Here is a 54,346-nt window from a genome sequence, read left to right on the forward strand (position 1 = left end):
CGAGGTCATTGTCGATATCGATGACAAGACCTGTCCCTGCTGCCGAGGCGAGTTACACCGGATCGGCGAGGACCGAAGCGAGCGGCTGGACCTGGTCCAGGCGCAGTTCCGGATCCTTGTTACCCGGCGTCCCAAATACGCCTGCCGTGCTTGCGAGGACGGCGTCATACAGGCGCCGGCCTCGGCCCAGCTGATCGAGGGCGGATTGCCGACCGAGGCCACCGTCGCCCAGGTGCTGGTCTCCAAATACGATGATCACCTGCTGCTCTACCGGCAGGCGCAGATTTACGCATGCCAGTGCATTGAGCTCGATCGTTCGACGTTGGCGGACTGGGTGGGCCAAGCAGCCTTCCATCTGATGGCGGCGCCGAGCGCTGGGCCATCATCGCTTCCATGGTCGAAACCAGTAAGCTGAACGACGTCGATCCGCTTGCTTACCTGACCGACGTCTTCGCCAGAATCGTCAACGGCCATCCAAACAGCGACATCGATCAACTGCTCCCGTGGGCTTATTGCCGTCAAGACCTCAAAGCCGTGGCCTGAGAACAGAGCTTACAAAAGGAGAGCGCAATCGCTCTGCTCACGAAGGCCATCGCCTACTACCGCGGCATCGACATGAAGGTAACCGGCATAAATGACCGACAACGGTCCCTGCTATCGTGCCGAGGTCTTCGCCAGGGCCTGCAGAAGATAAACCGCACCTTCACCACGCTTTATTCGCCGCAAACGAGCCCACGACACCTCAAACCAGCGCACCGAGCTTGCCGATTAGTCTACATCATTACGTCTGGTATCGCATGCATGGCTGCTTGCAGGCCAAGCCACTCATGCCGCCTTGGCATTTCGGAGGAAATGAGAACGGCCCTCGGCGGGCATACCGAGGGCCTCTTGGAGATTGAACCTTGACCTATGTTGTACGGGAGGTCCCTACCAGTTGCGTTGGGCGCGGAAAAGAAGCGAAATCGCGCTCTGATCCTTGATCTCGTAAGTCCCCGCGGGCTTGGCGATGCCGGCCTGAAGCGGTGCAGTTACACTACTGCCACTGGCATACTTCTGATCAAGCATCGCATAGGCCAGTTCTGTCGTGAACGTGAGATTTTTGACTGGAGTCCAGCGCGTATTGATGCCGACCACTGAGTAGCTGAAATCTGGGTTGCAGCCCGCCATGCCGCTCGAGAGCGCAAGGTTGGCGACGACGGCACTGCACATATACCCCTTCGCCGTTCCATTATATCTTACGGCAGCCCAACCACCGAAGATGCCAGTGTTCCAATAGGCATTCCAATTATGCGTGTAGCCTCCTTGAAACCCGTAAGTCGTTGTCAGTTCCATGCCAGAGCCGGCAACAAAAACCGCATCCGAAACGCCCGCGAACCCGAGGCTTTGATATACGCCCGGTAGGCCGGAACCACCGTACATTGCAAACGTACTCGAGCCGTAGTCGTGGAAACTATAGCGGCTAGCCCCGTGGCTGTAGACGCCGGACATATTGACGCTGTCCCCAGGCCCGGTGGGAAGGTTCTTAATTGATAAAGCTAGCTGGCCCGCCCAACCCCACTTATCACTCGGGTGTCCTGTAAGTTCGGTCGCCCCATAGTAAGCTGCGTGGTTGTCGTGCGCAGCAACTGACGCTTGGAACAAACCCCACGATTGGTCAACTCGCAGCATGCCAACAAAATCGGGGCTCGCTGAACCAGCAATATCGTTCCCGCCGTACGACCCGGCGAGGATGCCGGCTGCCGACGCTGCACTTACGTTCCAAATTGCGGTCGTATCATGTATCACCGAATCCTGAGCCGAGACCGATAATGAAATCCCTTGCCCAAAATCAGCCGTGTAGCTAAACTGATTCACAGGGTCCCAGCTGCTTGCACCCGGCAGACCGTCCAAGACGTTTGCGGGATAATGGGCCCAAGGCGTGGTGAATTGCGACATCGCCTTACCAATAGTGAAGCCGGCAAATTGAATGAACGCGTTCCAGACGCCGACCGTGCCGCCAGCGACGGCACCTGGATTCGCATTATTAGGTGCTGAGACGCCACCGAGCGACGCATACACCGTCGATCCATTACCCGCGCCAGAATAAGCGCCGCCCGTCCATTGAAACACACCTTCGAAGAAAGTGCGCACGGTGCCATATTCCGACGCCGTCCGCGTATCGATCGTCATTTCCTCCCGAGACCGCCAATTGTAAGCGTCGCTAAGGCGATTGCGAGCCCCGCCAACGCTGTTGTTCGGGACATCGTAGTGATAACTTGAATTCACACTGACTTCAGTGCGCAGGTAACCTCCGAGCTTTATGCAGGTATCCGTCCCGGGAATATAATAGAAGCCAGGCCCGTAAAGCGAACACCCTTTGACGTATTCGATTGCCTTCGCCTTGACAGGCAAATCAGCGGCTTGCGCGCTGCTAACACCAACAAGGCCGGCCGCCAAACTTAGTGAAATTCTTTTCATAGCTTTCATCCAGAAGTCCCCCAGCTATCATCGAAACTGCCGCGCAGCGGCTACCTTCTCTCCGCCCTCGTCTCTTTGACACCAGGGCTTGTCGTGAACGCTCGCCATTTGAGAACATCAAGCGTCGCGAAACGGACCACTCCGATCCCGCACGAATAAGCTGACAGATTGCGTGGGTATCGCGCGCTATAAGTTCGTACAGAACGGACCGTCTCCATTCCGCGCCCAAGCAGCGTGTCATAATCGCGTCACATCGGTACGTTTCGTACGATCCGATTTTCAATGTCGACGAGTTGCTCGTCCGACTACCTGCTTGTCAGTCGGACGGGCGCGGAAAAGCCGATTAATCGCATTCCACATCCGATTTGCGAGCAATCCGGCTCACTCAAGCAATTCCAGGAATGTAACCTGCGAGTGGCGCGGTGCGACACCCGTATTTGTACGGAATATAAACAGACCTCTACTTGCCAAAACCTCATGCCCTGCTTTCCTAGATTCAAACTTCCTTTGCCTGCGCGGTCGCGCCGTTCTCATTGAAGCTGGATGGTCAAATGAGCTCGACAACCTTAGCTCGCCCTTTGCATCATTCGAGGATCTGGACTGATTGAACGTCCCCTTGAATGCATGGCTTGAACGTCATGACGGACCACTCCGAAGAATGGCCCGTCACGATACAAGCAGTGTTGAAAGCTTGTTCGGGATCAAGCAGCTTGATCGATCGGCGAGAACGGCAAGCCAAGGCTGTCAGCGACAGCCTTGTAGGTAAGCCGCCCGCGGTACACATTTAGGCCGGAACGCAGATGCGGATTTTCAAGCGCCGCGGCAATACCTTTGTTGGCGAGAGCTAAGCCAAATGGCAGTGTCGCGTTGTTCAACGCCTGGCTTGAGGTCAATGGGACCGCGCCCGGCATGTTTGCTACGCAATAATGTATGATACCGTCTACTTCGTACGTCGGTTCGACATGTGTAGTCGGGCGGGACGTCTCAAAGCATCCTCCTTGATCGATGGCGACATCAACGATCACGGCCCCCTTTCTCATCGAGCTTAGCATGCCGCGCGTTACGAGCTTCGGCGCGCTTGCGCCTGGAATAAGCACTGCGCCCACGACAACGTCCGCTGCGAAAACTTCCTGCTCAACGGCATCGATCGTTGAAAACAGAGTGCGAACACGCCTTTGAATAGATCGTCTAACTCTCGTAGCCGCTGGATCGATCGATCCAAAATGGTCACTTCGGCTCCCAGACCGCTCGCCATGCGCGCCGCATGGGTTCCGACAACGCCGCCGCCAATGATTGCGACGCGAGCCGGTTGCACGCCAGGCACGCCACCGATGAGCAATCCCCGCCCCCCGGCGTATCGTCTCAAGGCCGCACCTGCGGCTTCGATCGATAGCCGGCCCGCCACTTCGCTCATCGGCGCCAGCAGCGGTAAACCCCCGAACCGATCACTTACAGTCTCGTATGCAATGGCGGCACAGCCGGAATTGATGAGACCCTTTGCTTGCTCGGGATCCGGCGCCAAGTGCAGATACGTGAACAATATCTGATCTTTACGAAGGAGAGTCCATTCGGATGGTTGCGGTTCTTTAACCTTCACGATCATATCGCTGGCCTCGAAAACTTCTCGCGCCGACGATGCAATTCTCGCACCTGCTTTTCGATACTGGTCATCATCGGCGCCGATACCGCCACCAGCGTTCGCCTGCACGATTACAGTGTGACCCGCAGCGACATATTCGCGAACAGCGCCGGGCGTGAGGCCGACGCGATACTCGTGCGCCTTGATTTCTTTAGGAACACCAACTTTCATCTGCAAACTCCGCGTTTTGTGCCGCCATTTTACAGAGGAACAGTGGCGCGTCTTTCAGATAAAGCTCGCGATCTGCGCAGACTTCCAGCGATTTTTGCCAAGGTAAGCGGATTCTCGTCGTCTCGTTGTGGGCGACAGCTGCATCCCACAAACATTACGACTGTGAGACCGTTATTGGCTCGTCACGGAGCTGAGGAGGGTCTCCGATGCGGAATAGGCGGAGGCAATAATTCTACAACACTTGCACGCCCTCTGCTCGAGGTGTGTACGCTGATCAATCTGCAGAACGCCGCGCATCTTTCGAATGAGTCCATCTTCTTGAAAGCTAATCAGCGTTTCAGTCACGCCTGCGCGGCGCAATCCGAGAACGCAAGAGAGGTAATCGTGCGTAACAGGAATTACATCCGCACCGAGCGCATCGCTCGCTAAACAGAGCCAGCTTGCCAGTCGCTGTTCAAGGCCATGCCGCACCCCACACAGCCCCGCCTGAGCGCTGTGTAGAGCAAACGCCCGAGCGAACTGCAAAAGCCGCTGATGTAGGTCTGGGACGTCCGCAATTGCGTTAAACAAATCCCGAGCCTGGATCCTGTACGCGGTTCCGGGCACTACTACGACGTGCTGCTCTGTCTCGATATGGTCGTTCAGCAGAAGCGAAACTCCGACAGCACCGCGATAACCGACGACAGATGTTTCAAACATCGTTCCTACAGACACTACCCTTCGCGATACGAGGCCCGACTCTAGAAAGTAGATATGATCGAGCTGCCTCCGCGCTTCCGATAGAACTGCGCGCTCGCTGAGGACAACGGGCTCAAGAAAGGCGCGTATCGCCAAAAGATTCTGGCGCGGGAGACTTGCAAGGATTCTGTTCTTTGCGAGGAAAGTAGGAGCGGAACGCACCATCCTGAGATCACTAGAAACTGGATTCACCACCGGACATGCGCTTGATTTTCGCAACCGACCGCCTGCTTCGATGCAGCGCTCGTCTGGTTGGACGACTTGACCCGCTTGTGTCATACGGAATCCGATTACTCGACGAAGGCAGCGCGATTTTACTCCATCGCCTCATCCTTAACGATGCACAAAGCGATACTGAAACGCCGAAATCCTGCATAGAAATAGGAACGCAGAGGAATTCCATCCGAGCGGTGAAACAGGCCTCGGCCCATCATTTGGACGTGCCCCAACGTTTTCGGTTGGAATTGTCGGGTAATAATTCCATTCGCGATATCTGAGTCACCTGCGCCCACCGAGAGACGCTCGTTTTTGCGCCGCGCAATAGCGAGTGACTACGCGTCACGCGAGGCCTTGATCAGCACATTGCGCCGAACTCACCACACGAAGATGCGCTCCTCCTTGGCTTTAGATTCGCTTCCATGATATTGAATCATGCAGCATACTTTCGTCGACTTTATTCGCTTTAACGCAGATTTTATGCGAGACCCGACTGATAACCAACGAAAATAACTGCTTAGGAGAGGATCATGCAGTATGACCGCATTGATGCACGCATCTTGCAGATCGTGCAGAAAAACAATCGGCTCACGTCAGAAGCGATCGGAGAGATAGCTGGACTTTCTGCAACTGCGGTCCAACGCCGGTTAAAGCGCCTCCGGTCTGACGGCATAATTGAGGGCGACGTCTCTATTGTTTCGACCAAGGCCGTTGGTAGGCCAATTCAGATGCTGGTGCTCGTTAGCCTTGAAAGAGAACGCGCTGACATTATCGACAGGTTCAAGAAGGCGATAAAGTCATCAATCGACATCGTCAGCGGTTTTTATGTCACAGGTGATGCCGATTTTGCGCTCTACATCACTGCTAAGAGTATGGAAGACTACGAGCAATTCACTCGGAAATTTTTTTACTCAAACCCGGACATCAAGGGTGTGAAGACGATGGTCGTATTGGATCGCGTGAAAGCTGGCTTTGCCTTGCCGATCGAAGCTGATTGCGAAGCCTGATCGATCAATCGGCAAGTCGTACCCAAGGTTCAACGATTTTAACGGTGCGTTGAGCCAGGCGGTCAGCGAACCTCACGTTAATTAGTCGTCCGTTAAGAAGCCGGATTGAGCTGGGTTGGAGTTGCGAGCGTTCGCGATAGCAGTGCTAGGAACAGGCTCAAGAGTTCTCTGAGCCAGGCGAGGATGCGGCGGAAGTTTGTGGCCCACGCCGGAGAGGATGACGTTGTCGGCATCGCCGGCACGACCTTTGAGGTAACAGCGGCCGAGGTGACCTTCGGCCTTCATGTGTCCGATGATGGGCTCGATTGCGGAGCGGGCGGCGCAGTTCGCGCCTGATGACACCGAAGACGCCGCGCTTCTGGCCTGAGATGAACACGCGCCGCGGTTGTATCATCGGCATAGCGTTCGAACGGAATGCGCGGAAACATCCGACGCATCCACGCATCGAAGGCGTAATGCAGAAAAAGATTTGCCAGCAACGGGCTTACCACTCCACCTTGCGGTGTTCCGGCTTCCCGTTTCTGGATAGTCCCATCGGGCATCTCCACCGGAGTCTTCAGCCATCTCTCGACGTACAGCAAGACCCAGGGCTCCTGACAATGCTTCCGAAGCGCTCTCACCAGAAGGGCATGATCGATCGTGTCGAAAAAGCCTTTGATGTCGAGATCCCGTCGGCGGAGTGGACGCCGTGGCCGAGCGCTTCGGCACAGGCGGCTTCCACCGCCGGCAGACCATCGGTCAGCACGGCGTTGAGGATGTCGACCATCTGCCGATTGCCATCATCGGTGCTGGCGAGCCTGCGCCGGATCCGCTCGATTGCGGCCGGCAGCACCCAGTCCTTGAACGGAGCGCCATTGCGCAAGGCGCCGGGTTTGCGAGCAAGCACCGGCACATAGTGCCAGGGATCGTAGGTCGTCTCGCCGCGTCCGAAGGATCGCGGATGCTCGGCTACGATGCGCCCATCCTGACGGACCACGATGCGGTCGGCATAGGCTTGAACCTCGACCGGGCGCCCGACCGCGCTGGCTGCGACTGAGTATTTGTTGTTGTCGAAGCGTACCAGGCAGGTCTTCGAGACCGATGCCGTCACCGCATGGAAGCCGTCGAAGCGGCCGGCATAGGGAACGAGCTTGGGTCGTTCGGCTTCGAACACCTCCCAGATCGTCTGCTCGGCCAACTCCGGATGGCGACGAGCCTTGGCGTAGGCGATGCACTTATCGAGCAGCCAGGCATTTAGCTCGTCCAGGTTTTTGAACCGCAGCCGTGGCGTGAAGAAGCGCTCCCTGACCAGCCCGACCTGGTTCTCGACCTGGCCCTTCTCCCAGCCCGAGGCCGGCGTGCAGGCAACCGGATCGACCAGGTAATGGCTGCACATCTGCATGAAGCGGCGATTGTAGAGGCGCCCTTTGCCGACGAAGATCGTCTCTACGGCGGTCTTCATGTTGTCGTAGATGCCGCGACTACAGGTGCCCTTGAACAGGGCGAACGCCCGGTCATGGGCGTCGAACACCATCTCCTGCGTCTCCCGCGGATAGGCCCGCACGAACAGCATGCGACTGTGGCAGAGCCGGACGTGGGCGACCTTCACCATCACCGTGGTGCCGCTCAACAGCACCACCTCGTGGCTCCAGTCGAACTGATAGGCCTCGCCTGGCGCAAAACTCAGCGGAACGTAGGCCGCCGCCGTCGATTGCCCGCGCTCCTTGCTCCACTGCCGGGCGTAACGCCGCACGGCATCGTAACCGCCGTCATAGCCCCGGCCGCGCAGCCCTTCGAAGATCCGGATCAACGTCAGCTGTTCACGTGTGGATTTGACCGCGTTTGCCGATAGCAACCCGTCGAGCTCCGATGCCCATCGCCCCAGCTTTGGTCGCGGCTGCACCGACCGCTCGTACTCGAACGAGGTCTCCCCCGACCTCAGCACCTTCCGGACCGTGTTCCGCGACACCTTCAGGTCGCGGGCGATCTCCTTGATCGTCTTACCCTTGATGAAGTGCTCGCGGCGTATCCGCGCAATCGTCTCCACGATCAGCATCCCCGACCACCTGCTTCATTCCAAAGCAGGCAGCGCAACAGACCTATCTGTAGGGGGCGCATTGCCTCACCCAGAATGTTACTGGACAACTTCTCGCCGATGATTGGGTCGGTGCCATCGAATTGGTTCGGTGGCGTCTATGGCGGGAAAGATCAGCATGGGCGCGCGGCGCGAGGTGGTGTTGGCGGTAACGGAGCGTTACCGGTCGGCCAAACGAGCGGAGAAGGGACGGATCCTCGACGAGCTGTGCGCGACGACGGGCTGGCATCGCAAGCATGCGGTGCGCGCGCTCCGGCGACGCGAGACGGTTGGACTCGGCGAGGTCGAGGCAACAAGAAAGCGAAGACGCAGATATGGCGCGACAATCAAGGACGCGCTGACGGCGCTGTGGGAGGCATCGGATCGGGTGTGCGGCAAGCGGCTCAAGGTGATGATCCCGATCTTGCTGCCGGCCCTTGAGCAACATGGCCGATTGCAGCTTGGCCAGTCGGACCGGTATCGTGTTCTGGCTATCAGCGCGGCCACCATCGATCGCTTGCTCGTCGATGTGAAGATCGCGGCGAGCGGCGGCAGGCGGCGCCGTGCCGGATTCTATTCGGCAATCCGGCGCGAGGTCCCGATCCGCACGTTCAATGACTGGAACAGCCCGGTGCCCGGCTTTTGCGAGGTCGACATGGTCGCGCATGGCGGCACGTCGGTAGCTGGCTCGTTCATCCAGACCCTGACGATGGTCGATGTCGCCATCGGCTGGACGGAGTGCCTGCCGTTGCTAACGCGGGAAGGCTCGCTGGTCGTCGAGGCGATTACTCGCGTGCAGAGCCTGTTCCCCTGGCTGTTGCGCGGCGTGGACTTCGACAACGACAGCGCCTTCATGAACGATGTCGTCGTGCCATGGTGTCGTGAACAGAAGCTCGAAGTCACACGCTCGCGTGCGTACAAGAAGAACGACCAAGCGTTTGTCGAGCAGAAGAATGGTGCGGTTGTCCGCCGCCTCATGGGCTATGGCCCCTTCGATGGCGTCGAGACAGCGCGCATGATGGGCCGCCTCTATGCGGCGGCACGGCTTTACGTCAACTTCTTCCAGCCGTCGTTCAAGCTGAAGGAGAAGCGTCGAGAAGGGGCTAAAGTGATCAAGCGCTATCATCTCCCATCGACGCCCTATGAGCGTGCCTTGACGCATCCCAAGGTGACCGCGGCCGTGAAGAAGCGGCTGCGTGATCAGTATCGCTCGCTCGATCCGGTCGCGCTGTTGGCGGAGATTCGCGCAACCCAAGAAGAACTAGGCAATCGCGTCAATCGTCGTGCCGGACAGGCGCGCGGCCTGCAACCCGCTCACACTAGCGTCATGCCAGCGACCGCGGCGACGTTCGCGAAGACGCTCGGCAAGACCGCGACGGTCGGCGAGCCGCGTGCCACGCACCGGCGAACTCGTCGGCCCTATAAGACCAGAGTTCGCATGCCGTCCAAGCTCGACCCGCATATTGCCGCGATCGAAGCGTGGCTCGCAGAGCAGCCACAGCTGACGGCGCTCGCAATTGTCGGCCGGTTGAGCGAAAAATACCCCGAGGAGTTCGGAAAGAGACAGCATTCGATTGTGCAACGTCTGCTGAGGGCACTCAGACGGAGGGCTGCCGAACGGTTGGTCGCCCAGGGCCTGCTCGACGACGCCACGACCGCTGCCCCATTGCCCGGGGTTGTGGACGGCTCGGGCTATGTAGGGCCCGACCCGTCCACAGCCCCTCTCGTCGAGCAAGCCGGGAAAGCCATCTGGCGCGACCGATTAATCGACATCGGATCGTCATCGGCAATGGCGCCATCAGGGTAACATTCGCAGATGCGGCAATACGGGGGGGCAATATTGCAAGCCGAAAGACAACGAATACGAGATCCGCCTCATCAAGATCAGCGAACTAGACCCTCGATCCCCTTTTCTGAGGGCTAAAGGTTCGCTGTTTTCGACGGTGACCATTCCGTGCGGCCACCAAACCGCCATCGTGCATAAGGATTCTTATAACGCCAACATGGCAAGAGCCCCTATGCTAAACTATCGCCTCCGGATGAGCGTTTCGCATCGGATCCACGAGAGGCGAATGCAGTTGCGCTAAACAGGCTGAATGCCATCAGAGAATCGAGGGGCGGGATTGCTGCGTACGCCTTTAGGAATGCGCGGCCTGATACTGTTGGTCCAATCTGTCCGATCGCGTTTCCGGCATCTGCTGGGTAGAACCAAGGCGGCCCGCTCCGTCCGCGTCTAGACCAAATATCAGCCCTATACGGCGCATCGTAAGGGATCGGCGGCGGGTCCTCCACGTTCGCAGCAGCGACGCCAACGCCGGCGGAGATCACTTCGACATCACACTATCATTTTCTCTGCGCAAATTCCCGCTCCATTCCCTCGGTGGGCATAATGCGGTCAACGGGATCACGGACTTTCGCTTGACGGTACGCTCTTTGAAGCGTCCATTGAACCGCATGAGCAGCGGAAGTTCTTCGAAAAGCGCTATCGGGGCAAATGCGCCTAACGCTCACCGGAGCCGGGCCTCGGCCAGGTTGGTGGCTAACGGTGTGCTCGACGAACATTTTCAGGCCACGATAACCGCATCCCAGCTGCCCATGGCGAGTGGCTCACAAGCCAAGCGAGATCTCCTCTGCCCGTGCCCTGTCAAATTTGTCGTAAATTGACAAGAACTGCAGATGGGACCACATTCATCACGGAAACCCGCCAGTTGATGCATGTTTTCCACTCGCTCGCGGCGTATCGCGACGAATTCCAGCGCCGTAATCCTCGATTTCGTTTAACGATCACCCCCCGTTTGACATACACAATAGTTGGAGAGATGTGCACCTCAGGCTGCACTTCACTAAGGGACCACCGCTACCATGGTTGTGTACATCAACAGCTTCATTGAACACGAACTAACCAAGATTTTTTCCTACATTGAAGAGAAGCGGGATGAGTTCGTCCAAAGGCTAATCAATTATCTCAAGCACCCAAGTATTAGTGCGCAAGACGTAGGGGTGCAAGAAGTCCCAACATTGCTTATTCGCATGATGCGCGACATGGGCCTCGAAGCGTCCGCCAGACCGACAAAGGCTGCCCGGTAATTGTGGGTTCATGGAAGCGAGCGCCAGGAGCACCGACAGCGCTTCTTTATGGACACTATGACACAATGCCCGCCGGACCAGTAGATGCTTGGACGAGCCCTCCGTTCGATCCCAATATACGTGGCGGGCGCATTTATGCTAGGGGTGCAGGTGACAACAAAGGCAAGCATTCGCGCAGCTCCTCGCAATTAACTCCTACTTTGAGGTGCATGGAAGACTCCCGTGCAACGTTATCGTCCTGTTAGAAGCTGAAGAAGAAGTCGGAAGTCCCAACATTGCGGACTTCGTAAGGTCGCATCGCGGATTGCTGAAAGCTGATCTCGTCGTCACAGCCGACGGACCACAGCATGACTCGGGCCGCCCGATTATAACCTATGGCGCTCGTGGCATTGTTCCTTCGAGTTGAGAGCAAGAGGCGCCAATCGTGACGTTCACTCTGGCAACTTTGGTGGAGTCGTACCAAACCCTATGCCAATGCAGACGAAGCTAATCAAGCGCCTGATGAAAGCATAAAAATCGATTGCTTCATGAAAGGTATCCGAACCGGCCGCAGCACTTTTGAGTGTGCTATCATAAGTAATATTCTTGGCGCAACCTCACTTACGATACAAGCACCGACAGCTGTATGAAACGATTCGACCAAGTCGGCAGAGCAATAGCCACCTACCGCCTCAACATCAAACCGCAATTCAGAACCAGCGCCAAGAGTTGACCATGAGCAATCTATCGCTAAGCCTAACGACAACCCTCGCCCGATATTTTTCGTCCTTGATGCTGGAAGACGTGCCCGTCGATGTAAGAGCAGAAGCTCGCCGTTTGTTTCTCGACTGGATAGGTTGCGCAATTGCCGGCAGCCGGACAAGCATCGCGCCAAAGGTTTCCGGTCTTGTCGATTTTTTCGGCGCGGGCAATACCACCTCAATTGTGGGGCGCCCGCAAAAGGGAAGCCTGGTCGGCGCACTTTACGCGAACGCTCGTTTAGCAAATTGCATGGATCTCGACGATACTTTCCCTGTCGCGCACCATTTTGGATGCGGCGCTGTCGCCTCTGCGCTGGCGCTTGCCGAAACGCGAGAGGCAACTGGCGCGAAATTCCTGCAAGCACTGATTGCAGCTTATGAATTAGGCGGTAGGGTCGCGACGGCCTTGGGTCAAATCGCACGTTTCAAAGACGGCCGAATTACTGGTTATCCTTCATTCTATAGTCTGTCTGCTCCTCTCGTATTTGCAGCGGCGGGCGCTGCAATTCAACTTTTCTCTCAAGATGAGAAGCGAGCCTGCGAGACCTTCGGCATCGCTGGGTCTAACACGCCTTTGCCGGCGGCCATGAAGTGGGCCAGTTCGCTGGACTTACCCGATTGCAAGTATGCCGATGCCGGTTGGACTGCGATAACTGGCGTGTTCGCAGCACAATCGGCTCAGTTAGGCGCGACTGGATTCGCCGATATATTCGATGGGAATCATTCCGTTATTAGGATGTCGGGCACGGATTCGTTCAATCCCGATCATTTGATTGGTGAGCTGGGATCGCGTTGGATGTTACGCGATGTTTGCTACAAGCCCTGGCCTACCTGTGGGTGGACCCACCAACCGCTCACCGCTTTGGTTAAGGCGCTTGGAAAAACGAGGGTCAAGATCGAGCATATTGAGCGCATCGTAATTCTCACAAACGAATTCACCAGCACGGCGCGCTTCCAAAATCCCGCGCCCCGTACTTTTTGCTCAAGGCAATTTAGTATCCCACATGCAGTGGCGATGATGCTTCTTGGCGTGCCCGTTGGTTCAGCTTGGTTGGACGAGGCGCAAGATGGTAACATGGACGTAAAGGCGATCCGGGAGAAGGTTCACGTCGAGAATTGGGATCATGCCAATACGTGGGGGCAGCATCTCGTTCGTGAACAAACTCGCAATATGCCTGCGCGAGCGACGGTTTTTATGCGCGATGGCACGAAAGTGGAGGCCGACGCAGACTTCGCGTTTGGAAACCCCTGGCTACCGGACACCGCATGGGGCGACGAACAAGTGATCCGTAAGTTTCGCATCGCCAGCGAGTTACCCGAAAGGGAAGCTGACACAATTATAGATGCGATAATGGATATCGAAAAAGCATCGAATGTTGAGCCAATTGTATCGATTCTGCGCGCGATCTAACGCCTTCGACGCACAAGCTCGGTCGGCGATGGTAGGAAGAGTCGTCGAGGGCGAGCTCAAATCGGCTTACGCTGGTACAAGACAACCTCGAGGCCTTCCGTCGAGCTGGTCAAGCAGATCAGCTCAGACGGTGTGGAGGATTAATACGACGTCGTTCGTGAAGAACCGGCGCGGTACCCGGCTCATGCAATGCTTTGAGCCGGCGCAGTTTCGACGAAGGTGCGGATGACGCGCAAAAGCTCTGCCAGCCTCGCAGGAGCAGGCCGAAGTTGTAGCCGGCGGCAGCAAGGACGGCATTGATGCGGTCTCCGAGGCGTCCCTTGAGATAGTTGCGGTCCATGCGATGTTCGGCCTTGACGTGGCCGATGACGGGCTCGACGGCCGCGCGACGCTTCATCTCGCGACGGATGGAAGCGGTGACGCGGCGGACCTGACCTGAGATCCAGACCCTGAACCGATGCAGGTGGTTGTGGCCGCGATAGCCTTTGTCGACGTGGATGCGTCGAGCCTCCACGCCGGTAATCTTCTCATATCGACGATCACGGGGCTGAGCGTGTGTCCGTCGAAGGGTTCACCATGGAGGGCTTTGGCATGGAGCACGAACTGTCCGCCCTTCGGAGACGTCACGGGAGTGGCGATACTAACCTTGCAGCCGAACTCGTAGGGCGCGCGGGCTTTACCCTTGCCGATGCACTCGACCTCCGGGGCATGCAACGCATAGACCTTTGGACCGCGCTGATGCTGTTCCTGACTGCGCACTTGCTGCGCTAAGCCGAGCAGCGGCTCAAAGCGAGCTTCCAGCACCGTATCGCCATCAATCTTGCGGCGGATGTCGCGGATGATCCGGCCAAGCCGGGTCCGCAGGAACTTGAGCTGGCGCCGGGCGCGTTTGAACTGGTGGGCTTGGGTATAGCGGCCGACCATGATGGCGGCGCGCCTGGCCAAGCGTAGATAGCTCTGGCGGAGCGGCACGCGGTTGCGCTTGGCGAGCCCGACGAGCTTGATGATTGCTCGATGCATCAGCCGCGCGTCGGTCGGATGCGCAACGGCCTTGGGCTGGACCGTGGTGTCGACCACCACTCGCTGCAGGTCCTTGGCACCAATGGCTCCGGTCTTGTGCGCCACTGACAGACATTCCTGGATCAGCGCGACGAGCTGTTCCTCGCCAAGCCGTTGGTGCCAGCGGGTCATCGACGATCGATCGAATGGCAGAGGGTGGCAGAAACTCAATTCGCCGGTGAAGAACTGTCGAGTGGGCCGAGGGAGTTCCACCCTCAGCCCCTCACAGAACCGGACGTGATACTCTCGCATCATCCGGCTCTTGTCACCCAACCGTTGCGTGGCCAAGGCGTGCCCAATGGACGAAGAGCGAGGGGTTGCGCTTCGCAATGCCGTTCAGCCGCCGCAAGCTCCGTCCCCGGTGCCTTTTGAGCGGCTTGTACTTCCGTCGGAGCCAGGCTCCGAGACGTTCGTCGAAGTACGTGAACAGCTTCCACAGCTCCGTTGGATAGAAGCGCCCGTAATACTGCTACCACCCTTGAAGGACCGGATTGAGTATTCGGGCTATAACAGCCAACGGAAGCGGCGCGTGCTGTGGCAAGCGCCAGCTCCTTATCCGCTCCCGCATGCGCGTGAGCGCCTGCGGACTAACTGCGGGAAGGAAGCACGTGAAGAGCTTTCCCCAACGATTCTTCGCCATGCGGGGTCGGAAGGTGAAGTGGACTTGCGGATGTGTCCCGCGTCGATTGCTGTCCTTGCAGTAAACCACTTGGGTTTTCTGCGGGTGCAGCGTCAGATGACAGTCGGCCAACCTTTTCTCCAAAACCGCCTTTAGATGCTCCGCTTCTTGCCGTGTCCGGCAATGGCAGATTGTATCATCGGCATAGCGTTCGAACGGAATGCGCGGAAACATCCGACGCATCCACGCATCGAAGGCGTAATGCAGAAAAAGATTTGCCAGCAACGGGCTTACCACTCCACCTTGCGGTGTTCCGGCTTCCCGTTTCTGGATAGTCCCATCGGGCATCTCCACCGGAGCCTTCAGCCATCTCTCGACGTACAGCAAGACCCAGGGCTCCTGACAATGCTTCCGAAGCGCTCTCACCAGAAGGGCATGATCGATCGTGTCGAAAAAGCCTTTGATGTCGAGATCCAAAGCCCAGTCATAGTCTCAGCACCGCTTGCGCGTTTGCTCGATCGCCAGATGCGCTGATTTTCCCGGCCGATAGCCATAGGAGTCAGGATCAAACACTCGATCCAACCCCGGTTCCAGATACTGCTTGACCACCATCTGCGCGACGCGGTCTGCGACCGTCGGAATGCCCAGAGGACGGATGCCGCCGTTGGCTTTGGGAATCTCCGCGCGCTTGACCGCAGGCGGGAGATAGCTTCCCGACGCCATGCGATTCCAGAGCTTGTAGAGGTTATTCCCAAGGTCCTGCGCGAATTCATCCAGGCTCTGGCCATCGACGCCCGCCGCTTTTCCATTCTCTGCCACCAGCTGGTAGGCCTCCCAGACCATACGCTTGGTGATCGGCAACGGTTTGTCCGGCGTCATGACGCTCCTCCCGACAAAGCCGGTTGGCGTCCGATGTCGGACAGGATAACGCAGCCCTTCGCTCCATGGCCATTACAGCCACTTCAGCGCTACTACAGGCTGCTCCGCCCCTGTCTCGGGTTTTGGTATTCTCCCTCGTGGTGTGCGCCACTTGCGGATTTCCCTTAACACCCCGAGCCAGGTTCCCTCGCTCCGGATTGAAGCCTGTGATGAGATCATGCCGCCTATACACCGGCTGCCGCGTGGACCGTAAGCAGGTATCGCCCACACTCTTCCGAGCATGATTACCACGATGCTCGTTTTGACAGCGTCTGGACCCATTTCGAGGCGTCATCGGCGGTTCGCTTGCGCTCATCTTCCCATCACTCACCTGACGGCGTAGCCCGCCGCCTTTTCCCCAGCGCTCACCACCACGTCTCTTAAACGCAGCAGCCTGGAGTGGTTTGAAGCCTGCCCCTGCACGCCGGCTCCGGGAGGCCAGCTCCCATCTTCAACACAGTTATGCTGGCAGATACGCACCAGCTACGAGGCACACGGTAGTAGGGGTTCTCGATCCAGCGAGCGCACAACACCTCATCTGATAGGTTGTGCATGTGCTTCAAAATGAACAGGCCGGCGACTAGCCGCGTCGGCAGGCCCGGCTGCCCCGACCCCGCTTGGCATACTGAACCAAAGCGGTCATCCAGAAATTTCCAGTCAATCAGCGCCGCTAACCAAACCAGCGGGTGGCCCATGTCGATGATTTGATCGAGCCCAGGAAGCAGCAAGTCTCTCTGACGATCATCCCGCGGTTTGCTCATCGCCTTCCCCAACGCCGATGACCCGCCGTCAGGGAATCACGAATCGCTCGAAAGCAAAATCCCAAAACGCAAGACAGCGCGCTCCAACACCCGGCTTTCCTGCAAAATCGAATACTTTATCGAGACAGCTTCTGCCCATCTCCCAGGCCGATCCGCATTCTTCACGGGCGACTACGACGGCTCGTCACGATCCCAGTCATCCGGCCACGAGCACCGCCGTCGAAGCATCGCGTCGAGAGCGCCACGCAAGCGAGTGGATCATAGCCAACGCTGCGATCCTGCCCACCCCTGGCAGCCAAATCCAAGGGTGCTTGGGTTAATCCGGATACGCGACCTGATACTGGCCGAGCCGAGGCCCAGAATCAACGGAAGTAACCCGGCGAATCCATCCATGTCCACAGAACTCGGCAGTTACTAAAATCGGTCCCCGCATTGCGCACGATCGCCAGAAGGCGACAGCGTGACGTCGGCCGCGAGTTCGCACGATGTGACCTGCCCCTGAGTATTTCCTCCAGATGGAGTTAGAGTCGGGCCTGCAGAAGGACGGACAGATGAAGCGAGCAAGGTTCACGGAAGAGCAGATTATCGCGGTATTGAAGGAGCATGAGGCTGGGGCGAAGACAGCTGACCTGGCTCGCAAACACGGGGTCTCCGAGGCGACGATCTACAATTGGAAGTCCAAGTTCAGCGGCATGGAGGTGTCGGAAGCCAAGCGGCTGAAGGCGGTCGAGGATGAGAACACAAAACTGAAGAAGCTCTTGGCCGAGCAGATGCTCGATGCGGCCGCGCTCCGCGAGCTTTTGTCAAAAAAATAGTAGGGCCCGCCGCCAAGCGCGCCGCGGTGGCGCACCTGAAGGCCGTGATGGGCCTGTCGGAGCGGCGGGCCTGCACGATCGTTGGCGCGGATCGGACGATGATCCGCTACAGCTCCAGCCGCCGTCCAGACGCGGTTTTGCGTGGTCGATTGCGCGATCTCGCCCACGAGCGGCGACGTTTCGGCTACCGCCGGCTGTTCGTCTTGCTGCGGCGGAGGGCGAACCGTCGGGGATCAACCGGATCTACCGGCTTTATCGGGAAGAAGGGCTCATCGTTCGCAAGCGACGAGCCCGCCGCAAGGCCGTGGGGACCAGGGCGCCGATCCTGGTGGAAGCGAGGCCGAATGCGCGCTGGTCGCTGGACTTCGTCCACGACCAGTTCGCCATACAAGAAATTCGGCCTCAAACAAACCTTGCCTCGGACCTACCGACCGTAAAAGCGCAGACGTCTGGCACGAGTGCTATTTTTGAGCGCTTCGGTGAGCTCCGGAAGCGCCTGGTAGAGGTCGGCGACCAGGCCGTAATCGGTGACCTGGAAGATCGGTGCGTCTTCACCCTTGTTGATGGCGACGATCACCTTGGAGTCCTTCACGCCGGCCAGATGCTGGATCGCGCCGGAGATGCCGACCGCGACATAAAGTTCCGGGGCCACCACTTTGCCGGTCTGGCCGGCCTGCCAGTCGTTCGGCGCATAGCCGGCATCGACCGCGGCGCGCGAGGCGCCGACGCCGGCGCCGAGCTTGTCGGCGAGCGGCTCGGTGTATTTGGCGAAGTTCTCGCGGCTCTGCATGGCGCGGCCACCCGAGACGATGATCTTGGCCAACAGCGTCGTCATCAGAGAACCCCGGCTTCGGTCTTGAGCTTGTTCACGAGTTCGGCGACGTCCTTGACCTTGAAGCCCGCCTTGCGGCCTGCCGGTTCCGCGGTCTTCAGCACTTCCAGACGCGGCGTCACATCGACGCCGTAGTCAGCGACGCTCTTGTCGTCGATCGGCTTCTTCTTCGCCTTCATGATGTTGGGCAGCGACGCATAGCGCGGCTCGTTGAGGCGGAGGTCAGTGGTGACGATCGCCGGGCCCTTCAGCTTGATGGTCTGCAAGCCGCCGTCGACTTCGCGCGTGACCTTGAAGTCACTTCCTTCGACCTCGAGCTTGGAGGCGAAGGTCGCCTGCGACCAGCCGAGCAGCGCGGCCAGCATCTGGCCGGTCTGGTTCGAGTCGTCGTCGATCGCCTGCTTGCCGAGAATGACGAGGCCGGGCTGCTCCGCCTCGACCACCGCCTTCAGGATCTTTGCGACCGCGAGCGGTTCGACATTGCTTTCGGCCTTGACCAGGATGCCGCGGTCGGCTCCCATCGCAAGGGCGGTACGAATGGTCTCGGAGGCCTGCGCCGGTCCGATCGACACCACCATTACTTCGGTCGCCTTGCCGGCTTCCTTCAGCCGCAGCGCTTCCTCGACGGCGATCTCGTCGAACGGGTTCATCGACATCTTGACGTTGGCGAGCTCCACGCCCGTCCCGTCGCTCTTGACGCGGACCTTGACGTTGTAGTCGACGACCCGCTTTACCGGCACAAGAACCTTCATCGATCCTCTTTCGCTTTGATTTTATCCTCAAAGCCAACGAATGCAGGCTTGCGCTTGTCTCGCCAGGCGGCGATTCCCTCTTGGAAATTGACCTGAACCCCTGAACTTCATCCAAAAAATGGGTAGAATCCGTCCACCTCGAGGGAGACGGAGATGAAGCAGTCGAGGAAGAGCGGATCATTGCTGTGCTGCGGGAGCACGAGGCAGGATCGAAGACCGGTGATGTTTGCCGGAAACACGGGATCAGCAGCGCGACGTTCTACAAATGGAAGGCCAAGTATGGTGGCCTGGACCTATCCGAAGCTCGGCGCCTCAACGTCCTTGCCGACGAGAATGCGAAGCTGAAGAAGCTGTTGGCCGAGGCGATGCTCGACAACGCCATGCTAAAGGACCTCAAGTCAAAAAAATGGTGACGCCCGTTGCAAGGCGGCAGGCTGTGGCTCACCTTTGTTCGAGTTTTGAGGTCAGTCAGCGGCGGGCGTGTGAAGTGATGGGGCTGATCGGTCCTCGGTGCGTTATCTCAGCCTTCGGCCTGACGACGCGACCATTCGCGTCCGCCTGCGCGAGTTGGCGTCGATGCGCTGGCGCTTTGGCTATCGCCGTCTGCTTCTCATGATCCGCAGTGAAGGCGTACTTATCAATCACAAGAAGCTGAGGCGGCTGCATGCCGAGGAGCGGCTGCAGGTTCGCCGGCGAGGTGGACGCAAAAGAGCTCTCGGAACGCGGGTTCCGATGGAGTTGCCGCAGGGACCGAACCAGCGTTGGTCACTGATTTCGCCAGCGACACGCTGACCGACAGCCGACGCTTCCGTATCCTGGCTGTCGTTGATGACTTCATCCGAGAATGCATCGCATTGGTGGCCGACACGTCGTTGTCGGGGATCCGGGTTGGTCGTGAGCTAGATGCCGTGATCGCCCGGCGAGGCCGCCCAACGATGATCATCAGCGACAACGGGACCGAGCTCACCAGCATGGCCATCCTGCGTTGGTCGCAGCTCACCCGGATCGAGTGGAACTACATCGCGCCGGGCAAGCCGCAGCAGGCCGCATATCAGTGACGGACATATCGTCTGGTTATACGAATCTATCAGTCATGGGGCCGAGATCAAGATCGGTTATGGTTTGGCTTTGGCGTTCCGACTGACTTTTGTGGGGACCTTTCGATTGTTTCAACGAAGGCGGTCGAACGGTCCATACCGTGTAACGCGTAAAGTCACCGCATTGCAGATCCGCGCAGCGCTTAGCTCACCGGCGCCAATAGCCGGTCTCCGAGCTGCGAAAGTCGACCGGCTGTGTAGCCAGAACGTTGCCAGCGGCACAATCACAGAACCTGAAGCGCAAAGAGGCGCTGCCGAGGTCGGTGACCGGGGCCCTCGCGCACGTCGATTTCTTCGCTTGCCTTGACGATTGGGCGGATATTCGCTCAGTGAACAACTCACTATTGGATTGACGACGTAATTCGATCTGCGCGATATTTGCCAGTGAATGGCCTCCACCTTTAGGAACGCCCCCTCGCCGCCCACGCCGGTCAGCGGCCACAACATCAACTTTTGGTGCGCATCGACGCTAAGTCCACCACAGAACAAGATTCGGTTGAGCAAACCCGAAGAAGCAATTCAGCAGTAGCCGACGCTTTCGATTGCCTAATTGTCCAGTGACCCCGTGGATGAAACCGCCGTCGATCAGAGCGATATCCCCGGCACGAAGATGGAAGTCGTGAGAAGGGACAGCCTCAAGATAGGCCATCGTATAGGGATAGCCTGTGGTCTCAACGCCCTGAGACCTCCGGTCCGTTTCAGTCGGCTTGTGGCTCCACACCCTCAGATTGCCACCTTCCTCGGGCATACTAGGATAGAAGTTAAGCGCAACGATAGTGTTTTTAGCCACTGCAGCGAGGTCGTATTCTTCCCCAGCGCATAGGACTTGAGCGACGTCGTCGTGCGGCTCCAAGGTATACGTGCCGGTGCCAGACCAACAGATAGCGCGACAAATGTTAGCTTGGCCGTGCTTTGAACGGGCCAACCGCAATTCAATACCCCGATTATCAAGCTCGCGCCGCAAAGCGTCGAACAATCCGCGGACCGGATCAGCCAAATTGCCAAAGAGAGCATCGACAAACGGCCGCGCCTTTTCTGCCTCTGCGAAATAAGTGGCTGCATCCTTCCTGTAATGAGATGCGCCGACATATTGTCCGGGAACGCCGTCTTTCCGCTCCTTGAGACCGGAATTGCTGATAAAGTTTGCGGTGATCTCCTCTGCTAATTCGACACTGAACCCTTGTCTGATGTGCAGGCCAGTGATCTCGCCCTTCATTATTGAGATGACCTCGGCAGTATCGATCGAGCCTGATCGTTCTCTAATCGTAAGAGGCGAGATCGCGGGCGCTTCAAATACTTGGGCAGTTACCATTGGCTTGCTCCTGTAGTGCGTGATTAAGGATGGTGATGCCACGATCGAGTTCGTGATCGGTGATGGTTATCGGCGGGAGGATTTTGATAACATCGCGATTTGGTCCTGAGGATTCAATCAGGAGGCCGTTCTCGAAGGCGATATCGTGCAGTCGCCCGATATCAACCTGTGAACGGCACTTGAGGCCGGCCATCAACCCTCGACCGCGCTTTTCTTCGATACACTGCGGAACGTTTGCTGCGAGGCGATCAAGGTATCCTTGCAGTTTACAGGCTAGCCGCTCGACACCTGCAGTAAACCGCCTGTCGGACCACATTTTGCACATGGCTTCTGCGGTCACGAAGGCGAGATTGTTGCCTCTGAAGGTACCGCTATGTTCTCCCGGACTCCATACGTCCATGTCGGGGCGGATCAGAACCATGGACAGCGGATTGCCTGAACCGCTTAGCGACTTCGAAAGGCAAACAATATCTGGTTCGATTTTCACGAACTCGAACGAGAAGAATTCGCCGGTCCGTCCCGCACCCGCCTGAATGTCATCGACAATCAAAACAACGCCGTGCTTGCGGCAAATACGATGAATTTCCCTGAGCCACGTTGCAGACGCGGTGTTCATTCCACCTTCTGCCTGAATGGTTTCCAAAATGATCGCGGCGGGCTTTTCTATGCCACTTCCCGAGTCGCCGAGCACGTAGTCGATGTAACTAGCGGAATCGAACGCTTGGTTCGGATAGCCGTCGTAGGGGACACGGACCACATCGTGGCGAGGAACGCCGCCCAGCTTCCTGGTCGATGCTGAGCCCGACGCCGCTAATGAGCCGAGCGACATACCGTGAAATGAATTTGTGAAGGCCATGACACTCGATCGGCCAGTATATTTCCGCGCCAGAGCAAGCGCCGCTTCGTTAGCGTTTGTGCCGGTCGGCCCAGGAAACTGTAATTTGTAGGACAAGCCCCTGGGTTTCAAAATCGAATCAACAAACACTTCAATGAATTCACGTTTTGCCACCGTATACATGTCGAGCGACAGAAGAATATTCGCGCCCGCGAGATATTCAATCGCTGGTGTAAGAATACTCGGATTGTTGTGTCCGTAGTTAAGTGCGCCGGACCCCACAAGGAAATCGATATAACTCTTTCCAGCCTCGTCCTGAATTGTGGCCCCAAGTGCTTTCGTAAAGACCGTGGGAAATGATCGCCCATAGCGACGAACGTTAGACTCATGAGCCGCGAAGATGTCGGTATTCATTTTCGGTCCATTTGCATGTGGCATCGCATTCAAAGGATTCTCAATCGACCATATTTAGTCGGAAGTGGAATTTCTGCTCAAATCCAGAATGGCGCGCGCGATGACAGTCCAAGTCGTGTTAATATGGTCGAACCGGCCGTCGGCTTCTCGCTCGGTCTATCGACCCTCATATCGCCTTTCGACCGCCACGAAATTTCCGGCGCCGATCTCTGCTGCGAGAGTGGCGCGCACAGATACGGTTCGGATTTGCCTAACCACGAAGTTCCTACTTACTTGCGAGAGTATGAGCAAACGATAGAATGTAGTTTTCGATAATTTCCATTTTACGTGGCTCGCCGATCATTTCATCCATGGCGGTCTCGTTCCTTGGCTAGGCACGCTTCTTGGACTGCGGAGTTGTGAACAATCTCCGAGCCGGAACGTGCACGCGCTTTGCGCGGGACCCTTGTCTTTTGACACGCGTCTTCGAAAGGGCTCAGCTCACTTACCTGAGAAACGCAGACAACGGACCTATCAAGGCTGGCAGGTTTCCATGAGACAGAAGTGCGTTCCCCAAAGTAGGCGCGCGTCATCGATTCGAAGACTCGAGCGATTTTTAGACTTTCGATGCCGAGCTGGGCGAGCCGAGTGTTAGTCCGTGCGCATCCAGTGACCCCCCAAGCGAGGCCTTTTTTTTGGCGGAAGGCGGATCCCGCTTAAGCGGCGTGAGCGATGCTTTCAGGTTGCCAATTCCAACGCAGCGGTTCGTCAATGCGCTTGGCAGGGTGACTGGTAGGCGCGCCAGGACATCTCGCAAGCCAGGTCTGTGGGTCGATGTCAAGATGATAGTCGCACGTCGGCAGCTCTCATCGGGCGCGACGAAGGTCCATTTTTCCGCCCCACGGCGACCGCCCGTAGCTCGCGCTCGGCAGCACGATGCAAAGCATTCCGTCATCAAGGAAGCGGCTAAGTGCATCCCAGCGGCTCAAGCAGTAATTGAACCCTTTGGTCGTGTCGTTGTTCATGGAGAGCTTGGCGCGCTGTCCCGCGCAACCACATCGCCAGGTCGACGATCAGGGGGCGGCTACTCTCCTGGCGCGCAGGCAAACGCTCCTTGGCAATAAGACCGTTGATCTCGCGCTCGATGGCGAACAGAACATCGACGCGATTGACCGACTCGGCCGCGATCGGCGCCTTGCTGAGCCGCGCGAGATCAAAGAACTTGCGGCTGCCGAGTGCCCAGCACGCAGCCTTGATGATCGGCCGCCCTTGCGATTGGCTTCGTAGAGCCTGCCAAAGCCGACGTAGGCGTTGGCCTGCAGTCCGGCATCGCCCGCCAGATGCGGCTCGGGATGCGCACTGCCACGATCGGGCGAGTAGGAGAACACGGCCGCCGGCGGATCTGGGCCGGCAAACGGACGGTCGTCGCGCACGTAGGTCCAAATCCGGCCGGTAACCGTCTTAAGCTTGGCCAGTACCGGGACCGTCGGGTGAGTAGCCCGGAGGGATTTCACCTCCGCCTCTCGCAGGACCGGGCGTGAGACTCTCGCCTCACCCGGCTCCTATCAGGCAAGCTTGCCGCCATCGCCGAGTTGCCAATGCACAAAGACCCTGCGGTTCTCGCGCGCGATCTTCTCCAGGACGGCCCGCAGCAGAAGCTCGTGGACGATATTGTCGAACAGTCCCTTGATGTTGGCACTCCAGAACCCAATCGTACTTCCAGCACCGCTGTCACGTCACGCCTACGCCATCGAGAGCCGATTTACCGGGTCTGTAGCCGTAAGAGTCTGCCAGAAAGATTGCGTCGAGATCCGGCTCAATCAGTTGTTTGACAACCGTCTGTGCCAACGGTCTGCCACAGTGGGCACCGCGAGGATCCTTTGGCCCCCACTCTTCTTTGGAATAGAGACGGCGCGAACAGGCGGCGGGAAGTAAGCGCCTGAGCTCATTCGATTTCAAATCTTGTAGAGAGTGCTCTTCAAGTCGGACTCGAACTGCTCAATCGTCACTCCGTCGACACCGGCAGCGCCACCATTGGATCGCACCTGCAGATATGCTTCGTACACCTCTCTCTTGTCGATGCTGAACGGTTTGCCCGGCTGGTTCACCGTCGTCCTCCTGTTGTCAGTTGCGACGATGGCCAGCCCACCTGATCCGATCCCTTTGCTCCGGCCCCATTACGAGCCTTCGTCGCTAATACGGATCGGTCCGTCCCAATGCTCCGCGTCGGTAATCTCGACTCGCGGTCTTCTCCGCTTGTGCTTCTCCCTTTCCATCGGAGCGACTGGTTCCTGCAGTTCCGCAGCAGCGCCTGCATCCGATTCACGCCCCCTCAACGTCGGTCGCCGCCCGACCGGTCATCAGGCTTCCGGCGGGCTCATCCCAGAGGGACGACACACCTCTGGTTTTGACGACGATTTCCACCTTCCGACGGTTCATCGGTGGGTTCATTTTCATTCGTCTCTCGGACGCGTATCCGTTCGGGTCTCTCCCGACCGCTAGCTTCAACGCTCACGACCGCGCCTCTTAAGCGAAGCCGCTTGAAGTGATTTGAGATCTACTCCTGAAAGTCGATCCCGAGGGGCCTACCCTCATCGCTGCCACAGCTTGTGCACACAGATTTTCAGATCATTTCGAACATCCTTTCTGTGTGCTTCTGCAGCACACTGTCATCCGCGTGGATGCGCTCGGCTCATGACGTGGATCCGGATGGCCTCAATAATGGGATCGAGTGCTACCACGCAGCCTCCGACCCGACCCGCCAGGGTCGAGACGTCGATCTCGATCTCTTCGCGGGCATAGGTTTTACTCTGTCGGTTCAACGGCTGATGCAGCAGGAACTTGTTGACCAGCACCATCGCCAGCAGGCTCGGCCCGGCAACGCCTCGCAGGATCAGATGGGAGGGGGCCGGCGGCTGAGTGATCGCTTCGCAGTCCCGGCAAAACGAGCTTCTCGCGTACGTGCTGGATCACTTCCACTGGCGCGGGGCGAGCTCCAGCGTCTCGGTCACGTCCTCGCCAATCTTGCGCAATCGGCTATCGCCGCTGCATGGGCAGGTAGCAGGTGTCCGATAGCTCCTCCTCCACCGGCTCCGCGACGGCGCGTGCCGCTTTGTTTGCCCGCTTCACAGGCACTATCAGCAGGTCCGACTTCTCCGTGCCACTCATAGGCTTCGGCCCTCGGCCTTCCCCATGATCCCTGCTCCCGGCTGGCGAGGGCAGCGCGGAGACCGGTTCCCGCGCAGAAGATTTACACGGATGCCAGGGTCTACAGACGACGCGGAGCTCCCCGACACTCGCATATCGCGTCGGGTCATGTTGCTTTCTGCCGACCGGAAGGCGTCAGCGCTCCAGATGGGAACTTGCGTGACTCAATGGCTGGTCTACGCTCGCCCGTGTGAACCCTTCGCTGGCCTCACGGCCACGCGTGTCCACGACGTCAAGCCGTTTGACTTGGGCAATGCGCCTATCACTGTCCATAAGGACAGTTCTCAACAACACGCCTCATTCGGCAAGGCGGCAACCACCGAACGAATACGTTAGTGCTGAGAAGTACAGCGGAGTTCAGCTGCGCGGATCTGCTCGTTCGCAAGGACGTATCGGCAAGAGATCGCGATATCCGGAGCGATTGCTAGCTAGCCCACACTCAATAAACGACGAGGCTGACGAGGAACAAACGTTCATAGTACCGGAGGTGGCGCAGCAAAAACGTCGCTGCGAGTGCGGGTGGCCGCTCGCTTGACGCGTTTTTGCGCCCGTCAACTATCGGCCGCCATCGGCTTGGCATCGATTCTGTGAGAGCAATCGGAGATTCGCTTGCGGGGCTGTCGTTCGCAGATTCTCATCTGCGCAGAGGCGCTCGCAGATTACGACTCATCGTAACTTTTGCGAGACCCATACGATGTTGTGCCATTCTCCATGAATGCGCGCGACTTCGTGTAGCATTGCGGCGCGACGGAAGAACACATCGGCGCTTCTTATACTTCGTACATTCCTCTCATATACAGTTGAGACCAGTAATCGAAACCCCAAATTGGCTGCAGTCTCAATCAAGTGCGCAAGCATGAGCTTTCCAAGTCCCTTCCCTCGATGACTCTCGTCAATGTAGCGCGATGTTTCGGCGACATCTGTATATTCGGGACGCACTGAAAACCTACTTAGTGAGCACCAGCCGATCACTTTATTGTCAATTTCATAGACGAACGCAGGATAAGGATCTTGATGTTCACTAAGCCAGGCGACGCGTTCTTCTTGATTGTCGGGAGCGATTGGACTCATTGCAAAGACTCCGGGCTTCATTGCCTGATTGTAGATAATTGCGATCTCGCCGGCATCGGCATAAGTTGCACGTCGAAACATTTGTATCTCATACACTCTTGGGCGCACGTACACTGCTGGTGTTGTCTAGGACACGACGCGCGCTCGATGTCCCACCGAAATCTGCCGGTCAAGGGTCTAATAATTAGAGCTCACTTATCCTCCCCACCGACACCGCCGTTTGTCGATTCGCATGCAGACATTCCTGCCTGCGTTCAGGCTCCAAATAGATTCAGTTAGATCTATCCGCACAAGCTATAAGCTCCGGTAGGTTGCCCGCGGGTCGCCCAACGCTGCAGATAGCTGCTATCGATCCCGTCCTCTGAGTAAAATGAGATGAGAAAGGACATTCAATGTCGTATCAAGTGCGCCCATTGCGAACAGATGACCTGCCAAGCGTGACAAGGATCTACAACGCCGCATGTCATGCAAGAGAAACAACAGAAGGAACCCGCCCTTGGAGCGACCAGCGAATGAAAGAATTTCTACTCGATGCAGGTCCGTCATTTGAGTCCTATACGTGCGAGGACGGCGGCACGGTGGTCGGCTGGACAGCAATTACTCGGTTGCGACTCAGGGAAGATGTTAAACACGCAGCCGAGATGTCGCTATATGTTCAGGAGTCAGTTCGTCGTAGAGGAATTGGGAGCGCCCTTGCGAATACTCTTCTGAGTCGAGCAAGCATTATTGATTTGCACTGCATCGTTGGATTCGTGTTTGCGGACCTCCCGGAGGTCGTTTCTTTTTCAGAACGCAGGTGTGGGTTTTCGATCGCCGGATGCCTTTCGGAACTCTTTTCCGACGGCGAAAAGCACCGCGACATTTTGCTTCTTGAAAAGCTTGTAGAACCGCGCAAGCATAGTCGGCCCTCACGGTCATCGATTCCCTAGTTTGCGGCCTCCGCAATCGTAGCTACAAGACCTGTCACTGAGTTTATCAATGCATTTGAATAAGGAATGCTCAACCCGCTCTGCGAACCTGAAGAACAGTCGATTAAAAATTGACGCTTTCAGATCGTTTAGGAACGTGTCAGCAACCGGCCAGGCTTCGGCTGCTCAAGCCTTACGCCGGTGTATCGATCTAGTCATCTGGAACGCAAGTTCGTCACATTAGTTGATGGCTCGAATCTTTGTAGAGGAGAGCGCTTGTGGGGAATGCAGGAGTGAGAGGCCGGCCGATCGCGCCGTTAGTGGTCAGTCCGCAGGAGCGCACTTACCTAGAGAGGCAAGTTCGTCGTCATCGTGTTGCGCGGTCGCTATCTGAGCGGCGCCGCGCGATCCTGCGATGTGCGGATGGCTTGCCAAGCAAGTCGGTGGCTGCCGAACTCGGCATCCATGAACACACCGTTGGCAAGTGGCGCCGTCGATTTTTGAAGGATCGCTTTGATGGCCTGCTTGACGAAGCCCGCCCTGGCCGCCCTCGCACCATCGACGACGATCAGGTTGCTGAGGTAATCGAGCGGACATTGCGTACGACGCCGGCCGACGCGACGCACTGGTCGATCCGCTCGATGGCCGCGGAAACTGGCCTTTCCCACACCACCATCCGCCGAATGTGGTCGGCGTTCGGCTTGCAGCCGCACCGTAGCCAGACATTCAAGTTGTCGAGCGATCCGCTGTTCGTCGACAAGGTACGCGATATCGTCGGCCTTTATCTATCCCCACCGAACCGAGCCCTTGTCCTCAGCATCGATGAGAAAAGCCAGATTCAGACCCTCGATCGTGAGCAGCCGGTCTTACCGATGATGCCTGGCGTGCCGGAACGTCGCACGCACAGCTACGTGCGGCATGGCACGACCACGCTTTTTGCAGCGCTCAATGTTGCCTCGGGGTTCGTCATCGGCAATGCTACAAGCGCCATCGGGCAGTCGAGCTTTTGAAGTTCCTCAAAGAGATCGACGCTCAAATCCCCGAGGGGCTCGCTGTCCATATTATCATAAACAACTATGCCACCCACAAGACGCCCAAGATCAAAGCGTAGCTCGCTCGCCGGCCGCACTATCATGTCCACTTCACGCCGACTTCTACGTCCTGGATCAATCAGGTCGAGCGCTGGTTCGCGGAACTCATCAGAAAGCAAATCCAGCGAGGTGTTCACACCTCCGTCAAACAGCTCGAGGCCGACATCCGTACTTTCATCGACCTGCACAACAAAAATCCGAAGCCTTTCAAATGGACCAAATCTGCTGACCAGATTTTGCCCTCCGTCAAAGGCTTCTCACAAAGCCCACCAGACTTTATGTGGTGAACTTTAGATTCACCTGACTAGCACTACTTTGGCAGATTGTCGGTTTTGCCGCGCTTTATAGGATTCCCGAATCAGTTTTTCAATGATTCATGGGTGGTCGGCTCTGGAGGGCTGACCATGGCGGGATGGAAAGACGAACTTGAATGCTGGCTGATGCCGTTCTTGGACCGGCTGGGTCATAAGACTCGGCAGCGGATGTGTCCTCAAGTATGTTGCGGGACTGATCGGCCCTGGCGATCGCAAGAGCGTTCAGCCGATGGCGGAGCGCCTTGCCACGGGCCACTACGACCAGCTTCACCATTTCATTGCGGACGGTCTCTGGGACGCGACGCCGCTGGAGACGGAGCTGCTTAACCAGGCGGACCGACTTGTCGGCGGTAGGGATGCGGTGCTCGTTATTGATGACACCTCACTGCCGAAGAAGGGCGAACGCTCGGTCGGTGTCGCGGCCCAATACGCGTCGGCTCTCGGCAAAACGGCAAATTGCCAAACGCTGGTGTCCTCGACGCTTGCGCGCGGCGAAGTGCCGGTGATGGTCGCGTTACGTCTCTTTCTGCCTGACAGTTGGACAAGCGACGTGTCTCGTTTGAAGCGTGCTCGCGTGTCGGTCGAATACCGAACGCCACGGTCCAAGCCGGAAATTGCCGTGGCCGAGATTGACCGCGCGATGGCAGCCAACGTGCGCTTTGGATGTGTGCTGGCGGATGCAGGATACGGACTTAGCGCACCCTTTCGACGAGGGCTAACGGAGCGCGGGCTGGCTTGGGCTGTCGGCATCCCTCGGCACCTGAAGGTGTATCCGGTCGACGTGAAGCTCATTTGGCCGATCACCAAAGTCCGCGGGAAACCACGAAAGAGTCCGCGGGAAACCACGAAAGCACCATGTGCCCTATATCTTACGATTGCGGCAGAACAAATGCTGGCCAGCGCCAAATGGAAAGCCGTGAGCTGGCGCAGCGGAACCAAAGGTCGGCTGAAAGCCCGATTTGCTGCTCTCCGTGTCCGCACCACCGACGGCCCTCCTCAGCGGATTTGGGATAAGGGTCAGCAGCATCTCCCGGGCGACGAAGCTTGGCTCATTGGCGGGCAACGTGCCTCAGGGGAGAAGAAATACTTTCTTGCCAATCTCCCTGCGGCGACGGATCTGCGCACAGTGGCCGCCAGCATCAAGGCAAGATGGATTTGTGAGCAGGCGCATCAGCAGTTGAAGGAGGAGCTCGGACTTGATCCTTCGAGGGGCGATCATGGCAGGGTCTTCATCGCCACGACCTGATGACAATGATTGCCTACGCCTTCCTGCAACATCGTCGCCTCGCAAATGCGGGGCGGAAAAAAAGAATCAACGGGCCTCCGCCTCAACCAACCATGCCCGCCGTGTGTCACGCCATCGTCGATCTCATCCTTCGGCCGCCACCTCAGCAGTGCCCATATTGCCAAAAGCAAATCCTTGAAAAACAGTGGCGAAAACAAATTCTGCCAAAGTAGTGCTAGTATTCGCCGGATTTCGGGAGTGTCAATTTACGGATGTGGACATCCCTGGCAGAACGCGCACGCGAGCCGCTGAGATCCACAGCAACAATAGACCGAAACTACACGGCCGCGTCTGCAAGCATCACATCCTCGTTCGGAACGAATATTCCAGAGTGCCCAGAATACAACGGATCGGCCCGACGTTGAATTGAAGTGCAGCGCATTAAAAGAAACCCGCGTCGATCACGTCCGCGCTGGCGCGCTTCTCCAATGAATCTTTGCATCATGGGAGAATAACAAGGCGCATTCATCCGGGCCGCGCCCTGTACGGGGTTAGCCGACCAGGGCGCGAAACTATCATCACCGAACAAACCACAAACGATTCTGGCGAATGCCATGGTTCGCTTGGTCAACAGCATCACGACACAGCTGGACCGACCATCGGCAGGCGGTAGAAGTACGTCCGTAAACCTACCGCGCTATGGGCGTCAGTAAACGATATGACAGTGTAATTCTGCTTCCATCGCGCAACAGGATCTCTATGCGAAGGGCTGCGACTTGAATAGACGAGGCGATCGCCACCTTTGCCCGCGCCCAGAATACCTACATGACCAACAGCTTTGCTGGTCGTCGGCGAGATAATCAACGCCCCCGGCGGAAGATTGTCAGCTTTTTCGGCCTTCATACCGCCTCTTTAAAGACATCATAGAAGGTCGCTGTGCCATCGCTCTTCGTGATCCAGACATTCGCGGCGAAATACACAACATGTCGACAGGCCCACATGCACGCCAGGTTTCCATGATCTGGTCCATCTCCAGTCTTGAATTTATCGACTTGGTCAATCGCCTCTTGAGCGACCTTTGCATGATCGCTGTCGCTCATCGTGCCGCTGTAACTAATTGCGGCTTGAATTACCGCTCCTTCGGATGGGAACTCTACGCATTGTCGACAGCAATCAGTCCGCATTTTGCGCCGCCATCTTAAAGAGATATTGGCCTCCTTCGTGATCGGCAAAGTGCTGGGTGACGCGGACATATGTTTGGCCTCCGCGTTCTTGCGTTTCGACCTTGCTCACCTTGCCCTTAGGGTCGAGTTGAGCCTTCAGCCCAGGATAATGATCAATACTATTCACTGGCAGTCTCCATTTGCGGGAGGATGAAATTGACGAGTTGTAACAACTTGAGGTTACACTTGCCGTCCGGCCGTCGCAAATGGAAGATTGGGATTTCTAGGCCAGCATCGTCAGATTGACGACCTGCCGGACTTCACCGCTCTCGGCTATAGACGGCAGCACAGCCAGCTAGCAATCAATGATCTCCGGGTTCGGCCTAGGAAAGACGGCAGCTTCACGTGACGATTTTTGGGCGCATCGCAAGCAACCTAGCTCTACGTGCTGCGCGCGCCGGGCCTTCCGCCCTGGCCTTCTGTCCCGATCCCTCGCGCCGGGCTCCGCCCGCGGCGCCCGCAAAGGTCGCTGCGCCGCTACCATTCCCCCGTCCGCGCTAGGCTCGTGCAGGCTGGTTGGTCCTTCTCGGCAAGCTGCGCGGTTTGGAGAATACAACAAGACGCGATCTCGGCTTGCCGCTCCTCTCGCCCCTCATGTGCTGGAAACCTGCGCTCTTCCTGCTTGTTGGTCGAACCCCCGCGTTCAGGCGACCGCTCGTTTGGCCTGCATGCGAGAAAGCGCCTTACACGACGCGGACCGCGCATTATCACTTGAAATCGTCACGCAAGAAGGAGGCCTTGAATGCAGCTTCCAGGCTATCCGCCGACAGGGGCGCAATCCATGGCAGTCGCCCCAACCACCGCACCCGTCCAATCTCGCAAATCGCTCTCACGGCATCCGGGTTCTTTTCGCCAATCAAGGCGACTCCAAGAATGTCGATCTGGCGCCTTCGGATCGCCTCTATGGAGAGCAATGAACAATTGATTCTACTCGCAGTTGTACTGGTGCACAGCACTATAGGAATTCGCCACCTCTCCAAGAGGTCAATGTAAAGCGAACCACAATTCAGCGGCTCCATGAGTCCGCCGGTCCCCTCGATCACGAGCGGCTGTCCTCCGGTGTCCGGCACGTCCAGCAATTCCGGCTTAATGCGAGCCTAGTCGATTTCCGCGGAACAGTGTGGCCAAGCGGTCGTTTGCAGTCGGTACCCCTCAGGCACAATGCGATCCGGCGGAAGACTGGCAAGCCGAGCAACGCACTCGGTGTCCGTCTCTCCTTCGAGGCCGGCCTGAATCGGCTTCCAGAACCTGGCGCCAAGGAGATTGACGAGCCCTGCGCAGAACACGGTCTTTCCGACGCCGGCGCCTGTAGCCGTGACCACGATCCGCTGCTGGCTCGCCGATCTTGATCTTTTGTCAAGCGTTGTGCCCACCTCGTTCTCCATTCTATGCAGCGGGCGCCGGCGCAAAGACCGCTTACTCTTCGCAAGTCGTTGACGCCGGTGCCCTCAACTTCCGGATCTACCAACGGCTGCTCATCGACGCTGCTGCGTGCATCGCCTCCCCCTCAACGTCGAAACAGCAGTGCGATATACGCGAGATGCCCGTCGTGATTGGCGTCCGCCGACCCGTCTCAAAAAGCTCCGAATGCGGATTTGTTACATCGAATTATAGACGGTCGGCCGGCACGACAGCCCCCTCCTAGAGCTGCGCTTGATGCGTTGTGGCAGGTTAAGATTGTTATCGGCGCGGAAATATTGTCCGAATCGGACGGAGACGTTCACGGGCCGCTGGGTGTATCCCAATAGACGCAGAACGGTACGCCTCGAGCGACAGCGGTGCGATTGTGGAGTGATTTCACCTGATGTCTCGGAAAGTAGCCGATCGGGGGCGTATTGGCCGTGACTCTAGGGGGATTTTTGCGCGTTTGACCTGAGCACGCGAGTTTATCGATAGCGGGCAGCCCCGACAGATTTTGCGCAATCAATCACGATGATCCTGCAAATAACACATCGACTCCTCGCTGGGTGTTGGTTGTTACGCACCCAGTGTCTCTTTTCCAACGGAACGAATCCCGACATTGTTCGATGTTGAGGTCACGAGCAGCGCCCTTGCAAAAGCTCAGAGCGCGCTACCTCGATCACCTTTATACGTAAGCTACGCGCAGACCATTGGGCATGACAATTCTCAGATCCTGCTCGAGTGCGAGTTCTGCTGCACATTCGTGGCATTATCGATGTCAAAGACCGCTCCAGCTATCGAAGCCCGTCAGCATTGCCTCGGGCTAAATCCCGAGATAAGAACGGGACAAAGTTGCGGCGTCACTTTTGCGGCCACCATGATCCGTCATATCGTCTTCTTCACAGCCAAGGAAAAAGCCGACCTCGACCGAATCATCGAAGGTCTATCGGTTCTCACCTCGATCACCTATGCGCGCCGGCTCGAGATTGCCCGCAACCGCAAGAGCGACCAGCTCGGCAATGATATCGATGTCGTGGTGTATGGTGAATTCGACAGTGAGGCGGATCTCGCTGCGTACAAAGCGCACCATTTATATCAAGAAGCGATCCGATGCGTACGGCCGCTCCGGGAGTCGCGCTTTGCCGCTGACTATGAGTTGTCGACAGACGTACATTTCGCTGGAACGGCAGGCCTAGGGCAAGTCGCTCGGCGCAGCGGACCGGTTGGTCGTGAGTAGCTCGATGATCAGGTACAGGACTTTGTACGTGTCGGGCGGAAATAGCCCTCGTTGGGATGGCAATTGGGCGCGAACCTCACGACCTGCCGGTCGTCGTAGCAGATAGCCTATGCACGTCTGCGAGTTGCCATGGATCGAGCCGATCAAGGCGCTGCGCTGCCTTGCGCAGCGGCCGCAGCTTACCTTTCTCGATAGCGCCGCAGAGCATGAGCTGCTCGGACGTTACTCATACCTGGCTTGCGAGCCGTTCGGTACCTATTTCGTCGCCGATGGACAGGCAAGTTGGAATGGACAGGCACTTATAGGGAATCCATGGGAGGCCCTCCGCGAGCTACTTGCCAGATACAAAGAAGCGCATCGCCCGGATCTTCCCCCATTCCAGGGCGGCGCAGCCGGCTTTCTTGCCTACGATCTGAACCGAACATTGGAGGAGTTGCCGGCACCGTCAATTGCGGGTCTCGGGTTACCTCAGTCAATACTGCATTTTTATGATGTAGTGATCAGCTTCGATCACCGCGATCAGAAGTGTTGGATCGTCTCGACCGGCTGGCCGGAGCAGGAGTCCACTCGACGGGCCGAGCGCGCACGTCGTCGCGCCGATGAGGTTGCGGCACTGCTTGCCAGGCCAAAGTCGCCGCGGATTGTGATCCCCAGCACCACAGGCCAATGGCATTCGAATTTTAGCCGTGAAGGGTTCAAAGCGGCCATCCAGCGTGTCATCGATTTAATCCTGGCTGGAGATATATTCCAGGCGAACATCGCACAACGCTTCAGTGCCAAGGTCTCCCCCCTGTTCGATCCGCTCACCTTTTATTGCCAGCTCCGCTCTTTGAACCCAGCCCCGTTTGCAGCCCTCCTACGATATGACGCGCTGACGATCGCATCGAGCTCTCCTGAGCGATTTCTGCGGCTCGAGGGCCGGCAGGTCGAAACACGGCCGATCAAGGGCACAATCGCACGCTCCGCGGATGCCGCGGAAGATATGCACCGTGCCGAGCTCCTTCTCGCGTCCGAGAAGGATCGCGCCGAGAATATTATGATCGTCGACCTGCTGCGCAACGATCTGTCACGCGTTTGTACCGACGATTCCGTCGAAGTTTCAGCTCTTTGCAACTTGGAATCCTATGCCTCCGTGCACCATCTTGTGTCGGTGGTCGCAGGCGCGCTGCGCGCAGACCAAGACGCCGTCAGTCTGCTTCGCGCCTGCTTTCCGGGCGGCTCGGTGACCGGCGTTCCAAAGGTGCGAGCAATGGAAATCATTGCGGACATCGAAAAAGCGGCACGAGAGGTCTATTGCGGGGCGATCGGCTTCATCGGATTCGATGGATACATGGACACGAGCATTGCGATCCGCACTGTCGTGATCGACGATGACGCGGCTGTGTTTCACGCAGGCGGCGGAATAACGGCGATGTCGGATCCTGAAGCCGAATATGAAGAGACGCTTGCCAAGGCAGAACGACTGTTCCAAGCCTTCGGTGTCGATCCAACCGGTGCACTTTGATTGTCATCATCGACAACTACGATTCTTTCGTATTCAACATTGCGCGCTATTTCCGCAAGCTTGGTGCAGAGACGGAAGTGGTTCGCAATGACGCGATTAGCGTAGCTGATCTCGGTGGGCTCCAGCCTAGTGCAATCGTCATATCGCCCGGCCCCTGCACGCCAAGGGAGGCTGGCATATCCAACGCGGCTGTCCGGGAACTCTCGGGACGCATCCCAATCCTTGGTATCTGTCTCGGTCACCAGTGTATTGGAAGCGTTTTCGGCGGACGGATCGTGCGTGCACATCGTCCCGTGCACGGCCAAGTCTCGTTGATAAGACACAATGGTCGTGGGTTGTTCAAGGAAATCCCGTCGTCATTTTGTGTCGGGCGCTACCATTCTCTAGCGGTCGAACTCGATCAATCACACGCGCCGAGTCTCATGGTGACAGCCCGCTCAGATGAAGGAGAGATCATGGGCCTGTCGCATCGGCATCATCCAACCCATGGCGTGCAGTTCCATCCGGAGTCAGTCCTTACTCAACAAGGGCCCGTGCTATTTAGGAATTTCTTGCGATTAGCCGCCAATTTCAAAGTGTGAGGTCGGAGACTCTATCGAACGGCGAGCAGGTATCCGCGAATCGCTTGGCAGAGCCAGGTGCAAGACGTAACGAGACAACGAAAACACCCAAACAGTACGTTGCGTACGCAAGTTTCTCTTTTGGTACAGCCTCAATTGAATTACCTGGTGACGCATCGCCCCTTCGTATCACCTCCATTGGGAGAGGTGGGTTTCTTCTGATTTCCTCGTAAACCTTTATTCGAGATCCGCCAAGAGATTGGCGGTGCCTAGGCGGTAGTCTCGCTACCGCTGCCCTTGCGGGCGTTTCCTCCCTTGACTTGGCCGCCGGTCCAAGCGGATCGGCGGTCCTCTTCGATGTCGAGGCGGCGCTCTCATGATTGAGGAATTCCTACAGCGATCTGCAGCTCGACGACGCCGGCTGTAGCTGCAACGTCTGTCATCGTGGTTGAAAGCATTCATGCAACATAGAGGTGTCCAATTCAGCATTCGAGAAGTGCACCCCGGCGAGTGGCGCTACAGTTTCGAGGTCGATAGCAAGAGGATCAGTGGCAAGACCCGAACGAGGCTGCAACTTCTTGCAGTCCGACGGGTTAAAGATCGCATTAATCGTGAACTGAATCGGAGCACGGAACATGGAAGTTGAGCGGTTGCCCGTGGATTCGAATCCCACCCCTTCCTCTACACGGCGTTGATATTATTGCGGTTCGCGATAGTTAGCCGAAAAGCTACGGTCCAAATCTACGGTATCAGCAGTACGCGACGTGTCCGGTAGCCTAGATTGAGGTTTATCTGCTTCAGTTGGTGGACGCGGCGAAACTGGAGCTGACGGATCGCGCCTGAGGTGGCGGAAAGATGTTTCACGCGGAAGACGTAGGTCAGCCCGTTCAAGTGCGCGTGTATTGCTTGCTGAAGTCATTCAGCAGCAAATCTCCATACAGGTACGTCGTGCCGCACATATCGGGTGCTCAGCCAGGACCTGTCCCGGATGGTCTACCCCAGTAGGAGTTTTTGAGAAGCATAGCCTTGATGTGAGCGGTCTGCTCATCCGTGGAAGCCGTGGGCGCCCCGCCTTGCGCTTCTTCGACCAGGGCAGCCTTCTTTGCCATCTCAACCTGCGTTATGATCGAGCTTTTGAGGGTTGAGAATCATGGGACAGGCGAAGCGCCGGCATGCGGAAGTCCAAAAATGGCTTGAGGCCCTGTCCCCCGAGGAAAAGCAGATCGCCGACGTGGCGCGACGCCTCATAACGAACTTTATTGACCCGTCTGAAGCAACTGGGATGTGCTACCGGCTCACTTACTTTCTCCACCTCTACCTTCTGGAAAAGGACATTAAGACGATACCTGTGATTGGGTACGTCAACGACGGAACCGACGATGTGTTCATGTCCCACGCCTGGCTCGAACACGAGGGCAGGAAGACCGATCTGACCCTAGCGAGACCCGAACGTCCTCACTTAAATCCGCCGGGCGACATTCTCATTCAGGATTTTCCGTTTCGACGGATTGGAAAATACACCTATCACCTGACCAAAACGCCTGCGGCCGTCGCCGTCGAGAACGTTTGGTTGGAAGAACCGCAAGGTGCCCGCATCGTCAGGCAAAAGGCAGTCGAGCACGAAGCTATGAAGAAGCGCGCCGAGAATGCCGCAGCGATGCGCTCATTCTTGGACGCTGCGCCGGACGGAATAACCTACGATCGGTTCAAATCAATCATCGCCCAGCCATGAAAACACGCGAAGACCTGCGGCCGACACAGAAGCCGCTTGTAATCGATATCCTGAAATCCCTGGACATGGATGTCGGTAAGTGGGCCGACATGAAAGGCGGCGCGGCGCGCGCGGCGTCAAACCCGAAGTATTGCTACAACTGGTCGTTCCGGCAGCCCGGCGAATTCTTCGTGGTCTGCCTCTGGTACAAAGGCCTCAAGCAGAAAGGCTCCCAGCTCTACTTTGAGGTCAACAGGACTGGCAAAAGAGCCTATCGTACCGAGCCAGGTTCGAGCACGTGGAACAAACGTTCCGACGATTTCGACCAGAGCGTTTGGTAGGCCTACAGCCACCAGCTTCCGCTAAAGGTTATAGTCGTTGAAGGCGATGGCGGGAGCGTCCGGGCGAGGCTGCTCGACGACGCATTTTGGGCGGTTACCGAGTACGATATTGCCACTTCAAAATGCACGATCGTCCGCGGCGCGGAGCCCGTCCCGGTTAGTATTAGCGCGGATGATATCGAGCTAGCGGGATTTGAAGGACAGAAGCGCAAGCGTTTCGTTCAGCATCGCCGTCGTGAAGACTCAATGCGGCGTCACAAGATCGAAGACGCACTGGCAAGAACCGGTAAGCTGGTTTGCGAAGTGCCAAAATGCGGATTTGATTTTGAGAAACGCTACGGGGCCGTTGGAAAGGGTTATGCCCAGGTCCATCATCTTATCCCGCTACACAAAGCTCCGAAGACCGGCCGAAAGGTAACTCTTAACGACCTCGCCATCGTTTGCGCGAACTGCCACGCGATGATTCACGCAGGCGGCGAATGTCGGCCGCTCAAAGGGTTGATTTCGTGAGGACTGCTCATGCTTAATATGTCGAAGAAAGCCGACCTTCAGCGGCTTGTTGATGAAGGTATAGAGGAAAGCCTGACCCTCGACTATAAGGCCTCCCTTTCGTTGTCCCGAGAAGGCGGTAAACCGGACGAGCTATGTAAGGATGTAAGTGCCCTTGCCAATTCCGCGGGCGGCTTGCTCATCTACGGCATCGAGGAAGACAAGAGCGCGGGCAAGCCGTCAAAGGTCGATGACGGAGTTGTTGACCCAAAGATTACCAAGGAATGGATCGAGCAGATATTGAACTCGAAGGTCCAGCCTCGCATGGATGGCTTCCGGATCGAACGCATCGATATGGAAACCGGAAAATATGGCTACGTTATCTCGGTCCACCAGTCGCAAATCGGTCCACATCAGGCTCCGGATGGAAAATACTACAAGCGCTTCAATTTTCAGTCCGTGCCGATGCACGACTACGAGATCCGCGACATCATGCGGCGGTCCACTACGCCTCACCTTTACGTCAGGTTCTCTTTCCTCGATAAGCGTGATCGTACTCATTTCGACTACAAGGCTAACGAGGAGATTTCCAAGCCTGTTCTCCTGCTTGGCACTCTCGGCAATCAATCCCCGCAACCGGCCCACTACGCCATGGTCAGGGTGGGCATTTCATCTAGCATCGGAATACAGCACGGGCCGCCGTGGATTACCGCTGTTGTTGAGGAAACCGAGGACTACGGTCAGTTGGCATGGGTCAGCCAGGTCATTAGCGCTCCACCCAATCTTCCGGTGTTCAAAGAGCTTGAGCAACCGCTTGACCAGAGGGGCATTGCCTTGTTTTTTCATTCAAGAACGCTTGCCCAATCGCACCGTTGGCCTGTCGTCGTGGAAATACTTTGCCCCGGTTTCACATCTCGCGAGGCGTGGTTCATTCAGCAGCAAGGCTCGAACCTGAGACTTTTGCCGCCTGGGCACCCGCTGCTAAGATAGTTATCTGAAGAACCCGCGCCAATATCCGAACCCAATCCCCGCAGCGAGCGCCCAACGCAGGAGCCTCTGAGCCGGAGGTATCACACCTGTCCCCCATTTCCAGATCGCAGTTCCAGCAAGGAATGTCGTGCACAGCTCCCGTCTTTCGGACGCTTCAACAAGCCCACTCCCCGATGGCTGTGTTCGATACCGAGCTTGCTGAAAGACGCGGGGCGACAACAGGCGTCGAGATCGAGGCCGTGACCCATCAGTCCGTCAGCCGATCAGATTCCCGCAAAGCGAATTATGACGGCCAATACAGCAGCCACAAAGCCTCCTATCGGAGGCGCTCATGGCTGATTGGCCGACCGTCTCCGTGAAGATACCACCCGACCTAAAGCTCCATTTGAAGCTGCCGCTGACAACCTGAAACTCTACTGCAAGAAGAACCTGTCCGAGTTTCTGCGCCAAGCAGGCATCGAAAACGCGAGCAAAGCTTCGGGCATGCGGTCGACGCTGCCAATCCATGTAGGCGAAGTGCGCGCCGATAATGATTGCGTCTCCCTAATCGCTATTTGCGATTCACGAAGATGAGCTGAGCACCCATAGACCATGCCTCTGCTCCCACCAAAAGAGCAACGGCTTCTTCCCGGCTCCGTCCGCTAGCCCGCAATCTGCTCAATCGTTGTTGACGAAGCGCGGTGCTCCGGCCCTCGTCCGAGGCTATTCGATAAGCAATACGTTCCGAATCTTGCCGCCGATCCCGAAAAGGTTGGCGGACCGCCTCCCTTCGCTCAAAACCCGCAAGAATTCGCTCCAGTACTTCACCAAGGGAAATTTTTCGAACCTCCAAACGAGTCGCTACTTTATGGGCTATGTCCCTAGCACCCACGGTAGCGAGTGGCAGCGGCCGAGAGCAGACGTAGGCACGTGTTGCATCATAGACGATCTTGTGTGCTCCATCCGAGATGCCGTTACCTTGAAGAACCGAACGAATGCCACCCGGCGTTACAATAAGCGAATTCTCCAGGACCTCGTTACGTTCGTAGTGGCCCAGATACTCTTCCCAGTCGTGGAAGATCGGTGCAACGTAGAAAACGTCGGCACCGTCTTGTTCAGCCTTTAGAAGCAGCTCGAACTGACCATCTGGCTCAGCAGTATCAATGTGATATCTCCAGAACGGTTGACCAAGCTTGGGCCGCGGGGCCGGAACGAAGCGCCGCAGGGCCTGGCCGAGCTTGAATTGGAGCATCAGCGCGGCGCCTTGAACATCAAATCCGACATCGAAGCCGAGCGAGGCTTCGTGCATCAAGCTCGGCAAAAATGGGACCGTGAACAGCCCGGCAGATTCCAATCTCTTTTCCACCTCTCGGGTCACGCCATACCCGTAAGAGAATTCAGACAATCGCTCATGAAGTTCGATCGGCATATGTAGCTCGCCCAAATCAATTTTACCGTTCCCCGGCGCCGACGCTGTCCGAGAAACGCGGTTGTCTAAACGAATCGTTTGGAAAGTCCGAAATCGGTGCGGAGCTAGCAGTGGTCGTCCAGACGAAAAAGAACCACAACCGTTTTGACAATCATGGGGTCGCCAAGCCCCAATGGTTGCAGCATGGTTTGGCTAAGCCGTAGAGTCAAGGTCGCCGGCAACGTGGGGCGACACAGGTTCGCGATGGAAAGGCGGAGCTAACACTGACTACGAGTCGTCGAAACCTAGCAAGCTATGTGCTTGGACGACCTCAAGGCCGCCAGTGCGGCCAACCTACGAGGCGCGATGACCTACTGCTCACTCCCGGATCGACTTTAAACGTCTTACAATCTCGGCACGTTAGTCGACGCTTCGTCTTATGCTTCTCGGCCCGCAAAATCTCGCACATACCTATTGCGTGCTAGGATGAATCCAAGGTCCGCAGGTGTGACGAAAAAACTACATCTTAAGCCCACGGGAAACTATGCCTGAGAGCATCTCTCGGGCAAGATCACGATCCGTCTTTGGGAACTGAAGTTGACGTAGAACATAAATATAAGCGCATGCGAGAACCTCGCGATCGCCAAACGCTTCAGCATGCGCCCACTTGCGCGCAGAGGCGATGAAATTAGGGATTGTTGAAAGTTTCGCGAATGCGTTCAGATCAAACCAATCTATCGTCCCGTCGCCGGGCCTCCAGCGAAGCATGTCGCGATATCCGTGAGGATGAAAAAACGGGCTCAATTCAAGCGTGACCGCGTCAATGGCGCTCGGGAGCGGATCGACCGAGCCATAGTCCAACAACATGACATGGTGTGTCGCATTTGCCCGAGCGTTCTCTCCGTGCAGATCCCCATGGCGAGTGCACATGTTCACCGCTATTTCGCGCGCTTCGTAGGCTCTCCAATCAATGTCATCAATCAAAGAATGAATCGCCGGCAGACGATCTTCCCAAACTAGAAGCTTTACTAGCTCGAGAATGGAGCCTTGCTTCACACTCGGCTTTCTGGCCCAAGTTGACTCGCACTCCCTAAGAGCATTGGCACAAACTGCTGCATCATTATCGGAGATGCGCAGAACTTCGAACATCGAGTGATCGTACCCCTCCAAGAGGCGGTAGAATGCGCCTCTGCGGCCGACCACTCGTGCAAGAGGTGGTGGGAGTTGCGGGGCATAGGTGCCGGCCGGCAAGCGCACAACCTCCTGTTCGTATCGCTTCATCTCGCCTAAAATGGCGTCATGCGGGCCAATTTTCCCGACAGCTGACATCCGAACTTCGCCGTTGCTGTTCTTGACCTCGGCCTTCAGTACCCTTGCTCCGGAGAGGCCATCATTCAGAACCTCGACATCGACGCATAGTCCGCTTTGTAGCCGACCGAAGCAGCGAACCAGCCGAGCCTCATCGTCCCTAAGCTTAATGCCGGCCCCTCTGGTATTAATTTCTATTTGGTCCGTGATTCTCGCTGTTGCAGCTAGTTGCTCGACTGCCTCGAAGAATGGGGTAAGCGTAGATTTTTGGAATCTCCGGACGAGCGGCGTCGGTTTCCGATCACCAAAGACGTCGCACAGCTGTCCCTGAGCGACGAGTTCATCCACGTACTCATCACCCATGGGGAGTGCTGTGAGGAAATAGACGACTGTATCAGGGGCGACTTGACGTACCTGTTCCAGCACCGCACGACCATGCACAACGTCTGGATCTAATTGGCCCGGAGCACTCGGGATTCGTTGATCCAATACGATGAGGTCGAACGCCCTCTCGGACACGCGTGCTACCGCCGTATCGCGATCTTCTGCAACTTCTACCGCATGGTCGCCGAAGACTCGTTTCAGCTCCGGTAAGATGGCGGCAACTCGTGCGGGCTCATCCTCAACCAGAAGGCAACGCATGAAAGACACCTCAGCTTTGAACGGAAATGATCGGCCAATTAAGATTAAGGGTACACCCCCTATCTTTCTGCGGAACGAGTTCGATTGTGCCCGAAAGCGACAGCATCGCGGCCTTGGCGGCGGGTAGTCCGTGGCCGCTGTGTCCTTTTGAACTGGTACCGATCTCGAATGCGCCAGAGATGCTCCCTGAAAAGCCCATTCCCTCATCGATAATCGACACCCAATTGTCTCGATCGGTTCTACCCCAGTTGACGACAATAGCTGGCTTGTGATCTTCCCCAGCAATTGGCAGGCACGCTTCGATCGCGTTTCGGATTCCATTAGTCACTGCGATAGTTACGAGCGACGGATCCCCCTGCACGAGCGCAGGCTGCGGGCCGGCAAAACTTACAAAGCACCGCTGGTGTTCGAGGTCGTGCGGCAAGCAATTGCGAACAACTGTCGCTAAGTCGAACTCCTCGATCACGGCAGGCTTCGAGGCATTGTACAGTTTGGTAATGGCGGTTGCTTGCAGTTGTATCTGACCAATCGCGGTCTTGGTTCGGCTATTCAAGAAATCTGGCACCTCTTGCGCAGCCGCATGTTCGATATCGCCGATTAATGGGTTTAGTTGATGCAGCACTCGCTCGGTAACTGTACGCATCGCCTTGAGGAATGCTTCATCGTAAATTTCCCTAGCCTGCTCGGCGGCTGGCTCAGCCGCCATTGGCATGCTAGCGTTCAACGTCTCTAATGCGGATCCAAATTGTTGTCGGATCTGGGGTACGGTCTCGCTGTAGTAGGCGGCCTCGATCACGGCCCGCTCGACCAAGGTCGGATTTAGTGCAATTTCTCGGCCTGCAAGGCGACGATCCGCAGATCGTTTCGAAGCAATGAGTGCGGTGAACTGCTCAGGCGTCATTTATGCTGCGGCCGATCGTAGAACATCGCGCGCTTATGGAAAGCCTCCTCGCCGCCTTCCATGATGCTGGTGATGCCATCGACTGATTTCGTATCATCCAGTGGACCAGCATGGACAACAAACCCTCGTTGCCCATTTGAACCAAGCCGAACCACCCGCGCCGCTTCGCCCAAAACCGGTATATTTGCATTGTGCGTCGTGAAAATTAGTTGGCCTTGCCGCGAGCGGTGACGAACTGCTCCAATGAGCGTGTCAACGATGAATGCGTTATCCAGGTGATCCTCAGGCTGATCGACTATCAGAACGCGATCTGGATGTTGTAGCAGAATAGAGAGGACAACAGTGCAGCGCTGCCCCACGGATAGTTCCTTCATTGATTTGAAATTGCCGCCGTCAAGAAGCTCGAAATCTGCGGCATCTTCTAGTGCAACCCCGACGATAGACTCGCCACCAGCCGCACGCAATTGCACCGCAACTCGCTCCGCGCGGTCACTGGCGATCTTGGCTGTCCTACTTAGAAAAGCGATATCATTGTTTTCTGATGCTTCAACAAGCTCCCGAGGCGTCATTGCGCCGGCGAGGGATTGTGCCAACTCGTTATATCGAAGTCCGCTGCCGCGAAGAGCGTTCGTGATCGCCCCGATAAACTCCGCCAACTCCGCAGATTGTCGAATCCGTACGCGAATGAGAGGCGACAGGCTCCTCGTCAATAGCTTTGCAACGCGCTGTCTCTCGGTGCAGCGCCCCTCTCGCAGCGAGTCGAGCTGATCTAACATCTTGCGACGCTGCTTCTGCACGGCCTTCGCACGCTCCAGTTTCTGCGCGCGCAGCGCCTTCAGAGCCTCGAGCTGAGAAGACTGTTCACGAAGGCCCGCGAGCTGTCTCGCCGCAGCGCCGGCCCCCTCTCTCAAACCTTCAATTTCACGCCGTATAACGCGCGCTTGTTCCTCAAGGGGGGCACGGGCCTTCTCTACCTCTCTAGTTACGGTATCGATTTGGTCGACGGCGGCATTTAACAGCTTTTGCCCTTCTTCGACATGCTTCTCTGCCTTGGCGAGATTGCTCCGTATTGGCTGTAGGAGATCTCGACCAGCCGATTCCGGCCATTCGTCAAGACCAAATCCAAGTATATGGGTGTCGAGTACTGCATCTCGATAGCCGGCAGCGGTGTCTTGCGCCCGTCGCAGTGCGTCCAATTGAACTGCTAGATTGGCGCTCTGGCTCGAGAGTACGTCAAGCTGCTGCTGCTTCTGTTCAAGCTGCAGCGATGTTCTGGACATATCCGCTGCTCTGGCCTCGGCGCGAGCGAGTTCGGCCTGGATGGCGCCAATGCCTGAGAGCCGCTCTAATATCTGATCGGCCTCGCGGAGTAGCCCGCGAATTTCAGTCGTGAGAGACACGACTTGGGTAACGTGCTTGCGCTCATTCGCCCTGTGGCTCGAACTGTCGGCAGAGAAGAAATCAACGATATTAAGACGGCCCCGTGCGCTGAGTCCGAATGACTCAACATCCGTCTGTGAAAAGATGAGCGGTCGCGTCAACCCAGGTTCTAGCCCTTCGGGCTCGGCATTGGCGGAACGCGAGACCAGAAGATCGCTTCCATCATCATCAATGGATAGCGTGACTTGCCCATCTTGAAGAACGGAAAGAGCTTGTTCGCGCGCTTGCTTCGCATCTTCCTCATTGGAAGAGCCGCGAACATCAAGGCAATAGCGGATAAGCTCGATTACAGATGACTTTCCCGTCCCTCGACCACCAATGAGCACGTTCAGCCCGTCGGTGAATCGGAGATCAAGCCCGTCCAAGAATCCGCCTTCGACTTGCATCCGCCGAATGATCACCGAAGCTCGTACCCCAACTGATTCCTGCGTGATGAAGCCTACACCCGAATCGGAGCATCGGACCGGAGCTTCGCTAACGGCTATTCACAGCGCTTCGACAAAAAATTCAAGCCGCACTATCTGGGTTGCGGCCCCACCCTTGCATTTAACTTCTAAATATCGATCTAATTAATTGATTTAGAAGGGAAATTGGCTTCCGGCTAAAAAAGGATGCGCGATTGCGATAGTTGTTGGCGCAAGACGTGCGGTGGAGGCAGGCGCCCAAGCTCCAGAACGCGAGCCGGCGGTTGAGCTGCGGCGGAACCTTGAACCTCTACTTCACCCTAGCCGAAAATCCGCGCAAGTACCCGTCCGCTGACGCGCTGTCTCGGTACCCCTTGCCAGCGGACGAGCATACTTCGAGCGTCCTTCCAACCTTAGCTCGTAGGCGCCCCTCGACGGTTAGCCGTGGCCGGGACCGTAGCTTTCGTAGACCAAATTTCAGAAGGCTCAATCCTTTCAGCGTAGTTGACAGGACACCCCTCCGCCAATCAAGCATATTTTTCAATCGTTTAGGCGACCTACTCACCAATTGCGACTCACCAGCTCAGGTCACACAACGCCAAAGCCGTTCTCGCCCCAAAAAAGGAACATTGTTGACCGGCACGCTCCCAATCTCAAGCCACGTTGAACAGCTGCTTATGAAGGTTCTCGATGGAAGCGCGCAACATCTCGGTGTTTGATCTCCAGCGCGACCAAAGAAACAGAAGCGATACTGATGCCGGAGCGAGGCTAAAAATGGTTACCAACAGGCCGATGATCATGTGGATTTCAGCGCCGGATAAGAAGGCGATTGCTGCTAAAAGGAGTGCAAGAGTGATTGCGAATCCGCCGTTCACGGCGACAACTTCCTTATATTCATTGAAAAATTGTACCTTCTTGACCTCAAGGTCGCCAATCAAGTCACTTGCATGGTCATAGAGATCCTGGCCGGCTGGACCCGATTGCTGCTTCAGGGCTGCAATCCTGTGAAGTCGGGAAAGCCGCCGTTCCAAGGGGGATTCCGTCAATTCCGTGATTGACTGCAGGAGAGCCGTCCCGGCATGCAGCCCTACCCCAAGTTGCACGAGGCTGGCAAAATCGCCTAAGGTCATGCTGAAATCTCCGGACCGCCAATGGCATCATTGAAGAAAAACGTCGAACAGGTTCTCACCGCCCGCGGCTTGTCACGTGCGGAACTTAGCTCCAGAGTCGGCTTGAGCGAATCCGAACTGGTCAGCTTTTTGAGAGCTCCACCGAAGCGTAGCGAGGGTTTGCTACAAAAGCTCTCTCGCGAACTTATTGTCCCGGACTTTTTCCTTTTTGCCGAAACTGTCCCGATTCCAGAGGCGCGCTTTCCGGACTTCCGGCTGAGCAAGCCTGCGCGCACGGGATATGCGCGTGAAACGTTGCAATGGATGGACTTCGCTACGTCAATCCAGCTGCAGGCAGACGAATCGGCTCCCAACACAAAACCTACGCTGAGCCTTAAAACCGCAGTTGGCACCACAAACAACGTCTCGGCCGCAGCCAAAAACCTAAGGGAACGACTAGGCTTCACATTCGAGCTACAAACTGAGGCCAAAGATGCCCGGACTTTGTTTGCGTGGTTGAGACGCCAAATTGAAACGCTGAATGTCTTCGTATTGCTATTGTCGTTCCCCGAAAAGGACGGTGTCGGGTTTTGTCTAACTGGGAAACACTACGACGTCATAGTTTTAAATACGCGAAAACAGTCTCCCCCAAGGCGTTTGTTTACGCTAGCGCACGAAATCTTTCATTGCGCCCTCGGAATGAGCGGGGTCTCTGACCCATTTGTCATCAACAACGCCGTCGAACGGGCCTGCAATCAGTTTGCCGTTGAATTCCTAGCTCCTACCGCGCTCGTAAAGCAGCAATCAGCGAAATTTATTCATTCGTCCACCCTCGAAATCGATCAACTTAGTCGCTTTGCGAAAGCAATGAAGCTCTCGATGCACGCAAGCGTAATTCGTTTGGTAGAACTAGAAATTTACCGGCCTTCCGCGATTGGAGCTTGGCAGCGATTCATTCGGTCGAACGGTGATCCCGAGATTTCTGCCGGCGGCGGCGGACGCCGACAAGAGGAATGGAAGTACAAACTCGCAAAGTATGGATTCAAGTTCGCTGAGGTTTTTGGCGAGGCTAAAACGCGTGGCGTCTACGACGACTATGAATTCTACCAACTGTCCGGCATAAAACCAAAATATCAAGACGATTATATCCAACGATCATCAAGAGCGCGGCCCGAGGATGCAATAGAAGTCGAAGGCGGAGAGGATGCCTAAACATCCCTTGCCATTTGTTTTCGACCTGCAAGCAGTACGTTTATGGTCTGAAGCATCGGGAAACGAAGCTCAAATCGTGCTCGGCGATCTGGAAGACGAGCAGGTCCTTATCTTCAATCGTGTGCTGAATGAATTCGCGAAAGCTTATCCGGATTCTGCGGTTTTAGTAAAAGCGCACGACTTCCCAAAGAAACGGGTTACTGAAGAACATCGCATGTCAGCCGCGGCACTTGCGGAATCAAGCAACGCCACCTTCGGAAGAAAAGGCCCCTATGACCAATGCATTGAATGGTGTGTTGCTGGCATCGCCTGTTGCGGACCCTATACTATCGTGACGGATGATCGTCGAAAGTCTCTGTATCAAAAGGTAAATGGATTGTCAGTAATCACGTTCGAGGAATATTTGAACCTACATTAGCGGTTTCGGTCCTTCGAGGTGAAGGCAATGACCGAACATTCAGCCCAGCTTGTCTACGACCAGGTTGATCGTTCAGGTTGCAGGTAGGAAGTCTCGAATTATTTCGTACAGTTTGGTCGAGCATAGGTCCGCCATCACCGCAGAATCCCCATGAGCGCCGCGATCATCGAAAAAGCCCGCGGCGAGGAAATCAGCTGATCCAACCCTTGAGTGGCAGATTCAAACTTGGTTCGAGGCTATGGGCGAAAAAGAGTTCGATCTCCTCAAGTGGTCCAGCGGTATCCCCCTTTGCGATGACGTGTGGCTTGGGATGCAAGCTCGCAACATCGCCATTGTTGACTTGGACGTCGTTCGCGTCATCGAGTCGAACGTGCTTGAGGAATATTTCAAGGAGGACCAAACGCCTACCGGAATGATGCTTCTGTCCGGCATGAGCCAGATGTGGATTTTTTCAGTCTATGAGTTTCTACGGACGTGGCGAGCCAAGGCGAAGCACATCATAAAGACCGCCGACGAGTACGTTACAGTCAAACCCAGTAAGCAAGAGAAGTTCTTGAATAATGTAATTGAGGTCTCCAAGGGCCGGCACAAATTCGTGAAGTCGGCCCCTAGCTTTTACACTCACCAGCTCAAGCAAATCCCTGATCCCAAGTTTGTGGATGGTATCTGGGACTACATGAAAAAGACTGAGGAGCTGTTCGAGGAAGTTTCGCACGTTCGAATGAGCTTGGCAAAGCACGAGGTCAAGGACAAGGCCGGATTTGCGGCCGAGGCTCCGGGCTACGGACGGATGAGCCTGGACACTGGCGCTATCTATTGGCAGGTGGCGCTCGCGGACGAAACGGTGACCATCGTAAACCGTCGCCGCGTTGCCAATGCCTTCCTAGAAATCAAGGACGATGGCGGCGATGGTGAAGGCGAGCATGATCCTCTCGCCGCCCCACGGGGCGAATAGGATACACCTCCGCACGGCCACGAGAAACCGGCTCCAAAGAGGCGTCCGCTTCGGCGGTAGACATCCTCTCCTTACGGGCTTGAGACAGAACTAGCCATTCGAGACACGATTGGCTAGTCAGTTTGGTGAGCGTGTCGAAATTCGTGAACGATGACAACGCAACGAGAGCGCTCCGGGAGGAAGGCGCGTCCGCCCTTCAAGCGGTCAATTAAACTGCTGCCGTTCCCAAGCCAAGCGCAGTTCTGTGAATTCGACCGGGTGGCCGATGGTGACGGGCTCTAGCTTTCATCGTTGAGAGTGGGACCAAAGACCAAATCGTGGATGTTTCAGTTCACTTCGCCCGTAACCGCAAGCCACGTGTGATGGGCCTTGATCCAGTAGGTGCCGTCGTCAAGAGGCGCGTGGACTTTGACCTTTAGAGCACGGGCAATCCCAGTAATATTGTCAACCAAGACATTTCGGTCGGGTCGCGCTCGGCCGAAAGCTTGAAATAGACGCAGGACCAAAGCCCTGAGCCCTCGCCGGCATTGGACTATTAGTTGCCGCGCCCTCACTACCCGCCTAGTGGAAAAACCCACGCGCCCGAACGATTGGCAATAGCTCGTGATAGTTGTGGATTATGTGGTCTGGTTTCGCAGCTCGTAAGCGCGCCTCAGAAACAAATCCGCCGGTAATGGCTACGCTGATCAGTCCAAGACTTCGGGCAATATCGGTTTCTACTGGCATATCCCCGATAATGAAGGTCGACTCGGGCTTTAGATCGTTTTGCTCCATATATCGCCGGAGACGCTCCCCTTTACTCATCGTCTTATACTGCGTGGCACGGCTTTCAAAGGCCAGGACATCGTTGAAGCAGCGATCGATGCCGAGCCTTTGCAATTGAGCAACAAGAGGTGCGACTATATGGTTGCTGACGATGATGGATGAAGCCGCTTCCTGGCGAACCCATTCCAGTACTGCGCGCGCCCCCACGCGTAGATCCGCTTTGTCGGCCAACGGCTCGTAAGTGTCATGGAAGATTGCACTGCCATCGCGATCTACAGCTGCGACTTCCGCTTCTGACATCCCGATGCTTCGGAAAAGGATGGACAGTGGGACATCGCAATGATCCCGAATGGTGTATAAATCGATCGCCGGGCGACCAAAACGTTCCAGGATAGCGTTCGTCGTTTGGAGTAGTGCGCTGGCATCGTCAAGCAACGTGCCATTCCAATCAAAAACAAGAACCGGCCTCATGATATTCAGACCTCAGGCAGCGTTCTGGTAGTCAGCGACAAGGTTATGAAGATCTCTGTTGGCGCGGCTTTGACCTGCAAGAGTCGGCATTTCGAATGTGAAGGGCGACAAGTCTATTCCCTGGCTCCCCCGCGGCAGCAACGAGGACAATCGGGAGAAGGGCAAATAAGTCACAGTTGCCGCGTTGATCGCGGCGGCGATTCTTCTATCAAGCGATTGGAGAACATGCGGCTCGATGTCTTTGAACAGCAGGCTTCGCTTCTGCTGTTGGGCGGGCAGCCGTTTCCACGCCTGCCAAAAGGCCAGTTCATCGATGGCCTCAATATCCACGCCGTAGTAGTTCGGAGCCACGATAGGTGGCGAACCGATTCCCCAATGGACAGCTTCGGCGCCTGCCGCAAGGAGCATATTCGTTATGGTCAGGCTGGTATCGCCACGAATGAGGGCTTCATCGGCAATGAGTATCGTGCGTCTGCCAACGTCAGTCGAAGCGAGCCGATACTTGCGAGCGATACGATGCTTGCGCTCACTGGTTGGGCCGATGAGAGTTCGCTCAGAGAGCCGCGTCTCGATGACCTCACGTCGTTCGACGTTAACGCCGCGTGCTAACAGAGATGAAAATAAGCCGTCAGCATAGGGCCCTCCGGTATGAGGCATGGACGAGACGATGACGGGATCTCCGTCCTGCTCAGCGCAGATCCGTTGCGCAATAAGATCACCTAGCGAGAAGCCGATATTGTAACGAGTTTCGCGATGAGATTGGCCCTCGATAGACGTATCCGGGTTTCCGAGGTAAAGGGCCTCATAAACGCATAGTTTGGCGGTTTCTTGAGAAGCACTGACGCGACGATCGAGGCAATGCCCCCGTTTGCCATCCACATATTTGATGTAGCCCGGCAGGATTTGATCTGACTCGCCTCGAAGCCCGGCAAAGGCGCAATTTTCTGAAGCAAAGAGCAAAAATCCGTCGTCCGTCCGCATGAACTCCAACGGACGCAGACCATATCTGTTGCGAAACGCAATCAGATTTCCTTCGGCGTCCAGCAAAAGCGCACTGATAGCGCCATCTATGCGCTCATCGATCTCGCGAAAGACCTTCTCGTAGTCGACCCGTAAGCCTTGCCGCCAATAATCCCTTTCACAGATGTGTTCAACCAGCTTGGGCAACGGTTCGACATCCGTCCGACCGAGGGTGTGACCTTGTGCAACCAGTTCTGCTCTTACCTCAGGGGCGTTTGCTAACGCTCCGTCCAAAAACATTGCCAATTGATGCGTGTTGGTCCTACGATTGCGGGCGGGTTGATCGTCGCTCTTAGCATCGCGGCGAGTGCGACCGCGAACATGAGCGATGGCAACATGTGGATTGAACTTCAGGTCCCGCTCGTCGATGCCGACCGCACTGAGTTCTCGTGACGGCTGAGACGCGCTTTTATATCGAATGCCTTTGTTGTGCATGAAGGCGGCGACGCCTACTCCTGCCTGTCCGCGGAGTGCCAGCTTCGGAAGCATGAGCGTCAGCCGATCATAGACAGTCTGATGGGAATTATTCCAAGGCAAGAGAAAAGCGGCAGCGATACCTGACATGCTGGTTAACTTTCACTAGCGTCCTGTCCTGAGCCCAGTACAAAGCGGACGTGTTGCACCGATCCGAGAGGACATGGTCCTGCCCATAAGCAAGCTTCGTACCACCACTTAGCATTCGCCCGGACCGTCAAACCCGCTGGAGTTTCACGGCCTCTCCCGATCTCTAAGTGGCCGGATGCCTGAGCTGGTAGTTTCGCGACAAATCTGTCTGAAGCGCGCCGAACCTTGTGTAAGAAATGGCAAGCTAGAGCATGCTATCAATCGTGCCGCAGCGCGCGATTGCCGTGCGGCTGGCGCTGATGCGGTGAGGCTGCGCACCTCTCTTCACCTGAATGCAAACTTCCAGCACGATCTCTGAACCAGGATCGATCGCGCCGGCAATACGAGCTGGAAGCTCTTGACGCCACTCAAGCGTTGTGGGGTGGCTATTTAGCTGTGGTCCGGTTGTCTGACCAACAATCATTTTACTTTGTGCTTGCGCGGGAATGATTGAGAAGCCGCCGGTTACGAATAGAGATCCGAATTTTCATCGACAGCGGCTCAAGGCTAGAGAGAAGACACATGTACAGGTCTGCCAGCGGAGCTGGTCCAATCGATCGATGGAGCAAGAACGAGCACAATCTTACTCTGCGGCGGCGAACCCGCAGATGAGTGAGCGTGCTTTGCAACTATGTTGTGTCGTATGAATTTGAAGTATCGATTTGGCTTGCGAAAAGCGCGCAGAATAGCGCCGCGAGACGCGCAAATTCGCGACCGCATGTTCAAACGAGAATCAATCGCCTTTAGCTACCGTGTTGCTGAACGCCCTCATGTATCAACAATAGGTTGACAATTAAAATGGGTTTGCTGCTTTTTTGCATTGTGATGCGTGAGAGGCTTACGCCTTGCATGCGGCCCTCGGAACGCGATCACGAAACCTGCGTTGCGTTGAATAAGCAGGCCCGCGCGCACTAGCAACGATCTTCCGATTGGGCCGCTGTTGGAAAACGAGTAGAGTTTAGACGGAGCTCATGGTAAGTCCCGTCCGTGGTGCGATGGCGAGCTCGGCGCTGATGTCGGCATGCGAGGTGAGACCAAAATCGACCGCGGTGAGAGGGATGTGGCGATGTTCTCAAGGGTGACGCTGCTTTTCTGATCTCATCGCTAACGTGTGTGGCTGTGGTCTTCATTGCCGACCCGCGCCAGGTCAAACGTCTTCGGGCCTGACTAGGTCAAGACCAGTCTCAAGGCGATCGAGACGTTCTTCGGCGTCTTCCCCGGCGCAATCTCTCAAACGCTCATTGGCAGCAATGGCGCTTCACCGGTCGCTTGAGGTGGCCTCGTTACTCACGTCAATCCACTGGATATCCAGCGCTCGGCCCTACCCGCTTTCCATGCCCGCCGGGCCTAGGCCCCGCCAGGTCTTGGCGCAAGCTCAAGCACCCAAACCGCGTCAGAAAAGCCGTGAAATCCCTAGCTAATCAGTATTTTCGCCCTTGCTTGGGGCAGCTGTCCAAGTACAATTACATGTAGAATGCTGATTTGATTTCGCCCCTTTGTCGAAATTGTACGATAACACCTGTTTAT

The 54,346-nt window shown here is 56.6% G+C and carries 35 protein-coding genes and 16 pseudogenes; 22 read left to right on the top strand and 29 right to left on the bottom strand.

Going from position 1 to position 54,346, the window contains the following annotated elements; genetic code table 11:
* Both AKN83_RS37220 and AKN83_RS42195 read left to right on the top strand, forming a co-directional pair.
* Nucleotides 1-358: pseudogene (locus AKN83_RS37220) on the top strand (IS66 family transposase zinc-finger binding domain-containing protein); the annotation flags it as partial.
* Between the two features lie 35 nt (nucleotides 359-393).
* Nucleotides 394-543 (top strand): transposase domain-containing protein, encoded by a 150-nt coding sequence (locus tag AKN83_RS42195; RefSeq protein WP_050399770.1) that lies wholly within the window; start codon nucleotides 394-396, stop codon nucleotides 541-543.
* 384 nt (nucleotides 544-927) lie between these two features.
* Here AKN83_RS42195 and AKN83_RS37230 read toward each other — a convergent pair whose 3' ends face one another.
* The 3 genes and pseudogenes from AKN83_RS37230 to AKN83_RS42200 form a co-directional block, all read right to left on the bottom strand.
* The gene (locus AKN83_RS37230; RefSeq protein WP_050399769.1) at nucleotides 928-2,466 is read right to left on the bottom strand and encodes a porin; all 1,539 of its coding nucleotides are present in this window, start codon (nucleotides 2,464-2,466) and stop codon (nucleotides 928-930) included.
* Between the two features lie 692 nt (nucleotides 2,467-3,158).
* Nucleotides 3,159-4,267 (bottom strand): annotated as a pseudogene (ald, locus tag AKN83_RS37235) (alanine dehydrogenase).
* Between the two features lie 171 nt (nucleotides 4,268-4,438).
* Nucleotides 4,439-5,284: a Crp/Fnr family transcriptional regulator gene (locus AKN83_RS42200; RefSeq protein ID WP_083992411.1), complete on the bottom strand. Its 846-nt coding sequence runs from the start codon at nucleotides 5,282-5,284 to the stop codon at nucleotides 4,439-4,441.
* A 467-nt stretch (nucleotides 5,285-5,751) separates the two neighbouring features.
* Between AKN83_RS42200 and AKN83_RS37245 the strand changes: the two genes are divergently transcribed.
* Nucleotides 5,752-6,228: an Lrp/AsnC family transcriptional regulator gene (locus tag AKN83_RS37245; protein WP_050399767.1), complete on the top strand. Its 477-nt coding sequence runs from the start codon at nucleotides 5,752-5,754 to the stop codon at nucleotides 6,226-6,228.
* Between the two features lie 92 nt (nucleotides 6,229-6,320).
* Here AKN83_RS37245 and AKN83_RS41610 read toward each other — a convergent pair.
* The 3 pseudogenes from AKN83_RS41610 to istA all read right to left on the bottom strand — a co-directional run.
* Nucleotides 6,321-6,613, bottom strand: a pseudogene (locus AKN83_RS41610) (IS5/IS1182 family transposase); the annotation flags it as partial.
* Between the two features lie 55 nt (nucleotides 6,614-6,668).
* Nucleotides 6,669-6,848 (bottom strand): annotated as a pseudogene (locus tag AKN83_RS42205) (group II intron reverse transcriptase/maturase); the annotation flags it as partial.
* Nucleotides 6,849-6,898: 50 nt separating this feature from the next.
* Nucleotides 6,899-8,263: pseudogene (gene istA, locus AKN83_RS37250) on the bottom strand (IS21 family transposase); the annotation flags it as partial.
* A gap of 139 nt (nucleotides 8,264-8,402) precedes the next feature.
* Here istA and AKN83_RS37255 point away from each other — a divergent pair.
* From AKN83_RS37255 to AKN83_RS37265, 4 genes are all read left to right on the top strand, one after another.
* On the top strand, nucleotides 8,403-10,088 hold the full coding sequence (locus tag AKN83_RS37255) for a DDE-type integrase/transposase/recombinase (protein WP_050399766.1): 1,686 nt from the start codon (nucleotides 8,403-8,405) through the stop codon (nucleotides 10,086-10,088).
* A gap of 1,055 nt (nucleotides 10,089-11,143) precedes the next feature.
* Nucleotides 11,144-11,368: a hypothetical protein gene (locus AKN83_RS41960; RefSeq protein ID WP_050399765.1), complete on the top strand. Its 225-nt coding sequence runs from the start codon at nucleotides 11,144-11,146 to the stop codon at nucleotides 11,366-11,368.
* 65 nt (nucleotides 11,369-11,433) lie between these two features.
* Complete coding sequence (locus tag AKN83_RS41965) at nucleotides 11,434-11,613, top strand: hypothetical protein (RefSeq protein WP_347336855.1); 180 nt, start codon at nucleotides 11,434-11,436, stop codon at nucleotides 11,611-11,613.
* Between the two features lie 469 nt (nucleotides 11,614-12,082).
* The gene (locus tag AKN83_RS37265; protein ID WP_083992413.1) at nucleotides 12,083-13,519 is read left to right on the top strand and encodes an MmgE/PrpD family protein; all 1,437 of its coding nucleotides are present in this window, start codon (nucleotides 12,083-12,085) and stop codon (nucleotides 13,517-13,519) included.
* A 241-nt stretch (nucleotides 13,520-13,760) separates the two neighbouring features.
* Here AKN83_RS37265 and AKN83_RS37275 read toward each other — a convergent pair.
* The 3 pseudogenes from AKN83_RS37275 to AKN83_RS37285 form a co-directional block, all read right to left on the bottom strand.
* Nucleotides 13,761-14,776: pseudogene (locus AKN83_RS37275) on the bottom strand (IS5 family transposase); the annotation flags it as partial.
* Nucleotides 14,777-14,843: 67 nt separating this feature from the next.
* Nucleotides 14,844-16,076, bottom strand: a pseudogene (gene ltrA / locus AKN83_RS37280) (group II intron reverse transcriptase/maturase).
* 533 nt (nucleotides 16,077-16,609) lie between these two features.
* Nucleotides 16,610-16,876, bottom strand: a pseudogene (locus AKN83_RS37285) (transposase); the annotation flags it as partial.
* A 551-nt stretch (nucleotides 16,877-17,427) separates the two neighbouring features.
* Between AKN83_RS37285 and AKN83_RS39165 the strand changes: the two are divergent.
* Nucleotides 17,428-18,076 (top strand): annotated as a pseudogene (locus tag AKN83_RS39165) (transposase); the annotation flags it as partial.
* Nucleotides 18,077-18,115: 39 nt separating this feature from the next.
* Here AKN83_RS39165 and AKN83_RS37295 read toward each other — a convergent pair.
* Together AKN83_RS37295 and AKN83_RS37300 are read right to left on the bottom strand one after the other, a co-directional pair.
* Nucleotides 18,116-18,511 (bottom strand): annotated as a pseudogene (locus AKN83_RS37295) (electron transfer flavoprotein subunit alpha/FixB family protein); the annotation flags it as partial.
* Between the two features lie 14 nt (nucleotides 18,512-18,525).
* Nucleotides 18,526-19,275 carry an electron transfer flavoprotein subunit beta/FixA family protein gene (locus AKN83_RS37300; RefSeq protein ID WP_063695728.1) on the bottom strand — a complete coding sequence of 250 codons (750 nt, stop codon included), beginning with the start codon at nucleotides 19,273-19,275 and terminating at the stop codon, nucleotides 18,526-18,528.
* A 167-nt stretch (nucleotides 19,276-19,442) separates the two neighbouring features.
* Here AKN83_RS37300 and AKN83_RS41615 point away from each other — a divergent pair.
* A pseudogene (locus tag AKN83_RS41615) lies at nucleotides 19,443-20,327 on the top strand (IS3 family transposase); the annotation flags it as partial.
* A gap of 514 nt (nucleotides 20,328-20,841) precedes the next feature.
* On the opposite strand, the gene AKN83_RS37315 reads toward AKN83_RS41615, so the two are convergent.
* The 7 genes and pseudogenes from AKN83_RS37315 to AKN83_RS39180 form a co-directional block, all read right to left on the bottom strand.
* Complete coding sequence (locus AKN83_RS37315; protein ID WP_050400042.1) at nucleotides 20,842-21,684, bottom strand: 2OG-Fe(II)-dependent halogenase WelO5 family protein; 843 nt, start codon at nucleotides 21,682-21,684, stop codon at nucleotides 20,842-20,844.
* Entirely contained in the window at nucleotides 21,662-22,933 is a 1,272-nt protein-coding gene (gene ectB, locus AKN83_RS37320; protein ID WP_050400040.1) for a diaminobutyrate--2-oxoglutarate transaminase, read from the bottom strand. The genes AKN83_RS37315 and ectB overlap by 23 nt, the downstream gene beginning before the upstream one ends.
* Before the next feature lie 945 nt (nucleotides 22,934-23,878).
* On the bottom strand, nucleotides 23,879-24,172 hold the full coding sequence (locus tag AKN83_RS41620; RefSeq protein ID WP_244522239.1) for an IS66 family transposase: 294 nt from the start codon (nucleotides 24,170-24,172) through the stop codon (nucleotides 23,879-23,881).
* A 77-nt stretch (nucleotides 24,173-24,249) separates the two neighbouring features.
* A pseudogene (locus AKN83_RS41970) lies at nucleotides 24,250-24,426 on the bottom strand (IS66 family transposase); the annotation flags it as partial.
* 441 nt (nucleotides 24,427-24,867) lie between these two features.
* Nucleotides 24,868-25,020 carry a hypothetical protein gene (locus AKN83_RS42210; RefSeq protein ID WP_244522237.1) on the bottom strand — a complete coding sequence of 51 codons (153 nt, stop codon included), beginning with the start codon at nucleotides 25,018-25,020 and terminating at the stop codon, nucleotides 24,868-24,870.
* Between the two features lie 551 nt (nucleotides 25,021-25,571).
* A pseudogene (locus tag AKN83_RS42215) lies at nucleotides 25,572-25,977 on the bottom strand (IS66 family transposase); the annotation flags it as partial.
* An 808-nt stretch (nucleotides 25,978-26,785) separates the two neighbouring features.
* A complete protein-coding gene (locus tag AKN83_RS39180) occupies nucleotides 26,786-27,271 on the bottom strand; it encodes a GNAT family N-acetyltransferase (protein WP_083992421.1) in 486 nt (161 codons plus the stop codon).
* Nucleotides 27,272-27,582: 311 nt separating this feature from the next.
* Between AKN83_RS39180 and AKN83_RS39185 the strand changes: the two genes are divergently transcribed.
* From AKN83_RS39185 to AKN83_RS37350, 3 genes and pseudogenes are all read left to right on the top strand, one after another.
* Complete coding sequence (locus AKN83_RS39185; protein WP_083992416.1) at nucleotides 27,583-28,119, top strand: GNAT family N-acetyltransferase; 537 nt, start codon at nucleotides 27,583-27,585, stop codon at nucleotides 28,117-28,119.
* Between the two features lie 257 nt (nucleotides 28,120-28,376).
* Nucleotides 28,377-29,483 (top strand): annotated as a pseudogene (locus tag AKN83_RS37345) (IS630 family transposase).
* 75 nt (nucleotides 29,484-29,558) lie between these two features.
* Nucleotides 29,559-30,927: pseudogene (locus AKN83_RS37350) on the top strand (IS701 family transposase).
* Nucleotides 30,928-31,364: 437 nt separating this feature from the next.
* Here the strand turns inward: AKN83_RS37350 and AKN83_RS40330 are convergent.
* The 4 genes and pseudogenes from AKN83_RS40330 to AKN83_RS37365 all read right to left on the bottom strand — a co-directional run bounded on the left by AKN83_RS40330 (nucleotide 31,365) and on the right by AKN83_RS37365 (nucleotide 33,336).
* Nucleotides 31,365-31,631, bottom strand: a complete 267-nt coding sequence (locus AKN83_RS40330) for a hypothetical protein (RefSeq protein WP_157113761.1) — start codon at nucleotides 31,629-31,631, stop codon at nucleotides 31,365-31,367.
* A complete protein-coding gene (locus AKN83_RS37355; protein ID WP_050400035.1) occupies nucleotides 31,628-31,828 on the bottom strand; it encodes a hypothetical protein in 201 nt (66 codons plus the stop codon). The genes AKN83_RS40330 and AKN83_RS37355 overlap by 4 nt, the downstream gene beginning before the upstream one ends.
* Nucleotides 31,829-31,901: 73 nt before the next feature.
* The gene (locus AKN83_RS40335; protein WP_157113762.1) at nucleotides 31,902-32,078 is read right to left on the bottom strand and encodes a hypothetical protein; all 177 of its coding nucleotides are present in this window, start codon (nucleotides 32,076-32,078) and stop codon (nucleotides 31,902-31,904) included.
* 580 nt (nucleotides 32,079-32,658) lie between these two features.
* Nucleotides 32,659-33,336 (bottom strand): annotated as a pseudogene (locus tag AKN83_RS37365) (dethiobiotin synthase).
* Between the two features lie 893 nt (nucleotides 33,337-34,229).
* Here AKN83_RS37365 and AKN83_RS37370 point away from each other — a divergent pair.
* The 7 genes from AKN83_RS37370 to AKN83_RS37390 all read left to right on the top strand — a co-directional run bounded on the left by AKN83_RS37370 (nucleotide 34,230) and on the right by AKN83_RS37390 (nucleotide 40,184).
* Nucleotides 34,230-34,589: a Dabb family protein gene (locus AKN83_RS37370; protein ID WP_050400031.1), complete on the top strand. Its 360-nt coding sequence runs from the start codon at nucleotides 34,230-34,232 to the stop codon at nucleotides 34,587-34,589.
* 109 nt (nucleotides 34,590-34,698) lie between these two features.
* Nucleotides 34,699-36,093, top strand: a complete 1,395-nt coding sequence (pabB, locus tag AKN83_RS37375; RefSeq protein ID WP_050400030.1) for an aminodeoxychorismate synthase component I — start codon at nucleotides 34,699-34,701, stop codon at nucleotides 36,091-36,093.
* Entirely contained in the window at nucleotides 36,090-36,674 is a 585-nt protein-coding gene (locus AKN83_RS39190; protein ID WP_083992417.1) for an anthranilate synthase component II, read from the top strand. Before pabB ends, AKN83_RS39190 begins: the two co-directional genes overlap by 4 nt.
* 1,129 nt (nucleotides 36,675-37,803) lie before the next feature.
* Entirely contained in the window at nucleotides 37,804-38,385 is a 582-nt protein-coding gene (locus tag AKN83_RS37380) for a hypothetical protein (protein WP_050400028.1), read from the top strand.
* A complete protein-coding gene (locus tag AKN83_RS37385; RefSeq protein ID WP_050400026.1) occupies nucleotides 38,382-38,705 on the top strand; it encodes a hypothetical protein in 324 nt (107 codons plus the stop codon). Before AKN83_RS37380 ends, AKN83_RS37385 begins: the two co-directional genes overlap by 4 nt.
* A gap of 246 nt (nucleotides 38,706-38,951) precedes the next feature.
* Nucleotides 38,952-39,215: an HNH endonuclease gene (locus AKN83_RS42220; protein ID WP_083992419.1), complete on the top strand. Its 264-nt coding sequence runs from the start codon at nucleotides 38,952-38,954 to the stop codon at nucleotides 39,213-39,215.
* 9 nt (nucleotides 39,216-39,224) lie between these two features.
* The gene (locus AKN83_RS37390; protein WP_050400025.1) at nucleotides 39,225-40,184 is read left to right on the top strand and encodes an AlbA family DNA-binding domain-containing protein; all 960 of its coding nucleotides are present in this window, start codon (nucleotides 39,225-39,227) and stop codon (nucleotides 40,182-40,184) included.
* A 550-nt stretch (nucleotides 40,185-40,734) separates the two neighbouring features.
* On the opposite strand, the gene AKN83_RS37395 is transcribed toward AKN83_RS37390, so the two are convergent.
* The 5 genes from AKN83_RS37395 to AKN83_RS37415 form a co-directional block, all read right to left on the bottom strand.
* The gene (locus tag AKN83_RS37395) at nucleotides 40,735-41,592 is read right to left on the bottom strand and encodes a hypothetical protein (RefSeq protein ID WP_050400023.1); all 858 of its coding nucleotides are present in this window, start codon (nucleotides 41,590-41,592) and stop codon (nucleotides 40,735-40,737) included.
* A 498-nt stretch (nucleotides 41,593-42,090) separates the two neighbouring features.
* Complete coding sequence (locus AKN83_RS37400) at nucleotides 42,091-43,521, bottom strand: response regulator (protein ID WP_172803678.1); 1,431 nt, start codon at nucleotides 43,519-43,521, stop codon at nucleotides 42,091-42,093.
* A 10-nt stretch (nucleotides 43,522-43,531) separates the two neighbouring features.
* Nucleotides 43,532-44,422: a HAMP domain-containing histidine kinase gene (locus AKN83_RS40815; protein WP_172803679.1), complete on the bottom strand. Its 891-nt coding sequence runs from the start codon at nucleotides 44,420-44,422 to the stop codon at nucleotides 43,532-43,534.
* A complete protein-coding gene (locus tag AKN83_RS37410; protein ID WP_063695732.1) occupies nucleotides 44,419-46,263 on the bottom strand; it encodes an AAA family ATPase in 1,845 nt (614 codons plus the stop codon). The genes AKN83_RS40815 and AKN83_RS37410 overlap by 4 nt, the downstream gene beginning before the upstream one ends.
* A 656-nt stretch (nucleotides 46,264-46,919) precedes the next feature.
* On the bottom strand, nucleotides 46,920-47,396 hold the full coding sequence (locus AKN83_RS37415) for a hypothetical protein (RefSeq protein WP_050400017.1): 477 nt from the start codon (nucleotides 47,394-47,396) through the stop codon (nucleotides 46,920-46,922).
* A gap of 21 nt (nucleotides 47,397-47,417) precedes the next feature.
* Between AKN83_RS37415 and AKN83_RS37420 the strand changes: the two genes are divergently transcribed.
* The 3 genes from AKN83_RS37420 (at nucleotide 47,418) to AKN83_RS37425 (ending at nucleotide 49,960) form a co-directional block, all read left to right on the top strand.
* Nucleotides 47,418-48,587: an ImmA/IrrE family metallo-endopeptidase gene (locus AKN83_RS37420; protein ID WP_050400015.1), complete on the top strand. Its 1,170-nt coding sequence runs from the start codon at nucleotides 47,418-47,420 to the stop codon at nucleotides 48,585-48,587.
* The gene (locus AKN83_RS40340) at nucleotides 48,580-49,005 is read left to right on the top strand and encodes a hypothetical protein (protein ID WP_157113763.1); all 426 of its coding nucleotides are present in this window, start codon (nucleotides 48,580-48,582) and stop codon (nucleotides 49,003-49,005) included. Before AKN83_RS37420 ends, AKN83_RS40340 begins: the two co-directional genes overlap by 8 nt.
* A 238-nt stretch (nucleotides 49,006-49,243) precedes the next feature.
* Nucleotides 49,244-49,960 (top strand): hypothetical protein, encoded by a 717-nt coding sequence (locus tag AKN83_RS37425; RefSeq protein ID WP_050400014.1) that lies wholly within the window; start codon nucleotides 49,244-49,246, stop codon nucleotides 49,958-49,960.
* Between the two features lie 561 nt (nucleotides 49,961-50,521).
* On the opposite strand, the gene AKN83_RS37430 is transcribed toward AKN83_RS37425, so the two are convergent.
* Both AKN83_RS37430 and AKN83_RS37435 read right to left on the bottom strand, forming a co-directional pair.
* Nucleotides 50,522-51,196, bottom strand: a complete 675-nt coding sequence (locus AKN83_RS37430; protein WP_050400013.1) for an HAD family hydrolase — start codon at nucleotides 51,194-51,196, stop codon at nucleotides 50,522-50,524.
* Between the two features lie 12 nt (nucleotides 51,197-51,208).
* Nucleotides 51,209-52,780, bottom strand: a complete 1,572-nt coding sequence (locus tag AKN83_RS37435; RefSeq protein WP_244522238.1) for an amidophosphoribosyltransferase — start codon at nucleotides 52,778-52,780, stop codon at nucleotides 51,209-51,211.
* Nucleotides 52,781-54,346: the final 1,566 nt, after the last annotated feature.

Source organism: Bradyrhizobium embrapense (genome assembly GCF_001189235.2).
GTDB lineage: Bacteria > Pseudomonadota > Alphaproteobacteria > Rhizobiales > Xanthobacteraceae > Bradyrhizobium > Bradyrhizobium embrapense.

Excerpts from the sequence above, each read along its gene's own strand:
- AKN83_RS42195 (WP_050399770.1), top strand. The coding sequence starts at position 394 with ATGGTCGAAACCAGTAAGCTGAACGACGTCGATCCGCTTGCTTACCTG.
- AKN83_RS37230 (WP_050399769.1), bottom strand. The coding sequence starts at position 2,466 with ATGAAAGCTATGAAAAGAATTTCACTAAGTTTGGCGGCCGGCCTTGTT.
- AKN83_RS42200 (WP_083992411.1), bottom strand. The coding sequence starts at position 5,284 with ATGACACAAGCGGGTCAAGTCGTCCAACCAGACGAGCGCTGCATCGAA.
- AKN83_RS37245 (WP_050399767.1), top strand. The coding sequence starts at position 5,752 with ATGCAGTATGACCGCATTGATGCACGCATCTTGCAGATCGTGCAGAAA.
- AKN83_RS37255 (WP_050399766.1), top strand. The coding sequence starts at position 8,403 with ATGGCGGGAAAGATCAGCATGGGCGCGCGGCGCGAGGTGGTGTTGGCG.
- AKN83_RS41960 (WP_050399765.1), top strand. The coding sequence starts at position 11,144 with ATGGTTGTGTACATCAACAGCTTCATTGAACACGAACTAACCAAGATT.
- AKN83_RS41965 (WP_347336855.1), top strand. The coding sequence starts at position 11,434 with ATGCCCGCCGGACCAGTAGATGCTTGGACGAGCCCTCCGTTCGATCCC.
- AKN83_RS37265 (WP_083992413.1), top strand. The coding sequence starts at position 12,083 with ATGAGCAATCTATCGCTAAGCCTAACGACAACCCTCGCCCGATATTTT.
- AKN83_RS37300 (WP_063695728.1), bottom strand. The coding sequence starts at position 19,275 with ATGAAGGTTCTTGTGCCGGTAAAGCGGGTCGTCGACTACAACGTCAAG.
- AKN83_RS37315 (WP_050400042.1), bottom strand. The coding sequence starts at position 21,684 with ATGGTAACTGCCCAAGTATTTGAAGCGCCCGCGATCTCGCCTCTTACG.
- ectB (WP_050400040.1), bottom strand. The coding sequence starts at position 22,933 with ATGAATACCGACATCTTCGCGGCTCATGAGTCTAACGTTCGTCGCTAT.
- AKN83_RS39180 (WP_083992421.1), bottom strand. The coding sequence starts at position 27,271 with ATGTTTCGACGTGCAACTTATGCCGATGCCGGCGAGATCGCAATTATC.
- AKN83_RS39185 (WP_083992416.1), top strand. The coding sequence starts at position 27,583 with ATGTCGTATCAAGTGCGCCCATTGCGAACAGATGACCTGCCAAGCGTG.
- AKN83_RS40330 (WP_157113761.1), bottom strand. The coding sequence starts at position 31,631 with ATGAAGGCCGAAAAAGCTGACAATCTTCCGCCGGGGGCGTTGATTATC.
- AKN83_RS37355 (WP_050400035.1), bottom strand. The coding sequence starts at position 31,828 with ATGAGCGACAGCGATCATGCAAAGGTCGCTCAAGAGGCGATTGACCAA.
- AKN83_RS37370 (WP_050400031.1), top strand. The coding sequence starts at position 34,230 with ATGATCCGTCATATCGTCTTCTTCACAGCCAAGGAAAAAGCCGACCTC.
- pabB (WP_050400030.1), top strand. The coding sequence starts at position 34,699 with ATGCACGTCTGCGAGTTGCCATGGATCGAGCCGATCAAGGCGCTGCGC.
- AKN83_RS37380 (WP_050400028.1), top strand. The coding sequence starts at position 37,804 with ATGGGACAGGCGAAGCGCCGGCATGCGGAAGTCCAAAAATGGCTTGAG.
- AKN83_RS37385 (WP_050400026.1), top strand. The coding sequence starts at position 38,382 with ATGAAAACACGCGAAGACCTGCGGCCGACACAGAAGCCGCTTGTAATC.
- AKN83_RS42220 (WP_083992419.1), top strand. The coding sequence starts at position 38,952 with ATGCGGCGTCACAAGATCGAAGACGCACTGGCAAGAACCGGTAAGCTG.
- AKN83_RS37390 (WP_050400025.1), top strand. The coding sequence starts at position 39,225 with ATGCTTAATATGTCGAAGAAAGCCGACCTTCAGCGGCTTGTTGATGAA.
- AKN83_RS37395 (WP_050400023.1), bottom strand. The coding sequence starts at position 41,592 with ATGCCGATCGAACTTCATGAGCGATTGTCTGAATTCTCTTACGGGTAT.
- AKN83_RS37400 (WP_172803678.1), bottom strand. The coding sequence starts at position 43,521 with ATGCGTTGCCTTCTGGTTGAGGATGAGCCCGCACGAGTTGCCGCCATC.
- AKN83_RS40815 (WP_172803679.1), bottom strand. The coding sequence starts at position 44,422 with ATGACGCCTGAGCAGTTCACCGCACTCATTGCTTCGAAACGATCTGCG.
- AKN83_RS37415 (WP_050400017.1), bottom strand. The coding sequence starts at position 47,396 with ATGACCTTAGGCGATTTTGCCAGCCTCGTGCAACTTGGGGTAGGGCTG.
- AKN83_RS37420 (WP_050400015.1), top strand. The coding sequence starts at position 47,418 with ATGGCATCATTGAAGAAAAACGTCGAACAGGTTCTCACCGCCCGCGGC.
- AKN83_RS40340 (WP_157113763.1), top strand. The coding sequence starts at position 48,580 with ATGCCTAAACATCCCTTGCCATTTGTTTTCGACCTGCAAGCAGTACGT.
- AKN83_RS37425 (WP_050400014.1), top strand. The coding sequence starts at position 49,244 with ATGGGCGAAAAAGAGTTCGATCTCCTCAAGTGGTCCAGCGGTATCCCC.
- AKN83_RS37430 (WP_050400013.1), bottom strand. The coding sequence starts at position 51,196 with ATGAGGCCGGTTCTTGTTTTTGATTGGAATGGCACGTTGCTTGACGAT.
- AKN83_RS37435 (WP_244522238.1), bottom strand. The coding sequence starts at position 52,780 with ATGTCAGGTATCGCTGCCGCTTTTCTCTTGCCTTGGAATAATTCCCAT.